This is a genomic window from Bacillus ectoiniformans, assembly GCF_016908875.1.
Classification (GTDB): domain Bacteria; phylum Bacillota; class Bacilli; order Bacillales; family Domibacillaceae; genus Bacillus_BX; species Bacillus_BX ectoiniformans.
In genome coordinates this window covers 1-57671 of record NZ_JAFBES010000016.1, presented here as the reverse complement: position 1 = coordinate 57671, position 57671 = coordinate 1, and the positions used below count along the sequence as shown (strand labels likewise).

The following is a 57671-nucleotide window of genomic DNA, read 5'->3' as shown; positions in this document are numbered from 1 at the left end:
TAAAAAAACCCATGCTATACAAGTGAAATCTTCTATAAATCCATTCGGTGAAGCTGATTTAAAAAGATGGATTAAAAGCCTGAAAGAGGATTTTAAATCAGATTATTACGAATTACAGTTAGTAGGCACTTTAAAAGCAAACGCTAATAAATACATTAACAATTTGAATAAAGATAGTAATATTAAAATAGTTATTACGCCGTTTAATGTAGGCGATGTTGAAAAACAAATAGTAAATCTAGCCAAGAACTTTCTAGATGAAAAGAATATAGGCAGTAATGAAAAAGCTCTAAAGAATAATATAAAGATTCTCAGTTATGAGGTTCTTAAAAGCAGTATAAGCAATGAAAAATTCAATTTAGAAAAAATATTTGATATTATTACAAGCTCTAATAATGATGATATGAAAAGTTTTTGTAAACTAATTAGAGAAAGATTAGAAGAAAGAATAAACTTATTTATGAAATTTTTTGAGGGAAGTTTTGCTTTATATGGATTCGGATCTAATGAATCAAAACAAGCATTAAAAGATTTAGGCGTAAAGTTAAAAAATATTGAATCTAATTTTAAAATGGACATTTCAAGAATAATAAAAAAAATAGAAAATGAGGAGAAATACTATTCTTATTTATGCGAAGAATATCTCGATTATGAAAAAGTAGCTATTGAAAATGTTTTAGAAAATTTGAATATTCCTCAAAACACTTATTTTAAAAAAAATAACATTACTTATCATTTACATTTAAGGAGATATATTAATGATTTAAAAGAAATGTATAATTCGATAAGTGAAAAAGTTGAATCTAAATACTTTCTTGAAAAAAGGTACATGGATTTATTTGAAACACAGGAAGACATCATTATAAAATATAAAAATTTAAAGGACTTAGAAAAAGAATTTAAAAAGTTAACATTTAAAGAACAGCAATATCCAAGAGTATTGGGTTATTGTGATGATGAAGAAAAATATTGGTTTTTAAAAGAAAATATAAATGCGGATAATAACGTTAATCATATTTTATCGGAAGAGGCTATGTATAATCATCTAGTTCGTGAAATAGAAGCTTTTACAAGTGGAGGAAGTTTTGGACCGCAACTGCACATAAAATATGCTATATTTTTCCAAGAAGTCTCTGAGGAGATTAAATTAAAATTAAAGGATCATAAGAATAGATCAACTATAAAATATATTTTTATAGAACGAGAATAAAAATATTAAACAAATATAAATACTCATAACAAATTAATTGGGGGGAAATTCAGTCGGAAGTTCCGCTTCTTCCGACTGAATTTGCAGCCATGAAGCACATTAAACAAAGAAACTTCTCTCCAATAAATAATTACCAGATATATTTCTTTTAGGACTGTTGGAATATTAGTGGACTTTTGCTTGAGAAATATCAGTTGGAACACATTTTTTTATTTTTTCAGCAAATGTGTATTGCAATACTATGTATTTTTTCATTTCAAAATACAGCTAATCTACGATAATAGGGCAATAGAATTTTACAATGTGTGAACTAATTTATGGATTTGAAAGTAAAAATTGTCTGAATCTAGTGTCTGTATAACAGTAGACCTTAATTTGTTGAATGATTGTGTTAAGATGCTCAATTGAGACATTTGGATGGCTGAATGATGAAACATACAGCCAGCTTCCTAAAAGTAGGTTTCGTATATTGATTCTATTCAAAAGGGTGTAATCTAAGAAACTTTATTTTTCTTATTGTAGTTAAGTTGTTTTGGATATAACTCATTTTCCCAATAACCTAAAAATAACGCATACTGTTTTCCAAGGAGTATGCGCGATTTTATGCAACAACACCAGCAACGCTGCATCCCAAAAAACACGCTCAAACCGTTGCCAGTAATGGTTTTTATATAGAGTGCATAAATTAACGTATAAACAATGTTCATAAGAAAAGGCACAAAACGTTGGTATAATAGCGTTTTGTGCCTTTCTATGTATTCCTAAACCTTTATTTGCGAACATTATTAAAATTTATTATACGTTAGCAGCATGCATTTAAATCTTCTTTTGAAATGTTATCTTTATTTAGATAGAAAATATCGTGTATTCGCAAAAAATATAGTGCCTAATAAAAACAGCATAATGATAGCCCAACTAGCAATTGCTGAATAATCACCTTTAAAAATAAATTCGCTTGTTAAATTAACAGCTACCATTATTACCATAACTATATACAAACTTATTAAATGCTTTATATTTTCCGCTCCTTCACAAATATATGTAAAACTTTACCTTTAAGTATAACAAAAACGTCCCCAAAGCGATGTTTGGTAACATTTCTTAAAAGATTGTTGTTCAACAATATGGCCCGATTGTTGAGAAACACTTTTAAACTGTTCCGTTCATTTAAATAGTAGGGACATAATAGAACTTCTCTATATAGACCCCACCGGGTGCCTAGCCGATTGATGAAGACTCTCACAGAATAGGTTGCCTCTGTAAGACCTGCGAGAAAAAATTTCAAATATATCAAGACGTACAGCTCTTTACAAACGTATGCTCCAATATATGAAAACTAATACCATTCACTGAATCTCTGTTTAGTTCCATACCAACCAATCAATCAATCAATCAATCAAACATACTTACTTTCATATACCATAATAGTTATTTAGCGTATTCAACCAATTCAGATCATAGCTAGATACCATCATTAACTATATTGCCCTCACTTATAAAAATATTTTATTTTGTACGCTTAAACGTGAGGGCATAGTTGCCGCTCCTAGGTAAATTTTTACCAAGGGGCAACTTTCTTTTAGATGATCGCAACTTATCTTCTACATATAACGACGACTAGGGTGTAACACATCTACGAACTATTAGGAGGAAATAAACAATGAGAATGGTAAATGGAGTACTACCCAAAATACATGGAGTAAAGAGAAAGAGGAATAAAATTATAAATATACCAGAAACCTCTAAAATTTCAGTAGAACGGTCTAAAGATATTTTAGATTATTTCGCTATCAGCTCGACAGATAAAGATCTTATACAGTATATAGAGCAAGAAGTATTATGGAGAGCTTTACCGATTAAAGACGATATCGAATATACAGATTATCCTTACTCATTTGACGTGGTTAGTTTGCTTTTTATGTTGCTGAATAAAGGCATTGATTTTAGAGAAATAATGGAGATTTTATGATTTTAGCTTAATCACTTCATAGTTAATCCACTCTAGGTCAATTAGATTCCTAGGGTGGGCTTCTTAAATTAAGAATTTATTTAACCTCAATCTGAAAATGAAAGGACGAACGTACATGACCAAACAACTTAATAATAAACCTTATACATACTCCGCTAACATCCCAATGGTGATTTTAGGATGTCCTTTTCTGAATACTTCAGAAAAGGTATTAATGAGTTTATTGATTAATCAATCCAATACCTTTCAAAAACAACGGGATTTTTCCATTAAGAAAGAAAGACTACTATTCTATATGGGCATTAAAAAAAGGGCTCTAATTGATATAGTTAGGAAAAAACTCATACCCAAAGGCCTTATTATTAATTTTAAGGAGAACTCTAGTAACTTTGATGTTATACTGGGGGATTTTACAAATAGCCCGGAATTAAAGCGAAACGCTCTACAAAAGTTTATTAGCGAGGATATATCGAAACAGGATTATGATGATTTTGTAAGTATGCTTCAAGATAAACTCCAACAACTAGAGATAGAACAATCAGAGATAAAAAAAGCGATGGCAGAAAGTCACACAACAAGTAAAATATCTGCCATCGTTGAACAATTAAAAGAGTTTTTGAAATTTGATACCTTAACTTCAGAGATATTACTACGTTTCGTTGATAAAATTGAAGTAACCGAAAACAAAGATGTTAAGATTTACTACAAGTTTACACAGGTTGAAGGGTTTTAATCCCCTCAACTATTTTTTAAAACTATCTGTGAAACACACTCCACATGCCCCGTCATCGGAAACATATCCACCGGCTGCACTTCTGCAGTCTCATACCCGCCATCTTCCAATATCCTTAAATCCCGCGCTAATGTCCCCGGGTTACAAGATACATAAACGACCTTCTTCGGCTTCATGTCAATAATCGTTTGCAGCAGTGCTTCGTCACAGCCTTTTCTTGGCGGGTCGACAACAAGAACATCGGCTTTGATGCCTTGCTTGTACCAGTTTGGGATTACCGTTTCTGCTTCTCCTACTTCGAATTCAACATTGGTGATACCATTTAATTCGGCATTTTGCTTTGCGTCCTCAATTGCTTGCGGCACGATTTCGACGCCATACACTTTTTTCGCTTGCTGGGCAAGGAACAGAGAGATGGTGCCGATCCCGCAATAGGCGTCGATCACGGTTTCATCACCGCTCAAGCCTGCGTATTCTAGTGCTTTTTCATATAGCACCTTCGTTTGATCCGGGTTCACTTGGTAAAAAGAACGCGCGGAAATCGCGAATTTAATGTCCCCGATGTAATCATGGATCACAGGCTCTCCCCAAAGCACACGGTTTTCTTCTCCCATGATGACATTGGTTCGCTTAGAATTAATGTTATGAACAATCGACTTCACTTTTGGCAAGCGATTAACGATTTTTTCAACTAGCTGTTCTTGTTGAGGAAGCTTACTCGATCTCGTTACGATGACCACCATCAACTCACCAGTCGCTTTCCCGTAACGGGCAACGATATGGCGAAGCGTTCCTTTATGAGCGGTTTCATCATAGGCCTGAATGTGTAATTCATTGCAGATTTCTTTTACAGCTTGAACCGCTTCATTGATTTCAGCAATCTGAATCAAGCTTTCGTTCGTATCGATAATTTCATGACTCCGCGGTTTGAAGAAGCCTGAAATCAGCTGGCCGTTCTTCTCCCCAACCGGCACTTGCGCTTTGTTTCGGTAGTGCCAAGGGTTTTCCATGCCCAAGACCGGATGAACCGGTACGTCACCTAGTTTACCGATCCGCGTCATGACATCACGAACTTGCTTTTCTTTAAACTTTAACTGGCCTTCATAGCTAATATGAGACAGCTGTGTGCCACCGTATTTATGCATTTCACTTTTAGGCACATCCACACGGTAAGGACTCCGCTTCGTTGTTTCCATTAAGCGGCCGAAGCCATAGCCTTTATTGACTTTCGTTACTTGAATGCGGCCCGTTTCTTCCGGAAGCGCGCCTTGCACAAACAGCGGATACCCTTCTACCTTCGCAACGGCATGGCCTTCATGAGTTAAATCCTCGAACTCTACATCGAGAATTTCATTTTTATGAACAGGGGCTTGAATTTTTGCCACGATTACAACACCCTTTACGTTTTATTGTTTAGAATCGACCCATATTGTAGCATAATTCAGCGGGAAAAAGAAATGCAGGTAAGATAGACCATAACGCAGAAAAGTTCTCTATATTTTAATTTTCTTAAATTTTTTCAAATAATTAAAGCCAAATGGCTATTTGCGTTGTCTAATAGATGTACTAATTAATTTTAAGGGAGTGAAAGACATCGATCGGCTAGTGAAGAAAGCTCAAAAAGGCAACGACAAAGCTTTTATCAAACTTTTTCAACGCTATGAAGAAGATATTTATCGAATGGCTTATATGTATGTGAAAAATGAGAGCGATGCATTAGATGTCGTGCAAGAGGTCGCCTATCACGCCTTCAAAAAGATAGACACCTTAAAAGAACCAGCGTACCTGAAAACCTGGTTAATCAAAATAACCATAACGACTTCTTTAAATGTAATTAAGAAAAATAAAAAAGTAATTCAGCTCAAACCGGAGTATGAGGAATTTATCGGTTTAGAAGATCAGGATCCCCTCCTTTCCATCACTCTTCAAGAGTTAATTGAGAAATTAAATGAAGATGAAAAGAGTCTGGTTATCCTCAGATTCTATGAAGGATATTCCTTTAAAGAAATGGCAGAGATCCTTCATCTCCCTTTGGGAACGGTCAAAACAACGTTATACCGCGCGCTAGGTAAACTTCGAAAACATTTTGAGGAGGCTGATCTTTGTGAATAATATTAAAGAGGAAATCAATAAAATCGTCATCCCTTCTAACTTACACGAACGTACGTTAATAGGTGTAAAAAAAGCACAAGCTGAAAAGAGAGGGAGAATAAAAAAGTGGACGAAGAAACACGTAGTTTCCGCTATGCTTGCCGCGTCTTTACTTGTTCCTACTGGAGCATTCGCCTATCAAACCCTTCTTGCTGATGAACTCTATGGCTCATTTGAAAATGTAAAGGCACATATTTCAGGAGTTACAATGGAAGGCTACTTTCTTTTGAATGCCAAGTTAAATCAGGCCAAGGGGGATATGAACAAACAAGAATTCGCGGAGTTTAAAGAACTGCTAAGTGTGATTACTCATGCAAAAGTGGAATATGGAAATGAAAATGGCAACATCGATTATTCTCAGATCCCCAATGAAAAACTAGAAGAAATTAAGGAAGTATTATTTCAAATCCAACCCTATTTCGATCAACTAAATGGACAAAAATCAAGTAAAGACGTATTAACAGCTAGCGAGTATGAAGAATATATTCAAGCAATTATGACTTATGAACAAATTGTAGCTCAGACTGGCATGATTAAGGAATCTGCTGACATGGATAAAATACCGACAGAACTTAAAGGTGAGTTTTTGAAGGCAAGAAATATACTGAGTCAAGTTAACGAGAAACAATTGACCCACTAATTTCTTATTCTATAATTGTGGTGGTTTGAAAAAGTGTACAGCTAATGGAAGAACTCTGCTTTAATAAGTAATGAAAGGAGTGATCCCACATGTCAAAAAAAGTGGCTTTCATTACAGGAGCAAGCAGCGGATTCGGCTTTTTAACAGCCATTGAACTGGCAAAAGCGGGTATTTTCGTTATTGCCACGATTAGAAATGTACATGCCAAAGACCTTCTTCTTACCGAAGCTCGGAAGCACAACGTCGAAGAAAATATCGAAGTTCTGCAGCTGGATGTGACAAATCACCAACAGCTAGAACATGTAAAGGATCATGTTCTTTCCATCTATACATCCATTGATTATTTAATCAACAACGCCGGCTATTCTGTCGGAGGTCTGGCAGAAGACTTGTCAGTGGAAGATTATAAGCAGCAATTCGAGACGAATTTGTTTGGAGTGATTGCGGTCACGAAAGCGTTTCTTCCCTTGATGCGAAAGCAGCGCCGCGGCAAGATTATTAATATCGGCAGCATTAGCGGCTCTTTCGGCTTTCCCGGTTTAACACCCTATGTGTCGTCCAAGTTTGCATTGAAAGGCTACAGTGAAGCGCTTAGGCTTGAGCTATTGCCCTTTCATGTATATGTCAGCTTGATTGAAGCTGGTTCTTACAAGACAAATATTTGGAATAAAGGGCTTAAAGGGATCAACTTGAATGTGGATGATGACTATAAGCCGATCATGGAGATGGCCTACAACGGCTCCATTTATGCGAGAGACAACAGCGAGGACCCGATGGAAGTGGTGCAATTAATTAAGAAGATTATCTTCACGCCAAAGCCCGCTCTCTATTACCCAGTCGGAAAAGGCGTTAAGAAGATGCAGTTTCTAAAGAAAATTCTCCCATGGTCCATCATTGAAAAAATCGTCCGGAAGAAAATAAAAAAAGCCTGACATGTAGATTGACTAAAATATTGAAGGGTCAGGCAGGTTAGTGTCCGTTTCGAAAAATAGACGGAAATTTTCCGCTTAGCGTATGTGCCAGATTAGTAACTCCTGGTGACCATGCTTGGCCTTACTGACATTTCGCAAGAAAGCATGCTATTTTTGTTAGAATGATTCATATAATCAACAGACATGAAAAAGCCTCTCTCCCGCTATTGTGCAGAAGAAAGGCTGCTCGAACTGCTCTGATTTAATTGATAGTAGTACCCTTTTTTCTCTAAGAGATCTTCATGGCTGCCGCGTTCGATGATCTCTCCTTGCTCTAAAACAAGAATCTGATCCGCCCGCTGAATCGTGTTTAAACGGTGAGCAATAACCACACTCGTTCGCCCTTTCATCAGACGATCCAGCGCTTCTTGAATATGCATTTCCGTAATCGTGTCGATGCTGCTCGTCGCTTCGTCCAGTAATAGAATCGAAGGGTCGGCCAGTATCGCTCGGGCAATGGCAAGCAGCTGCTTTTGTCCTTGGCTGATACCTGACCCTTCATGCTGAAGCACGGTGTCATATCCATCTGGCAGACGGCTGATGAAGGTGTGGGCATTGGCTGACTTCGCCGCTTCTACAACTTCTTCGTCCGTCGCATCTAACCGCCCGTAGCGAATATTTTCTCTCACCGTTCCCTCAAATAAAAACGTATCCTGAAGGACAAACGCCATGTGCCGGCGCAGATCAAATCGAGATAACTTCGTACTGTCGTGACCGTCAATTGTAATAACGCCGCTGTCAGGATCGTAAAATCGGGACAGCAGATTCACAATCGTTGTTTTCCCTGATCCAGTCGGTCCGACTAGCGCGATCATGTCTCCTGCTTGAGCAGAAAAATGGATACGTTTTAGAATCGGCTTACCGGTTTCATAAGAAAACGACACGTCACGAAATTCAATATCGCCGCGAATCTGTTTGATTCTTTGATAGCGATCCAGCTTCTCTTCTTCCACCTCAGTGTCCATAATCTCAAATACCCGTTCAGCCCCAGCAATCGCCGAAAGCAGTGTATTAAACTGATTGGCTAAGTCATTTAAAGGACGGGTGAACTGACGCGCATATTCAGCAAAAATCACGATTACACCGATCGTCACCATTCCATTGAGTGCGAGAAGTCCGCCAGCCAATGCAATGGCCGCAAAGCTCAAATTGTTCAAAACGTTCATCAGCTTTGGAATGAAGCCTGAATACGTCTGCGCCCAAAAGCCCGCTTTCTTTAACCTCTCATTTCGTTCCATAAACTCATTATTTATTCTCTCTTCTTGAGAAAACATTTTCACAATGTGCTGGCTTGAAATCGCTTCTTCTATAAATCCATTCAGTTCCCCCAAATGCCGTTGCTGTTCCTTAAACTGTACGCGCGTCCGGCTCGTTATCCATTTCATGCCGATATACATCAGCGGCACAATCAGTAAAGTAATGCCTGTTAATATTGGGCTCAGCCAGATCATGACCACAACAGCACCCGTCAATGTCAGGACACTCGACACAATTTGAATGACGGAGCTATTCAGCGTGCTGCTGACGTTTTCAATGTCATTGGTCACCCGGCTCATGAGTTCTCCGTGACGTCTGCGGTCGAAGAAAGACAAGGGAAGCTTATGCATATGTTCAAACAGCTCTGTGCGAAGCTGATACACCGTCTCTTGCGCAATTCCAGCCATCCAATAGTTTTGTAAAAACATCGCCACTGAATAAAAGATGTAGGTTGCACCGAGAAATACCAGCAGCGAGACTAACCCTGCCTCATCTTTTTTGACGATATACTCATCAATCGCCATGCCGACTAAATAGGGTCCAAGCAAGGCCAAAGCAGAACTCGCCGCTACCATGATGATCACTAATAGGAGCAGGCCTTTTCGCTGTAATAAATAACCCGACAGCCGTTTTAAGACAGGAATCATTTCTTTAAAGTTTGGTTTTGGGAAAGAGATATTAGCGCCCGGTCTCGGCATACCGAATCCCCTCCTCTCCGAATTGAGAACGAATCATTTTCAGGTACAGCTGACTTGATTCCATTAATTCCGTATGACTGCCGGATGCTTCGATCCGACCGTCTGCCAAAATAAAGATCCGGTCTGCTTGCATCGCCGTGCTGATTTTTTGAGTAATCATAAAAATCGTGGATCCTTCCTCTTTTAAAGCAGAGAGCAAGTGAGCTTCTGTCTTTGCATCTAAAGCACTCGTACTGTCATCGAGCAATAAGATGGAAGGCTTCCGTATCAGCGCCCGAGCAATCGATATCCGCTGCTTTTGTCCGCCAGAAAGGTTCACTCCTTTTTGGCCAATCAACGTATCATACTGATCAGGAAGCTGCATAATCGTCTCGTGAATCTGTGCTTTCATTGCCGCTTCCACCATTTCAGCTTCTGTAGCCTCTTCTTTCCCCCAGGCAATGTTCTCTTTAATTGTTCCAGTAAACAAATGGGCTTCTTGGGGAACGAAGCCCATATTTCTCCTCAGCGACATCGGCTGAACCTCTCTTAGATCATGGCCGTCAATCAACACGGTTCCCGTATCAGGCTCAAATAGGCGCGGAATCAAATAAAACAATGTCGATTTACCAGAACCAGTCGCCCCTAAAATCGCAGCGGTCTCACCAGCTTGAACAGTCAAAGAGACATCAGCAAGCACTGGCTGCTTACTTTCTGGATAAGAAAAAGACACGTGTTTTAATTCTATTTTCCCTTTAGGAGATGATAATTGGAGACCTTCATGTCGATCATCCGGCTTCTCTTCCACATAACTCATCACTTCTGCTATCCGCTCAGCAGAAGCTTTTCCTCTAGCGAAAAAAGTAATGATAAACGTAAAAATCGTGAGAGCCGAAATAATTCTTGTCGCGTAATTGATCACTGCAACAATCTCACCGGGAGTAGCAGTGCCTGCTTGAAATTCAGCCAAACCAAACCATAGAATAGCAATTAAGCTTGTATTCATCACTAGCAAAAGCACAGGTGTCGTTGTCTCCAGCATGCGCAGAACACGGATTGTTCCTTCCATCAATTGTTCATTCGCCTGTTTGAAGCGGTCGCTCTCATGTTTTGAACGCAAAAAAGCTTTGATCAGCCGGATGCCTGACAGATTTTCCTGCATCACATTATTGACCCGATCCAGTCTTTTTTGAATAACCCGAAACAAGGACGAGCTTTTTCTCATCATCCATTTTAAAAAGAAAAGCATTAAAGGCGTCGTAACAAGCAAGACAGCCGCCAATTTCATATGAACAACAAATGCCATCACGATGCCAAAGATAACGAGCAGCGGTGCCCGGAGCATGATTCGAAGGCTCATAAAAATTGCATTCTGCAGCTGAGTCACATCATTCGTCATCCTTGTAATTAATGAAGACGGAGCGAACCAGCTGCTGCTCGCAAAAGATAAGGATTGGACTTTTTCAATCAGCTTCGCCCGAATATCAAATCCATAGTTTTGCCCGACGTGCGCTGCAAAAAAAGAGTTTGTCACTCCGGCCGCAAATGCCAGAATCGATGAACCAAGCATGATTCCACCCCATATATAGATGGCACCTAAATCCCTTTGCACAATGCCTTCATCGATGATTTTGGCCATAAACAATGGATGGGCAAGCTCCACCACTAATTCCACAAGCATTAACAGCCAAGCGATGGCCATGTAATACTTATAAGGATGTAAATATGATAAAACCTGTTTCATAGGCGACCCCCCATCTAGCCAATTTCATTTTGATAATAGTTCTCAATTACATACCGTTAAGTATACGGATATTCTTGCCAGTTATCAAATATTCACACTCTTTTCTATTATAGAAAAGACTGCTGCGCCCTATATCATACAAAAGGCTTCGTCACTTAATTTCCATGTTTAGGCTGATCGAGCGACTGAAACAATTCATGCGAAATTATGATGTCCCCCTCATAGTTACGTAGATAAATTATGCCATACTTAAAAAAACCTTGGATGCGGACGTCTATAAGGATTAAAATTGAATTAGAAAAGAGAAAGCGCTCTCAGAAAGGGAGATAGACATGGATAAATGTCCGATATGCAATGGGGATAATTACTGTGCAATGGAACAAGGCTCCGCTGAACCTTGCTGGTGCACGAAAGTAACAGTTTCTAAACAACTGCTAAAACAAGTTTCCGATCAAGAGTATAAGTGTATATGCCAAAACTGCATTGAACAATTTAACATTAAGAAATAAGACAGGAGAAGAAATGGGTGAAATTGACGCTAATTTCACTTTTTTCTTACTTTAGAAACTCGTTATGTTCCAGTCAGTCGATAAAAAGATGCTTTTACAGAAGTTAAGCACCCAGTCTGTTAAATAAACGGAGAAACTTCCCTTAAATAGCAACCGTCAAGAAACATTGTTTAAATAGCCGGAGAGATTCCGCCTATTGAATTAAAGACATGCCACGTGAGCCATTTAATGTGACATAACCGGATAATTTCCCCCTGTTCACCCCTAAACAAGCTTCCATTTTGAATGTAACTGACTAATTTCCGCTTATTTTTTCGAAATCCTACAGTCATTTTTTTACCCTTAAAAATACGCTCCTTCTTTCTGGAGCTTGGTAGGTCATGTACTTTTATCTGACCAGAAATGCCCCCTTTTTTTCATAAAAAAGCCGGTGACATTTCACTGAACGTGAAACGTTACCGGCTTTTAGATTTTAGAGGGGTTGTCCCAGCCTCTTCTTGCTACTCCCTACTAACAATCTGCCTTTTAATAAATTCGATCCTGCGGGCGCAATTGATCCACTGGTACAAACACTTCTAAATGACGGTACAGATTTTCAAAATCTGCAGGCAGCGAGCCGCCGAATTCTCCATCGAGATTTAATTGAACTTTTTGAGGCGCATGAATTTTAATCCGGTTTGCTTTTGTATAAATGACATGAGAGTCTTGAAGATGCTCACCACGCGAAGCTAGGCTTGCGATTCGGATAAACTCTGCCAAATTCGTCTTTTTCAGAATCAGCAATGAAAACAACCCGTCATTCACACTTGAATCCGGTGCCAGCTTCTCAAAGCCGCCTACGGAATTCGTTAACCCGATCAAAAAAAGCATGACTTCCCCTTCAAATAATTTCCCATCATATTCAATCGTGACTTCTGATGCTTTTATGGACGGCAGCATTTCAATTCCTTTTAAATAGTAGGCGAGCTGTCCAAGCATCGTCTTCAGTTTGCTAGGCACCTCATAGGTCAGTTCAGTCAGACGACCTCCGCCGGCAATATTAATAAAGTAACGGTCATTCATACGGCCTATATCCACTGGGATCGTCGCCTGATTCACTATGACGTCCAGCGCTCCGTGAATGTCACGGGGAATCTTTAGCGCACGCGCGAAATCATTCGTGGTTCCCATAGGAATGACCCCTAGCTTCGGCCGATATTCCTGTTCTGCCAATCCATTGACTACTTCATTTAAAGTCCCGTCTCCACCGGCTGCAATAACTAAATCAAAGCGGCGTTCTACCGCAATTCTCGCTGCTCTTGTCGCATCGCCCTCACCAGTTGTTGCATGAGCTGATGTTTCAAACCCGGCTTCCTCTAGTCTTTTAAGCACTTCCGGTAAATTCTTCTTAAACAATTCACGTCCCGATGTTGGGTTATAAATAATTCTTGCTCTTTTCATTGTGTATCCATCCTAGTCCTCATGTTAAAAACAATGTGCAAATTTTCCAGTATATTCTTTTTCTCCATTCATATTACTACTTTTCCGTCAAAAAATCTATTTCATTCATCACGTAATTTTTTGAACAAAGAGATTCCTCTTTGATCTAAAAAGTCGAGTGACTCTTTCATAGAAATCTCGTCTACATGAAAAGCTTGAGCAACCGCCTGCATCCATTGTTCTTTATTTCGATAGCGGTACTCACGAATGTCCCGGTAATTCATCACTTTTAACACATCATCACGCAGGAAATAACACTCATTCCCATAAAAACGAACGGCTGATATTCTGCGCATCGTGACATTGTCTTCCTCATCCTTATAGGAAGCTGACACATCTTCTTCTAACTCTTCTTCCGTCAATGGCAGCCATGTAATTTGTTTAGTGACAAATGTTTTGCCGTTTGAACGCCGCTCTAATAAGTAATGATGCTCATTTATTCTTGTGAAAATAATCTCTTCTCCAAAGCCGTGAAGCACGTGGCGTTGCTTGCTGGCTAGCTCAATCGGCCGAATGATCGGTGAACCGTACCCGACATCTACATAATAATTACGATCCCCAACCGTTACCATGATCGCCGCATGGCCCGGGGTTACTCGAACCATTTGGCATGCATACCCCAGTTTTTCAAGCAATCTAGCAAAATTTATATTTAATGAATAACAAGTGCCGCCCCATCCTCTTTGTTCGAGGTTAGCTATAAATTCAGAGAAATCAGGCACATCTTTCTTATCTTCTATATAATAATGAAACTTGCTGAACGTTTCATAAGGGATCAGCGACAAATGGTGTTGTATCAGCCGCTGCAAATAATTTAACGTTGGTTCTTCTTGTTTAATTTTTAACCGGTGTAAATAACGAGATACTTCATCCATTGTCTCACCCTCTTTCATTTCTTCATCGTATCACGAACAAAGCTAAAGAATCGTCTATCAGCCATCGATATATGAAAAACAGGCCTGGAGTACCTCTCCTACAGCCTGTCTTTTTTCTTAAAGAAGTCTTTCTGCAATCGTTGTCTTCATGCTTCGGTACACTTCTTGCCATAATCCTTTTTCATTCACAAATGCTTCTGTCAACTGCTCAATCATTTCGTTCTGCTTCACTTGGAAGTCTTCATGGTCAAGCGGAGGCAGACTAGAGCGCTTGCTGTTGACCAGTTCCTGCACAGCTTGAGCCCGAGGTCCCCAAACCGCTTTCTCCTCTCCCTCCTCATTAATAAAAATAAAGATCGGAATGGAGCGGGAAGTTCCGTTAGTTAAATACTGGTCCATTAATTCTATATTCTCATCTCGATATAAAAATCGAACATCGATGTCTGCTTTTTCTGCCATTTTTAATAAGATCGGCACATTCAGCATCGCATCTCCGCACCAGTCTTCGGTCAACACAATTACTTTCAGCTTCTCTTCCTTTACCCGTTCTAAAAAGGATGTTTCCTCTTTCAACAGCTGGAAAGAGGAGTGTATGTTAATTAAGTCCGTCTGATGCTTCGTCATGCCTCGTATGTATTGATCTTTTTGAATGCCCTTATTAAACCACTCTAATAAATTCATGGTGCGATCCCCCATATCTAAATCAAAAAATTGATTGACTTCATGTTAATTCGATACATCATCGTGTAAATCCTTTATCTTTATTTGGTTCTAAACCGATTATTGAATCGTAGCTTCTTGTCTATTATGCCTAAAGTTTAGCTGTTTTTCAAAAATGGTTGATTTAATCAGCTGTCAATCTTATAATAATAGAATATTTATTAATAATAATGAATAAAAATAAATATTATATTTTTAGGAGGAACCTATGAAAGCTGCAGTTATCGGCGCAACCGGTTACGGAGGAATTGAACTTATACGTCTTTTATCCAATCATCCAGAATTCAACCTTCATTCCATCTATTCTTCAAGCAAAGACCAGGTGCCAGCTTCCAGCGAGTACCCGCACTTAATCGATATTTGTCCCTTGCCATTAACCAAAATTAACGAAGAGCAAATCATAGAGGAAGCGGATGTCGTCTTTCTTGCCGTCCCGTCTGGCGCTTCCGTCGGTTTATCACCTAACCTTTTATCCAATCAAACAAAAGTCGTTGACCTTTCCGGAGACTTGCGTTTGAAGAATCCAGAAGATTATAAAAACTGGTATAAAAAAGATCCGGCTACACAAAATGTGCTCGATCAAGCGGTATATGGCCTAACGGAATGGAGCCGGGACGCCGTGAAGGAAGCCACACTTTTATCCAATCCTGGCTGCTACCCTACAGCGACACTCCTTGGGTTAGCACCTGCTATTCAAGCGGAAGCCATTGACGCAAGTCAAATCATTATTGACGCAAAATCCGGCGTATCTGGTGCCGGGCGCGGCCTATCGCAAATGATTCACTTTGCAGAAATGAATGATAACTTTTCTATTTACAAAGTCAATCAGCATCAGCATATTCCTGAGATTGAGCAGCAGCTTAGTCAGTGGAGCAGCATGACGGGGCCGATTACTTTCTCGACCCATTTGCTCCCGGTTACAAGAGGAATTATGTCTACTATGTATGCCCCATTAAAAAAGAAGATGACGACCAAAGAGCTTCATGAACTTTATCAAGAAACGTATCAAGATGATTATTTCGTCCGCGTCCGTCCTCTCGGTGAGTTCCCTTCTATCAAAGAAGTAGCAGGTTCTAACTTCTGTGATATTGGCGTAAGCGTAGATGAACGTACGAACCGAGTCACGATTGTGGCTGTCATTGATAACCTGATGAAAGGCGCTGCCGGGCAGGCGATTCAAAATGCCAATTTAATGTTTGGATTTGAAGAAACCGCAGGATTAAAAGGATTTCCGTTTTATCCATAATCTTATTACATAAGGAGGATTTCATGAAAACAGTGGTTGTGAAATGCGGCGGAAGTGTATTAAAGGAATTGTCTGAGGATTTTTTCAGCAGCATGAAGGAGCTGCAAGCGAACGGCTACTCCATCATTTTAGTTCACGGCGGCGGGCCTGAAATCAATGCCATGCTAGATGCACTAAAAATCGAGAGCGAGTTTAAAGATGGTTTGCGTGTCACATCAAAAGAAGTGCTAGAAACAGCGGAACTCGCCCTTGCTGGCAGTATGAACCGCAAGCTGGTGCGTCTTCTTGAACAGCATGGAATTGCTTCAATTGGCTTAAATTCAAGTGACAATGGACTAATGCAAGCTGAATTTATCGATAAGGAACAGCTTGGGTACGTAGGCGATGTCACGAACGTGAATAGCGACCTGATTGAAATTCTATGCCATCAAAATGTAGTGCCGGTACTGACTCCAATCGCTGCTGGACCTGACGGCACGGTATTAAATGTCAATGCAGACCATGCAGCTTGTGCGGTTGCTAACGCTGTATCCGCCGATCATTTCCTGATGGTGACCGATGTGGACGGAGTTCTTCATAACGGCGAGCTCGTTTCTCAGCTGACTGAACAGCAAACGAACGAATTAATTGAAGCAGGCGTAATCAGCGGCGGAATGATCCCGAAAGTAAAATCGGCCCTTAAAGCATTTTCCGATCATGTGCACCACGTCCATATCGTGTCTGGAAAGAAGCCATTTTATGAGCAAGGCGCATGGCATGGCACAGAATTTACGAAAGAAAAGGTGACTGTATGAGTTATTTATTTCCGACTTATGCCCGCTGGAATGTCACGCCGGTTGAAGCAAAGGGCGCTTGGCTGACCGATAAAAGCGGCAAAAAGTACTTGGACTTTACTTCTGGCATCAGCGTATGCAATTTGGGTCATGTGCCTGATCAGATCAAAGAGGCTGTTGAAAAACAGCTAGGTCTATTCTGGCATACATCCAATCTATTTCAAATTGAGCTTCAGGAAGAAGTAGCGAAACAGCTGACGGATGCTTCCGGGCTTGATTTAGTCTTTTTCAGCAACAGTGGTGCCGAGGCGAATGAAGCAGCTATTAAGTTAGCTCGAAAATCAACCGGCCGCCAGAAAATCATTACATTCATTGATTCGTTCCACGGCCGCACATTTGCTACGATGGCGGCAACTGGACAGGATAAAATCAAAACAGGCTTCGGCCCTATGCTCGAAACCTTTGAATATGTGGCATTAAATGATTGGGAAGCTTTGCAAAAGGCTGTGGATGAGCAAACAGCAGCCATTATGTTTGAAGTGATTCAAGGCGAAGGCGGCATTAATTCTGGTGAGGCGGAGTTCCTTCAAAAAGCGCAGAAGCTAGCTCAAGACAACGGTTCTCTGATTATCATTGACGAAGTACAAACCGGCATCGGCCGGACGGGAAAACCGTTTGCGTTTCAGCATCTCGGCTTAGATCCTGACATCATTTCCGTCGCAAAAGGAATTGCCAGCGGCCTTCCACTTGGCGCTATCGTTGGCAAAAAAGAACTTGCTGAAGCCTTTTCCCCTGGTTCCCACGGTTCTACATTCGGCGGCAATCCCGTATCCCTTTCAGCAGCTAAAGCTACGCTAGAAATGATATTTGATGATAGCTTTCTAAAGCAAGTGAAAGAAAATGGTGAGAAACTTGCGTCCATGCTTGAAGCGGAGCTATCTTCCGTTTCAACCGTGAAGAAAATCAAAGGAAAAGGAATGATGATCGGCATCGAACTCACCGAAGAAGCCGGTCCTTACGTAAATGCCGCACGCGAAAAACAGCTGTTAATCTTAACAGCCGGCACTCATGTCTTACGCCTTCTTCCTCCTTTGAACGTAACCGAAGAGGAAATGAAACAGGCTGTAGCTATTTTGACTGAAGTGATAAAACACCCCGTTCGCTCAAAATAGAGATATCTAATTGGAAAGAGGATCAATCGTCCATCTGTCGGCATTGATCCTCTTATTAGTTGCAAAAGTTGAAAGTGTGCAGACGTTTGGAGAAATGCCTGAAAACCTTCATTACCCCCCATTCCTGCTGAAGTAAAAAACCGTATTTTACATGCCCACTTAAAAGCGATGACACTGACCTCATGATTTCAGATATATTCCCAGGTCAGCCATACCAGCTTGGATCACAAGTAAGTGTATCCATCAGAATAGACTGTGCAGAAAAGTCTAAAGAAGTGTTTGAGAAATTAGCAGAAGGCGGCAAAGTATCTATGTCGCTTAAAGAAACTTTCCGGAGCCGATTATATGGACAAATAACGGATCAATTCGGCGTGGAACGGCAGGTTTCAACGCTCCATTGATTTACTTTTATTATTAATAGAAACAAAAAAAGGGCGCTACCTATTAAACAAACAAAATATGTAGTGCCCTTTCTATGTACGGAGGGATTATATTACCATTCCCTCCACTCTTCCGTTATATCTTCATCAGAGTGCACACCAGCAAGCTGTGCAGCTTCATCGATAAACTCGCATAATTCTTCTCTTTCTTCGGTTTCGATAAAATAATCATACTTCTCATTTAATTCATTCAGACTTATGACCACTTCCTCTACACATTCCATGACCTCTTCCTGCGAGGGGTTAGTTAACGCTTTTAAACGAGTCATGTAATGATTTAAAACTTGATCTGCAGCACGAATGTTTTCCTCTGTGAAAATATCGTCCTCTTCATCCATTCTCTCTTTCCATTCCAGTGTCGGCTTATTGTTCAGCAGTTCATCAAAAGAAGTCATGATTTCCTCCTGTGTCTGTGTAAGTAGTTTGATATAATAATTCGATACACGGAAGGTTAATTCCTTCTTCCTCATTCATGTAGAATGATATACTAAGATAAATTCAGCCGAATAGGGGCCGACTATGATTTATGTAAAATTTTTTATTTATCAATGTTCTCTATTTACCACGCTATTCGCCATCAACATTGTCTTTGATCAATACATTAGTAAACCATTTACTCGAATTGATTTCATTGCCATCTGTATTAGCCTTCCGATCACTATACTTACTTTCACTATCGCTAGTAAGTCGTATATTCGATTTAACGGTATTCGACTGCGAACTAAAGTTTTATTTTTAATACCGACATTTATTTCATCCGTGCTTTTGTTAGGTTTATTAGAGCAACTTTTCTTCAATTAAAAAGCAAAGGACCTGATCCTTTGCTTTTTAACATGATTAAGCATAAGCGCGCATCGACGCATGTCTCCAAATAAAACGAGTGGCAGCTTCTGCAATTTGGTCTTTATCATGATCCATAGATGCTACATGATACGAATTCGGCAGCGTGATCATCTTTTTCTCTGCTGATGAGATAGACTGGTAAATGAAAGTCGTATTCTCCGGCGGGACGACGTGATCCACATAGGATTTCAAACACAGGGCAGGAACTGTTACTTTTGACAAGTTCCGAGGCACTTCTTCCATTAGCTTCTGCAATTCTCTAATCGCATGCACCGGCGCTTTATTATACGTAATCTCAAACACATTCTTTGCTTTTATATCCGGGGCTCCTTCCTCAATAAATCGCGGGGCAGGGGAATTTTTTAAATATTCTAAGCTCGGGATCGATAAGGCCGCATTGATTGTAATCAATCCTTCGATATCATCCACTTCTGAAGCTAATTTGAGCGCCAGCGTTCCACCCATAGATTGGCCCATCAAGAACACTTTTTTTCCACGGCTTTTCAAAAAACGATAACCAAGCTTAAAACTCCGGTACCAATCTTCATGCGTGCACTTTTCCATATCTAAATAATGTGTGCCATGTCCTTTTAGGCGCGGTGCCAGCACCGTAAACCCTTGCTCTGCCAGCTTTTCACCTAGCTCACGTACACTTTGCGGAGTTCCGATAAACCCATGAGACAACAAAATTCCAATTTCATTTCCCTCAAAATAAAACGACTCTGCACCAGGTATGACTGAATATTGCTCTCTCATGCTTAATCTCCTCCTAAAATATTAATTCCGATTATTTTTATAGGTTATATATAATTTAATACATTATATCCGATTAGTCAAGTTGGTTATTGCTGCAAATTGGTTTTAGATCATACGCTCTGCACTTGCTAGGCCCTGAACTTGGTAAATTTAAAATATATAGTAAATGAGAAGCGATGCGACATCCTGAAACCTGTAAAAAATCTCGTAATTGCTTGTTAGTAATAGTAGAGCGAATTAAAAAATAGTACTCTTTTAAAGCGAGGATATGAGCATCTTTAGAGCGATGTTGACAGGAAGGACATTCCCACTTCCGCTTTATTCTATCCATAGAAAATTGGTGACACTTCGGGCATTGTATACCTTTTCGGATTTCATTTTCGGAAATTTGATACCAGGCAAGGATATCAGACTCAATAAAAGTATGATGCTTATTTAGTAGAAACGATATTTTTTGAATATCTTTTTTCTTAAATATTTCAGTTGGTTGATTCTGTGCGAGATTAGTTAAGTAATGAGGAAGCTGTTCTATTTGAATAATATTCTGCGCAATGCGGTGATTGTTTGCGGAGGTTTTGATTATCGCTTTGGGGTTGGAAAAAACGGCCACTGTATATATTGGTGCTTCTAGATATCCGTACAGTCTAAGCCATTCTTTTAATAATAATTTTTGGCGATCTGTTTGTAAGATTGGGTTGATAAATCGTTCTTCCTTTTCATCAACAATTCTAATCATTTGTTGAAATACGTCATCAAAGTAAATTGTTCCTGCGATATTCTTCATTTCGATTATTAATAAATAGTATGGGGTTAAGAGCAGGGTATCAATTTGAAAGAACTGTTGGCGGATGGGGAGTCTTAAATCATGGAGGAATGTATAATCTAGGTTCGGAAGAAAGTCTAAGTAATAGTCAATTGATTGTTCACCCCGGAACCCAGCTTTGGCAATAGCCAAGTCTTCTTCAATACGTAAACGCTTAGAATGATTTGCCGGTAACCTTTTTAATAAAGATTCTAATTTTAATATCCTTATAGGTATGCCTCGCTCTTTAGCGATCATGTCATCTCTCCTTAACAAGTATTAATCACTATTTCTGCGCAAAAGTTACTAAATCCTTTCTAGATTTTGAGATTTATCTAAAAATATCCTTTTATTTTTTCTAGTAGGATTTAAAATACACTCAATCAGCTACTCTACTTTCACTCACTTCACCTTTCTTTTCATTCACGCCCGTTTGTTTTCATTCACTCCCATGTTCTTTTCACTCGCATGAATTTCTTTTCATTCAGCTACTCTATTTTCACTCACTCCACCTTTCTTTTCATTCACGCCCGTTTGTTTTCATTCACTCCCATGTTCTTTTCACTCGCACGACTTTTCTTTCACTCGTACTACAAAAACCCCTCAAGCTTCGCTTGAGAGGGCCTCCATACTATACTTCTATTAACGTTTTTTAATCTCTTCCAGCAATAATTTATTCAATACAGGTGGGTTGGCTTGGCCTTTTGAAGCTTTCATAATTTGTCCAACCAAGAAGCCGATCGCTTTGTCTTTACCATTTTTAAAGTCTTCGATCGATTGTGGATTAGCATCCAGAGCAGCCGATACAAATTTCAGAAGTTCGCCTTCGTCAGAAATTTGCACAAGTCCTTTTTCTTTCACGATCTTCTCGGCATCTCCGCCATTTTCGATTAGCTCTTTGAACACTTTCTTCGCGATCTTAGAAGAAATTGTACCTTTCTCTATTAAACCGATCATGCCCGCAAGACCTTCCGGCGTTAATGCCACATCAGACAATTCTTTGCCTTCCGCATTTAAATAGGCAGATACTTCACCCATCATCCAGTTAGATGCCATTTTCGCATCAGCGCCCGATTTCACAGTCGCTTCAAAGAAGTCGGAAATTTCTTTCGTCAACGTTAACACTTTCGCATCATGCTCCGGCAAACCTAACTCACTGATGTAACGCTTTTTGCGCTGATCCGGAAGCTCAGGAATGCTCGCGCGAACACGCTCTTTCCATTCTTCATCAATAAAGACTTCCAATAGATCTGGCTCTGGGAAGTAACGATAGTCGTCCGAGCCCTCTTTCACACGCATTAATAGCGTTTTGCCAGTCGATTCATCGAAACGGCGTGTTTCTTGCTCGATGATGCCGCCAGCGTTTAACACATCAGCTTGGCGCTTCTCTTCATACTCCAGTCCTTTACGAACGAAGTTAAACGAGTTTAAGTTTTTCAGCTCAGCCTTCGTACCGAACTTTTCTTGACCGTATGGACGAAGAGAAATGTTCGCATCACAGCGAAGAGATCCTTCTTCCATCTTACAGTCAGACACTTCTGTGTACTGAATGATTGCTTTTAACTTTTCCAAGTAAGCATACGCTTCTTCTGGCGTGCGAATATCTGGCTCAGAAACGATCTCAACGAGCGGAGTTCCTTGGCGGTTATAATCTACCAATGAATAGCCGTCGCCTGAGTGCGTCAATTTCCCTGCATCTTCTTCTAAATGAAGACGGGTAATACCGATTCTCTTCGTTTCGCCGCCGACTTCGATCTCGATCCAGCCGTTTTCTCCAACTGGCTTATCAAATTGAGAGATTTGGTAAGCTTTCGGATTATCCGGATAAAAATAGTTTTTACGGTCCCACTTCGTTTCTGTGTTAATTTCACAGTTTAACGCCATCGCTGCTTTCATCGCGAATTCTACCGCTCGCTTGTTCATGACCGGCAAAACGCCTGGATAGCCAAGGTCAACTACGGTCGTATTTGTATTCGGCTCGGCGCCAAAATGAGCAGGTGCCGTCGAAAAGATTTTTGATTCTGTTTTTAATTCTACGTGGACTTCTAATCCAATAATCGTTTCAAAGTTCATTGTTTTCACCCCTTACAGCGTTGGTTTTTGTTTATTGAAATCAGTCGCTTGCTCGTACGCATGCGCCACACGATATACTGTTTTCTCATCAAAGTGCTTACCGATAATTTGTAAACCAAGTGGCATATCATTAGAGAATCCACAAGGAACAGAGATGCCCGGTACGCCTGCCAAGTTAACAGGAATCGTTAGAATATCGTTTGCATACATCGTTAATGGATCATCAATGATCTCACCAATTTTGAACGCTGGTGTTGGAGTCGTTGGACCGATAATGACATCATAATTTTCAAAGACATCTTCAAAGTCCTTCTTAATTAATGTACGGACTTGCTGCGCTTTTTTGTAATACGCATCATAGTAGCCAGAACTTAACGCAAACGTTCCAAGCATGATCCGGCGCTTCACTTCATCACCGAAGCCTTCTGCACGAGTCTTCTTATATAAATCAATCAAGTTATCCGAGTTTTCTGCACGGTAACCGTAACGGATGCCGTCAAAACGAGCTAAGTTTGAAGAAGCTTCAGAGGAAGCCAATAGATAATAAGTAGCTACACCGTATTTAGAATGCGGAAGAGAGACTTCATCCCAAGTTGCGCCAAGTCCTTCTAGCACTTTCAAGGCATTCATTACAGACTCACGCACTTCTTGAGAAACACCTTCACCTAAATATTCTTTAGGCACAGCAATACGCAAGCCTTTCACATCGCCAGTCATTCCTTCAGTAAAAGAATCGACTGGTACGTTTGCAGATGTGCTGTCATGAGGATCTACACCTGAAATCGCTTGTAAAAGGTAAGCATTATCCTCGACATTACGAGTGATCGGCCCGATTTGATCCAAAGAGGAAGCAAAGGCAATTAAACCAAAACGAGACACGCGTCCGTATGTTGGTTTTAATCCGACAACACCGCAGAAAGCAGCTGGCTGACGAATTGATCCGCCAGTATCTGAACCTAGTGAAAAGGGAACTTCACCTGCTGCAACAGAAGCTGCTGATCCACCTGAAGATCCGCCTGGCACATGCTCGACATTCCAAGGGTTGCGTGTTTTTTGGTAGCTTGAGTTCTCTGTGGAAGATCCCATCGCGAACTCGTCCATATTTAACTTCCCAATTGTGATCGTTTCAGCTGCATGAAGCTTATTCATAACAGTCGCATCATAAATAGGATCAAAGTTGCTTAAGATTTGACTTCCACTCGTCGTGCGAAGTCCTTTGGTTACGATGTTATCTTTAATACCGATAGGCATACCAAACAACAGGCCTTTAGATTCGTCTGTTCCGATTTTAGCCTGCAATTCCTCCGCCTTTTGGCGAGCTGCCTCTTCATTTAATGTGATAAATGCTTGTACTTTATCTTCGACTTCATTAATTCTTTTATAAGACTCATCGACTAAGTCATTAATTGACACTTCTTTCTTATGTAAAAGATCATGAAGCTCAGTCAGTTTATGATCGAAAAGTGACATGGGTTTCCCCTCCTTATTCAATAATGGACGGCACTCGGATTTGTCCATTTGCTTGATCCGGTGCATTTTTTAATACCTCTTCTTGTGATAAACCTGGCTCAGACTTATCTTCACGAAGCACATTTTTCATATCGAGTACATGTGAAGTCGGCTTCACACCTGTTGTATCTAATTCATTTAATTGTTCTGCAAACGTAATAATCGCATCTAGCTGAGTTGTGAATTTCTGTGCTTCTTCCTCAGTGATCGCCAAACGGGCTAAGTGAGCGACATGCTTAACTTGTTCTTCGGAAATACGTGACATTTTCCTTCACCTCCAAATAAAATAAAACGATGAAAATACTCTTAATTTTATCAAATTTCACTTCGTCAAAGCAATAAAGCAACAGGAACTGCCTTGATGACAGTGCATTGCACATAAAGATTATTTTACCACGAACCCTAATCTGATAATAGCTACATCCATAAAAATCACCAATAAACAACAGGAATTTGTAATATAAGTAAAAATTATCGGTTGTTATAATTCAGAATATTTTTACTTTAACTCCTTTTTGTAACCGTTTTCATCCCTATAACCTTCATGGTTACAGCGTTTTTAAACGTGTCAAGACAGCTAGCAACTTCCTTGAACCAAAATAAAATCTTTGCTAGGTTTAATAACGTTAAGCTTTGTGAACACTAATGTCACAATTAAAATCTATAAAGGAGAGATTTGGTGAGTATTGAAATATTTATATCATTGGCCATCTATTTTATCGCTATGATCGGTATTGGCCTCTATTCATACAGACAAACGTCTGATCTGTCTGATTACATGCTTGGCGGACGAGGATTAGGTCCCAGTGTAACAGCTTTATCAGCGGGTGCATCTGATATGAGTGGCTGGATGTTGATGGGACTACCTGGTGCAATGTATACCACGGGGCTATCAAGTGCTTGGTTAGCAATTGGTCTAGCAGTCGGTGCATATCTAAACTATCTGCTATTAGCTCCTCGTTTGCGTACGTATACAGAGATTGCAGATGATTCGATTACTATCCCAGACTTTTTTGAAAAACGCTTCATGGACAAAACTAGGATCTTACGACTAGTATCTGCTATTGTCATTATTACTTTCTTTACCCTTTACACTTCTGCCGGACTTGTATCTGGAGGCCGCTTGTTTGAATCAGCGTTTAACATGGATTATCGGGTAGGTTTATTCGTTACAGCAGGAGTAGTTATGGCATATACACTTTTCGGCGGATTCTTGGCTGTGAGTTTGACAGACTTTGTTCAAGGCGTGATCATGTTTATCGCGTTAGTCTTAGTACCTGTCGTTGCATTTACGGAGCTCGGCGGTATTTCAGCTGCTATGACAGAGGCTCGTGCCATCGATCCAAACTTAACGGATATGTTTAAAGGTACATCCTTTCTAGGCATCGTCTCGTTCCTAGCCTGGGGACTTGGTTATTTTGGACAGCCGCATATTGTCGTTCGCTTTATGGCGATTACAAATGTGAAGGATTTAAAAGTAGCCAGACGAATTGGAATGGGCTGGATGATTGTGTCCATTATTGGTGCACTAGCAACCGGTCTTGTCGGAATTGCTTATGTGTCAACTAAAGGAATGGAGCTTGGCGATCCAGAAACAGTGTTTATCGTTTTCTCTGAAGTATTGTTCCACCCGCTAATTACAGGATTCTTATTGGCAGCGATTTTAGCGGCGATTATGAGTACGATTTCTTCTCAGTTGCTTGTTACTTCTAGTGCGTTAACTGAAGACTTTTACAAAGCGTTTTTCCGCAGACAAGCCACAGACAAGGAATTAGTTTTGATTGGAAGATTAGCTGTTTTACTAGTAGCAGTAGTCGGCATCATGCTTTCGTACACGCCGAATGACACAATCCTATCTTTAGTTGGGAATGCTTGGGCTGGGTTTGGTTCAGCCTTTGGTCCAGCGCTTCTATTGAGTTTATATTGGAAGCGAATGACGAAGTGGGGTGCCCTGGCTGGTATGATTACAGGTGCAGTCACTGTTATCATTTGGATCAGCGTACCTGCGTTGAAAGAGCTTATGTATGAAATGATTCCAGGCTTCTTCTTAAGTACACTAGCCGTTATCATTGTCAGTATGATCACAAGCAGACCAGGTAAAAAAGTCAGAGAAACATTTGATGATATGGAAGAAACATTAGAAGATGAATTGAAAAATTAACAAAGACGAATCCTCTTGCCCTATGCAGGAGGATTCTTTTCTTTTATGTATAAATATTTTTATAGGAAGGTCTTTATTTTCTAATTTGTATTATAGGTTGTTGAGCTTTAAGATAAGTGGAGTAAATCACAATCTTAGGAGGAATTTAACATGTCAAAGCATATATTAATGGTTGTCACAACAGCTGATAAAATGAACGAGAATCACGAAACAGGACTATGGCTATCTGAATTTGGAGAAGCTTATATTGAATTCAAAAAACAGGGTTATAATATTACCGTTGCTAGCCCTCTTGGCGGCAAGACACCGGTAGACGAAAGAAGCTTACAAGGAGAGACACCGCAAGAGATTCTCGATACAGCCAAGTATTTAGAGAACACAACCAAGCTAGAAGAACTTAATGGATCACTTTCCTATGATGCGATCTTCTTACCAGGCGGACACGGAACGATGTTTGATCTGCCAGATAACAAAAAGCTCCAGTCTCTTATCCGAGATATGTATGAATCTAACCGAATTGTGGCTGCAGTGTGTCATGGTCCTGCTGGTTTAGTCGGCGTTAAACTATCCGATGGCACTCCTTTAGTTAAAGGAAAAACAGTGACTGCTTTTACCGATGCCGAAGAAAGAGAGACCACATTAGATCGATTCATGCCATTCTTGCTGGAGACACGGTTGCGAGAACTCGGTGCAAATTTTGTAGCAGTATCAAATTGGAACGACCACCTTCAAACTGAAGGACATCTGATCACCGGACAAAATCCTCAATCGACGATTAGTGTTGCAAAAGAAGTTATTAAACAATTATCTTAAGCAGCTGAATGTCATTGAATTGGCAACCATGGTGCTTTCACCTAAATATTTTTCTTGTTTACGCTTGTCGTGGAAAAGGTAACTTACATGTAGCACTGACAAATATAAAGGAGTGTACAAATTGAAAGCTTTATTGCTTAACGGAAAGAATGAGTGGAAAACTATGAAAGTGGAAGAAATCGATAGCCCTACTCCTAAAAAAGGCGAGGTTCTGGTAAAAATTCATGCTGCAGGATTAAACCCTGTCGATTATAAAACCGCAACGAATGGGAATCCCCATTGGCATTATCCTCACATACTAGGTCTAGACGCTGCAGGAACGATTCATGCAGTGGGCGAAGGTGTAACCGGCTGGAAAACAGGAGATCGAGTAGTGTATCACGGAGATTTCAACAAACCTGGTGCCTATGCTGAGTATGGAGTGACGACTGCTCATACTATTTCACGAATTCCCGATACTGTATCATTTGAAGAAGCAGCTGCCCTGCCAACTGCCGGATATACAGCCTACCAGGCATTATTCAGAAAACTGCCGATGTCTTCTATTGAAACCATTCTTATTCATGGCGGAGCCGGCGGAGTTGGAGGCTTTGGCATTCAATTAGCAAAAGCGACTGGCAAGACGGTGATATCAACTGCTTCCGCACATAATCATGAGTATGTGCGGTCTCTAGGGGCAGATTACGTGATTGACTATTCAAAAGAAGATGTGAAGGCTCGGGTGATGGAAGTAACCAACGGACGTGGGGTGGATGCTGTTCTGGATACTGTCAGCAGAGACAGTGCAACCAGTTCTCTAGACATGATCGCCTATAATGGCCACATCGCCCATATTGCCGGAGCACCGGACTATACACATATTAAGCCATTCTCAAAAGTTATTTCTTATCATGAAGTCGCTCTTAATGCGATCCACCATAACCAAGACGAAAAAGCTGAGCGGGATTTAGCTAAAATCGGTGACGAATTACTTTCATTAGTAGCCGAGAAGAAAATTTCTCCATTGGTAGAACGAGTGATTAAAATGGAAGAAGTCCCTCAAACACTTCTAGAGCTGTCAGAACGGCACGTGAAGGGAAAAATTGTGGCTAAAATTCAATAGTGATAGTCTGCCGTACTTGAAAGCCAGAAAGGAATGTGCCGTGGCAATAACAATCACAGCAATCTTAAAAGCAAAAACCGGAAAAGAAGAACTGCTTCGTGAACAATTAATCAAAGTCATTTCTCCTTCTCGTCAAGAAGCTGGATGTATTGAATACATCTTACATGCTTCCATTGAGAATAAAAATGAATTTGTATTCTATGAAACGTGGCAGGATGAAGAATCACTTTTAAAACATATTGAATCCAAACATTATCAAGCCTACCGCCAAGGTACTGAGGATTTGATTGAATCAAGAAATGTTTACCGGCTTGAGAAAATCGTTCAATAAACTTTGCATCGTTCAGTGATGGACGATGCTTTTTTATCTGCAATTCCTCTTTGCTATAATGTAAATTACGAACTTACGCTTATCGAAAGGAAGAAGAATATTTAATATGATTGACTTTGAATGGTACAGAAGTTTTATCAGCATCTATCAGCACCGTTCTGTCTCAGCAGCTGCCAAAGCAAGAATTCTGACTCAGCCTGCCATGAGCCAGCATTTAGCTGCGTTGGAATCAGAAATAGGAGAGCTGTTATTCATACGTGCTCCGCGTAAAATGATTCCAACTGATAAAGGAAAAGAACTTTATACAAAAATTGTACCCTTGATTGAAAATTTAGAGCGTATAACATTAGAAACAAGATACGCTTCTTATACCAAATCGGTACCCCTAATTAAGATCGGCTCCCCTGCTGAGTACTTTACTAAATCCGCATTATTTAAATTAAGCGACCTCAATACGAGGTTTTCAGTTCAATTCAACTTGGCGCACAATTTATTAAAGGCACTCGAAAAAGATGAAGTAGACATGATTATCACTACACAGAAAACACAGGTTGACGGAATAGAATATACTAAAATTGAAGATGAATCTTTTGTCGTTACTGCGCCTGCTGGCTATTCAGGAAATCACATAAATACGAATGATCGGGAAGATTGGCTGAATCAACAAACATGGCTGAGCTTTGGACTGGAACTTCCAATCATTCGAAGATATTGGCGAGTTCACTTTAAAAAACGCCCTGAATTAAAGCCTAACTACATTTTTCCTGATTTAAGAACTATTCTTGAAGGCATTGAGCAAAACATGGGGATCAGCATTTTGCCAACCTATTTAATAGAGGATTCAATTAAACAGGAAAAGTCTGTAATTCTTTTCCCTGAGCTTTCGGTTGAAAATACAATATATGCTGCTTTTAAAGTAGAAAATAAAGATGATCTTCTGATTAAGAATGTCATTCAAGAATTAAAGAAATCCTAGCTATAAAGTTTAAAAGAACCTCCAAGCCGCAGCCTGGAGGTTCTTTCTACTATTATTAAGATTTGCTTGTTTGGAATTGCTCTTCTTCTGTAGAGCCTTTAAGGGCAGTTGTAGAAGATTGGCCGCCAGAAACAACCATGGATACTTGGTCAAAGTAGCCAGTTCCAACTTCACGTTGGTGACGAGTAGCTGTGTAGCCATCTTTCTCAGCATTGAACTCCGCTTGTTGAAGTTCAGAGTAAGCTCCCATTCCACGATCTTTGTAGCCAAGAGCCAATTGGAACATGCTGTGGTTAAGAGCATGGAAACCAGCAAGTGTAACGAATTGGAATTTGTAACCCATTTTACCAAGTTCCACTTGGAATTTTTCAATTGTTTCATCATCCAATTTAGCTTTCCAGTTGAATGAAGGTGAGCAGTTGTAAGCAAGCATTTTGCCTGGGAATTTCTCGTGAATGGCTTCAGCGAAACGACGAGCTTCTTCAAGGTTTGGTTCAGACGTTTCACACCAGATTAAGTCAGCATACGGAGCGTAAGCAAGTCCGCGAGCAATTGCTTGATCTAGGCCAGCTTTCGCACGGTAGAAACCATCCGGCGTACGCTCTCCAGTAATAAATGGAGCATCGTATGGATCGAAGTCGCTTGTAATTAAATCAGCTGCATTCGCATCTGTACGAGCAACAAGGATCGTTGGTGTACCCATTACGTCAGCTGCAAGACGAGCTGAGATTAAGTTTTTAACAGCTGTTTGAGTTGGAAGAAGAACTTTTCCGCCTAAGTGTCCGCATTTCTTCTCTGAAGAAAGCTGATCTTCAAAGTGAACGCCAGCCGCACCAGACTCAATCATGCCTTTCATTAGTTCGAACACGTTCAATTGGCCGCCGAAGCCTGCTTCTGCATCCGCTACGATTGGCGCGAAGTAATCAATTGAATCGTCGCCTTCCATGTGAGAAATTTGGTCTGCTCTTTGAAGCGCTTGGTTAATTCTCTTAACTACGTTAGGCACGCTGTTCGCTGGATATAAACTTTGGTCAGGATACATTTGTCCTGCCATGTTAGCATCCGCCGCTACTTGCCAGCCACTCAAGTAAATAGCTTTCAAACCAGCTTTTACTTGCTGAACAGCTTGATTACCAGTTAATGCACCTAGAGCATTAATGAAATCTTCTGTATGTAGAGACTTCCAAAGTTTTTCAGATCCTCTGCGAGCTAATGTATGTTCAATATCAATAGAACCGCGAAGTTTAATTACTTCCTCTGCCGTATAAGGACGTGTAATTCCTTGCCATCTCGCATCATTTTCCCAAGATTCTTTTAATTGTTGTACGCGTTCGTTAGTCATTTCAAATTCCTCCCCATTATTTTTATATTTATTAAAGAATTTTGTAACCTGGTAAAGTTAAAAACTCTTCAAATTCATCTTCAACAATCAGCTTATTAAACAAATCAGCAGCTTCTTCAAAACGGTTAGACTTAAATACTTCTCCGCCTACTTCCTGCTTTAACTTCTGAAGCTCTTCTGTTTTCAATTCTTGGTACAGCTCCATTGTCAGGTTGCGTCCGTCTTCGAGCACACCTTTTGGATGACGGATCCACTGCCATAATTGCGCACGTGAAATTTCCGCTGTTGCTGCATCTTCCATTAAGTTATGAAGAGGCGCAGCTCCTCGTCCGCTTAACCAAGAAGCGATATATTGAATCCCCACATTAATATTGAGGCGAACACCCTGCTCTGTAATCTCCCCGCCAGGAACATCAATGAGATCCTGTTCAGAAACTTGAACATCTTCACGTTTCTTCGATTCGATTTGATTTGGCTCTTTCATTTCGGCATTAAACGCTTCCATAGCCACTGGCACTAATGCTGGATGTGCCACCCAAGTACCGTCATGGCCGTCTTTAGCTTCTCTTTCTTTATCAGCCTTTACCTTCGCATATGCTTCTTGATTTTTTTCCTCATCATTTTTGACTGGAATTTGAGCTGCCATTCCGCCAATTGCCGGCGCTTTGCGGCGATGACAAGTTTTGATGGTTAATAGTGAATAAGATCTCATGAAAGGCACAGTCATTGTTACTTGTGCGCGATCTGGTAAAATGACATTCTCTTGATTTCTGAACTTCTTAATATAGCTGAATATGTAATCCCAGCGTCCGCAGTTTAATCCAGCGGAATGTTCGCGAAGTTCATATAGAATTTCATCCATTTCGAATGCAGCAACAATGGTTTCAATTAATACCGTTGCTTTGATCGTTCCTCTTGGAATACCGATATATTTTTGAGCGAAAAGGAATACGTCATTCCAGAGTCTCGCTTCGAGATGGCTTTCTAATTTAGGCAAGTAAAAGTATGGGCCACTTTCGTTTTGAACTTGGCGAACCGCATTATGGAAGAAGAATAAACCGAAGTCTAGCAAGCTTCCTGAAATAGGCTTTCCATCTACTTCTACATGTTTTTCTTCCAAATGCCAGCCGCGAGGACGAACGATTGGTACAGCTGTTTCTTCCTTCAGCTCATATGTTTTGCCATTTGGATTTTGGAAGCTGATTGTGCGATTAATCGCATCCCTCATATTGATTTGGCCTTCGATGATGTTTTCCCACGTTGGAGAAGTTGCATCTTCAAAGCACGCCATATAACACTTAGCACCTGAGTTTAGTGCGTTAATCACCATTTTGCGGTCTACAGGGCCTGTAATTTCTACTCGGCGATCCTGCAAAGCCTTTGGCAGCGGGGAAATTTCCCACTCAGTGTTGCGAATATGTTCAGTTTCTTTAAGGAAACCTGGTACTTTGCCTTGGTCAAACTCTTTTTGTCTTTCTTTGCGTTTTTCAAGAAGCTTAATACGCTCATCTCCAAAACGTCTTTCTAGCTGTTCAATGAACTGTAGTGCATCCGGTGTAAGAATTTCTTCAAAACCCGGCCGCATTGGACCTGTTACTTTGATGCCAGCTGTTTGAGTGGCCATTGGCTAAATCACCTCTTTGTTATATTACAGTTATCTGCTGTTATTTGTATTATATAACAGAGTTTTTTAAAAGTGAACCTTTTTTTCAAACAATTTTAAATTTTCATTCGACAAAATTCGAAAAAAGTCTAAAACCCCTTGTCCAATAACGGTTTACAGAGTTTTATAGATGATGTTGGTACCGGTTACAAAACGATTTAAAAAAAGAAATGATGACTGAATAGTCGGTTGGAGGCCGCTTTCTTATTAAAACAGCTCAAGAAGATATGTTTGTGTGTAAACTCGAGGATGTATTTATTCTTCTAATCTATGTATTACTCAAACTTCCATTTATCTAAATTATGTATATGTTTCAATTATATAGAATTATCTGTAAAAAATACACTCGTTTTTTATTAAGGTTTTGTGAAAAGACATACGAAAAAGAACGGGAGAAGATCCCGTTCTAATCTTTTACTTAAAAATGTGTACATAAGGCTCTTCATCCGCTTTTTTGACAATAAGCGCTTCAGGACCGCTTGATGAGGTAATACTTACTTCAATAGGTACATAGGCAGGAAAATGATCCATAACTAACCCTGTCACAAACTGAGTGAAGCCAATAGCTTCTGCTTTTCCATAGAATTGAATAGGAATTTCTACTTTCAAATCTACCAGCTGCTCTCCGTTGTATAGGGCAGTTCCAACTACACCATTGTAGTTTTGAAAATACTTTTCTACGTCTTGTTTAAAGTTTAAGAAATACGTCGTGTCATCTCTATGATCCTTTTCTGCTTTCGGGGAAGGAAACATATAGTATTGCTCCTCTACCTTTTCCCAGCTGCCGATGGATCCTTTTCCCGCATCTAAGTGGGTATAAGCAATAAAATTGCCTGGAACAACTGAATTTTTTGCTTCTTGCTTAAACAAGGCAATAGTGACAGGAACATCCTTTAAGTCTTTATGATTTCGGACTCTTTTGGCGACTTCTTCAGCAATTTTTTTTCCTTCTCGCTCCATCTCTTCAGGGGGGATTTTATAATCATAAACCGCACCGTATTGTTCTTTTTGGTAATAGTGCACCGAATTAAGCGCAAGGCCGATGACTGCCCCTCCAAGCTTCAAAGAATTATCTTCCGTTTTCACTAAATAATCATGTTCCATAATATGTGAGAGATAGACAGGGCTTCGTTCATTGCGCTGTTCAATAGAACCCTTGCCGGGATCGATTGGATTTAATCCTGCATTCTCATCAGGTTTAAGCTTCTTTTCTTTAGCCTGTTCGTCAGTAAATTTGCGATTAAGCCAGCGCTCTACTGTCTCTTTCTCTAGGTATTGTCCCTCTTGAAAGAGGTATTTGTTTGGATTAAATTGATTTTGAGCAATTCTCATCAGCCCAGTTTCAAATTCGATAATATCATAGCGAGTATTTAAATTAGATACAACCATGCCTCTTGCTTTTCCAGGCTTAAATGGAATAATGCTGCGATAGTAATCATCAGAAATTTGATGGTTGGGAATAATTGCTTTTTCTTTGTTGCCGTCTTTTTGAATCACTTGTTCTTTTTTTTCGATATTTGGTGAGCAGCCGCCTAATAAAATTAGGGCAGCTGCTGCAGCCGTCATCCACTTTTTCTTCAAAAAAGCCACCTCTTACTTATTAAGTTCATCCAATAGCCTTTGCTCGTCCCATACCTCAACATTTAATTCATTTGCTTTATCTAATTTCGAACCGGCATCTTCACCAGCTACCACAAGGTCGGTTTTCTTGCTTACACTGCCTGACACTTTACCTCCAAGTGCTTCAATACGATCTTTTGCTTCGTTTCTAGTTAATTGATGCAGTTTTCCCGTTAGTACAATTGTTTTCCCAGCAAAAAATGAGTCCGATTCTGCGACAGATACTAGCTTCGGTCCTTTATATGTCATGTTCACACCCGCAGACCGAAGCTCTTCCATAAGTTCCTGCGCTTCAGGCTGGGCAAAATAAGCCACAACTGCTTCCGCCATTTTGTCACCGATCTCATGAATAGCCGTCAACTGTACTATATCAGCCTTCGCTAACGCATCCATCGTCTCAAAATGCTGGGCAAAAGTTTTAGCGGCTTTGGCTCCTACATGGCGAATACCAAGACCAAATAACAGCTTCTCAAGAGAATTACTCTTGGATGCTTCGATCGCTGCAAGTAATTTATCTGCTGATTTCTCTCCCATGCGCTCAAGGCCAATTAACTGCTCTTTTGTCAGCGTATATAGATCTGCCACATCATGAATTAACTGTTCGCGATAAAGCTGAGCAATGACTTTCTCCCCTAACCCATCAATATTCATGGCATTTCGGGACACAAAGTGGATCATCCCTTCTCGAATTTGAGCAGGGCATTTAGGATTGATGCAGCGAAGAGCGACTTCGCCTTCAAGGCGAACCAGCTCACTCTCGCACTCTGGACAATGCGTAGGCATCAAAAACTCTTGCTCATCACCTGTTCTGCGGTCTGTTATGACGTTAACCACTTCAGGAATAATATCTCCGGCTTTCTTTACGACCACATAATCCCCAATTCGAATGTCTTTTTCTCGAATCAGATCCTCATTATGAAGAGTCGCTCTTTGAACAGTGGTACCAGCCACACGCACAGGCTGAAGAATGGCCGTAGGTGTCACCACACCTGTTCGGCCCACATTCAATGTCACATCAATCAGCTGCGTGACCACCTCTTCAGCTGGGAATTTGTAGGCAATCGCCCAGCGAGGACTTTTCGCAGTCGTACCTAGTTCTCTCTGCTGTTCCAATGAATCCACTTTCACCACAATACCGTCAATCTCATATGGCAAGTCCGGACGTTTATCCGCCCAGCCTTCTATAAACTGGATCACATCCTCAATCGTCGAACAGACTTTTCTTTCTTTGTTCGTTTTAAAACCGAGCTCGTCCAAAAGATCTAGCCCTGCACTATGTGAAGTAACACCTGTTTCTCCAGGGTTCGCTACTCCATACAGAAAGATATCCAGCTGACGTGACGCAGCGATTCGCGGATCAAGCTGCCGGAGAGAACCTGCCGCTGCATTCCGGGGATTGGCAAACGGCTCTTCTCCTTTTTCATCACGGATGGCATTTAATGAGACGAATGATTGCTTCGGCATAAAGGCTTCCCCGCGAACTTCTATCGAAAATGGTTGATTCATCTTTAATGGGATCGAACGAATCGTTTTTAAGTTGGCGGTGATATCTTCTCCCACACTGCCATCACCTCGAGTAGCTCCTTGAATAAACAACCCATTCTCATATTTTAAAGAAACAGCTAGTCCATCAATCTTCAATTCACAGACATACACATAGCTGTCTTCATCAAGCGTTTGTTTCACGCGGCGGTCAAAATCTCTTAAATCTCCTTCGTTAAAGGCATTGCCAAGGCTAAGCATCGGCTGGTCATGCGTCACTTTCTTAAAGGAATCCAGTACTTCACCGCCAACGCGCTGAGTAGGAGAATCTGGTGATTGAAGTGATGGAAATTGTTCTTCAAGTTTGTTTAGCTCCTGCAAAAGCTGATCGTATTCTGCATCGGGAACAGATGGCTGATCCAGCACATAATACTCATAATTATATTGGTTCAGTAAGTTATGCAGCTCCAGTACTCTTTGTTCTGCTGCTTGAGAGTCCATGTTGACCGCCCTTTCTCCTAAGCTTTTTCAATCGGGGCAAATTTAGCAAGAAGGCGTTTAATGCCTGTCGGACTCGGAAAGGCGATATCAAGTTCTACGCTGTCTCCCTGCCCTTTGACACTTACAACCGTGCCTGTTCCCCACTTTTTATGGCTTGCTTTGTCGCCCACTTTCCAATCTGCCTGTGTACTTGCGGTATTCACAGACGGCCTAGTGACAGGACGCTGCGGCGCTGCCGGACGTGACTTCAATCCAAATGGTGTATTCACTTTCTGTCCTGCCGCTTTTTCATCAATTAATTCTTCAGGAATCTCACTGATAAAACGAGAAACAGGGTTCATATTCGTTCGTCCATATAGTGTGCGCATTTGCGCATTTGTTAAATATAATTCCGATTCCGCTCGAGTGACACCCACGTACATGAGACGTCTCTCTTCTTCCATTTCCTCTTCTTCCATAAGCGAACGGCTGTGTGGAAATACACCTTCTTCAAGTCCCATTAAGAATACGACCGGAAACTCAAGACCTTTTGCAGAGTGGAGTGTCATTAAGACAATCGCATCCTGTACTTCCTCTTCTTTTCCGAGCTGGTCAATGTCAGCGACTAGCGCTAGATCAGTTAAGAAGGCAATCAGGCTTTTATCTTCACTGTTTTCTTCAAAGCTTTTCGTAACAGATAAAAACTCTTCTATATTCTCTAAGCGGCTTTGCGATTCAATCGTTTTCTCCGCTTTCAGCATGTCTCGGTAGCCGGAACGATCCAACACTTCCTCTACCAGTTCAGATACGGATAAATACTCTTGCTGCTGTGTATACCCCTGAATTAACTGACGGAAATCAACGGCCGTTTTCGCTGCCTTGCCGCTCAGTCCCATGAAATCTGCTTCCGCAATCGCCTGATACATAGACAAGTCGTTATCAGCTGCATAGCGGGCAATTTTATCAAGCGAAGTAGAGCCCAACCCTCGTTTTGGTACGTTAATCACGCGCTGTAAACTGATGTCATCATCTGGATTCGCTATTAAACGAAGGTAGGCCAGCAAGTCCTTAATCTCTTTCCTGTCATAGAACTTGATGCCGCCGACAATTTTATAATCTAAATTAGACTTGAGCAGAACTTCCTCAATTACCCGGGATTGGGCGTTGGTTCTATACAAAATGGCCATTTCAGACAGCTTTCTTTTACCGCTGTCGGCCATTTCTTTAATTTTCCCTGCGACAAACTGGGCTTCTGTCTGCTGGTTGTCTGCGCGGTAATACGTAATATTCTTCCCATCCGCGTTATCCGTCCAAAGTTTTTTCGGCTTACGGTTTGAATTATTTTTAATGACTTCATTCGCTGCCTGCAAAATCCGCTTCGTGGAACGATAATTCTGCTCAAGGAAAATGGATTGAGCCTGCGGATAATCCTTCTCGAACGAAAGAATGTTGGCAATATCCGCTCCACGCCAGCGATAAATCGACTGATCAGAATCCCCGACGACACATAAATTCTGAAAACGGCTTGCCAGCAGTTTAACTAGCATATACTGTGCTTTGTTAGTGTCCTGATACTCATCGACGTGTATATACTGAAATTTCCGCTGATAAAATTCAAGCACTTCCGGTACACGCTGAAACAGCTGAATCGTAATCATGATCAAGTCATCAAAATCCAGCGCTTGGTTCTTACGCAATCGTTTTTGATAATCTGTGTACACTTCACTGACCACTTGATCCATGTAGCCGCCTTGCCGCTTCGAAAATGTTTCCGGATCAATCAATTCGTTCTTCGCTGAGCTAATGGCGCCTAGAATGGTTCTGGGATCAAACTTTTTTGGGTCCAGATTTTTTTCTTTCAAGATGCTTTTCACAACTGATTGCTGATCGGTTGTATCTAAAATAGTGAAGTTTCGGTTAAATCCAATACGGTCAATATCTCTGCGCAAAATTCTCACACACATGGAGTGAAACGTGGAAATCCATACATCCTCGGATGCCCCGCCAATCACTTTGCTGATCCGTTCTTTCATTTCGCGCGCCGCTTTATTCGTAAACGTGATGGCCAAGATGTTATAAGGGTTAATCCCCTTCTCGACCATTAAGTAAGCAATTCGGTGAGTTAACACTCTCGTCTTTCCTGAACCCGCTCCCGCCATAATGAGCAAGGGTCCTTCTGTCGTTTTGACTGCTTCCTGCTGTTCTGGATTCAGTCCATTTAATAGCTTTTCAGTTAGGAATTGCACTTTCTATCCACCACCTATCAGAACATTTGTTCTTATTATACTATACTTTTACCGCTTGGACGGTTTTAATTGCTTCTTCTACATTGTCATAAATAAAGTTCCCAACGACGATCACATCAGCATATTGAGCCGCTTCTTTCGCCTGTTCAGCTGATTCAATACCGCCACCATAAATCAAGGTCGCTTGTTCAAGCGACTGCTTCGCTGCTTTAAGTGCTTCCATGTCTCCAAATACCCCGCTGTACTCTAAATAAAAAATCGGCAAGCGGAACATTTTTTCTGCCATCATCGCGTAAGCCGAAATATCCTCATGGCTTAAATCTGCTTTGGCTTCTGTCACCTGAGCTGCCTTGCAGTCCGGGTTAGCAATGCAGTAGCCTTCTACTAGTATTTCATCCCAATCCATTAACTCTCCATATTCTTTCACTGCCTGGTGATGCAGTCCTGTCACCCAGTCCGTATTTTGGCTATTTAACACCATCGGAATAAAATATAAATCGAACCCCGGTGTGATCGATTCAATTGTTGATATTTCAAGTACACAAGGAACCGTGTAACGGCGTACGCGAGCCATTAAATCCAATACATTTTCAAGCGTTACCCCGTCACTTCCGCCAATAATAACAGCATCCGTTCCTGACTCACATATTATCTCAAGCTTCCTGTCATCTATCTCTTTATTAGGATCTAACTTAAACACATGACGCCACTCGCGCACATCATACATTCAATTTCCTCCAATCTTTTTTCCATCAAATCATAATTATATCATTACTTAAACGCTGCTAAAACATTTTGAAAAAGAACAAATATACAAGCGCAATATTAGAAACATATTTTTATCGATTTTTACTTTCCTAAACAAAACAAAAGGCCTGATCCCCGGTATGTTTGCCGTTTAGGACCAGACCCTTATTTTATTTTTCCTCTTCTTTTACTCGGTCAAGCACTTCTTTATAAGCATCATTTCCATAGTTTAAGCATCGCTTCACCCGGGAAATTGTTGCCGTTGAGGCACCTGTCTCTGTTTCTATCTTATGATAGGTTTTGCCTTCTTGAAGCATTCTGGCAACCTCTAGTCTCTGAGCGAGAGATTGAATTTCATTAACGGTGCAAAGATCGTCAAAAAACCGGTAGCATTCATCTAAATCCCGGAGTGACAAAACAGCTTTAAACAGCTGATCCAGCTCTTTTCCGCGCAATTTTTCAATTTGCATGGCTTCCCACCCCTTTATTAATTATTTTCTAGATTCACCATTTTCGTCAGCCCTTTAGAAGCTGGAATAATATTGATCCATGTTTTTCCTGGTATAAACCCTAAGGAATTCTCCTCTTTAAACGGAAGGATTCGGCCTCTGACATTCGACCATTCCACTGATTGAACCCATCCATCCTGCAAAAAATACGCGTCTCCCCCAGAAGTTAAATCAATGTCGAGTCTGCCTTCTGCATCAATGACTCGATGATCAGCTTCGATGATTAAAATATTTTTTGCCTGAATGGCTTCTCCAGTTTCCCGGTCCATAGCTTTCTGACCGCCTGCATAGCGTTCATAGCTTCCGCTTTTACTGTTAAATTGATATTCCACTTGAAAAGCGGCCTGTTCAGAATAATTCACTTGAACACGATCTGCTGCCTGACCTGTTAATTCTTTCACTTCCGATTTGGTTAAGAAGCTAAGCGAGTCAGGCGGCACATTCAGCTCAAAGCCGCTTTCATCCGCTTTCTCGTAGATGCCTTCTAACTCTGCATAGGAATTATGAGGCGCCACACGAGACGGATCTCTTTTAAATATCGTTCCATCATTCTGTATCCCATTGACTTGATCAATATCTCCGTTAAATAACATGTCTCTGGCTTCGGGACTGTATCCGTGTGCAATGAACAAGCTCTCGTAGCCTTTTGCCAATTCAATAAAATAGTCTCTTGCACTGCGGACAGGTCCTGCTATTTCAGGCTGTTCACTTTGATAAAAAGCTAGAAACCTGGTTACATTTCCTTCGGCTAATACTTCATACACGAGATCCGCATCGGCTAATCCCGTTTGCGGACGAGCTTTTGGGTGGTTGTTAATCACAATCGCTGCGGCACGATGCTGTGGCGCTGAATCTGATGTTTCTCCCGTTAAAGGGTAGATATACTCAGATTTCTTCTCTTTAGCCGTTACCGTCAGCTCCTCTTCTTTTTGCTGCTCGATCTGTTTTTCTCCCCAGCAGCCGCTAAGCACTGCTGTACTCGTCAACAGCAGCAACATCCCCAATTTTTTCATAACCACTAAACTCCCATTCACAATTTAAACCACTTTACCATTTTAACGCATTATCGTTGGAAAAAGTACCGTTTTCTTCATTACATCATACATTCCATATGATGTAATTCTTATGTATGGTAAATGAGTAGATGATAAAAACAGCAATGTGTAGATAGGATCTTCAAAGTCATACCCTCGTTCTGTCAGCAAGCTTTTTAACTTTATCTCTTCGTCTATGAGATTTTCTACCGGTTTATCTGACATCATTCCAGATAAACACAAAGGTATTTCATGAATGATTTCCTCGTTTTCGGATAAAACCATGCCTCCGCCTATTTCTTTCATGCGGTTGAAGGCTCTTTCCATCTCCCGTTTGCATTTCCCGATTAAAATGATATCTCCTGTGCTTGAAAAGGAGGAAGCAAACCCCTGCACATCCGTCGCGAATCCTTTAATCGTTGTATTGACTCGCCATTTCCCTTGCCGGTCAAGCATGACCAAGAAGTTTTCATCTCCTGAAGTATATAGCTCCTCACCAGATACATCCTTCTCTAATGAATAAGGCTTGGTAATCACGTTATTCACCATTTCTATTCCAAATGGCATCGAAAATTGCAGGTCGTCCTCTGTCAGCTCCCAATCCATTACGAGCGGACCGAACCCGTATTCTTTCCAATCGATAGAAGGGAAGGAGTCACCCGTCGAGCCATCTTCTCTCTTCAGCCATTTTCCTTCTGACAGTACAGCTACAGGAGTTGGATGCCATTCATCTTCTAAAACGTTTAGATTGGCTACTCGCCCGGGAGCAATCATTCCATGCAAGTGTTCCATGCGATAATATTTCGCCACATTGTAGCTTGCCATATGATACGCATCCATCGGAGGAATACCGTACTCAATGGCTTTGGCAATCATCCAGTCTAAAATGCCATTTTCATAAAAAGAAGGACAAGCTCCATCTGTTGTAAACATCATCATGTCATATTGATCAATGTTCATATCCTTCATTTCCTTCAGCAGCAATTCCAAATCTGGGCGAATGGAGGAATGACGCAGCGATACCATATATCCCTGCATTAAACGTTTATAAATATCTTTTCCACTCATTGCTTCATGGTCACTATCTGCACCTAAAAGCGCCATTTTAATAAGAGTATTTTCAGAGGCTCCAGGGAAATGCCCTTCAATTCTCTTCCGAAGACGCTTCGTTTCCTGAATCCAGTGCAGCATCATATCGTCACCTGCCAAAAGCTTAGGCCAGCCAGTAAGCTCTCCGCCTTGAATGACTGATTCATGTTCCATCCAGGATTTTACCGCTGCATGAGAAAATACCTCTTCTTCGTTCGCCATCTCCGTTTGCGGATCGAAGCGGCACCACCAATACATGCTGACCGGAAGTTCACGCAAGGTTTCCAATAAAGAAAACGCTTTCTTTTCTTCCAACAATAAAAACAGCATTAAGTTATCGTTAATAAACGTGGTTGTACCCGTTTTCCCCGCATACTCAGCAAAAGTCTGGGGATTATAAAGCTGAAACGGATGTACATGAGGCTCAATATAACCCGGGACAATTGTTTTCCCCTGGCAATTGTATATTTCATATGAACCTGAGCGCTGAGGAAGTTCATCCCCTATGTAAATAATGCGGTCTTCATGAATCCAGATATTGGCTGTCAGCCATTGTTTTAAAACGGAATGTAAAACCCGTGCATTAGTCAATACTAATGTAGGAGACGCCTCTCCGTTGACAACGGCGACATGTTTTCTTAACTGTCTGTTTTTCCATCTATATCGCTGCTCTAACATTTTATATGCTCCTCCTAAAAGGGAGTTTTCGTATTTTTCTAAATTACTCACTATATTAACATATTTTACAATTTACCGCACTAAAGAGAAGAATTAAATATGAACAATATGTGAAAAGGCTTACAAGATCTGTTTTAAAAAAGCTGTTTCGCCCTCCTACTGGACTCATACAGAACCAGTTGCAAGGACGAAACAGCATGTGAAAGGAGTGATACGTATGTTTATGGAATACGTAACAGATATGTCATTCGTGCTGATTGCTTTAATCGGAAGTATCGTTGCTTTATTATTTGTCTACGTCAAGCGTTCGAAGAGAAGGCGCGCGCAATAGCTCGGCTGCCGATATCTTTTCGATAAAAGAAGTGCTCAGTATCAACCGCCTTCATTTGATCGTAAGCTGCTGCTTGCGCTTCTTGAATGGAATCTCCCTTGCCGTTTATCAATAAGACCCTTCCGCCATTTGCACACAGAATTTGTTCTTCATTCAGATAAGTGCCTGCATGCAACACGGATGTTTGCTCAGCTTGATCCAACCCGTTTATAGCATGACCCTTCTCATACGTTTCAGGGTAGCCTTTGGCTGCCAGCACCACACCCAGAATGGATTCATCTTTCCATTCAAGCTGCGGGTCTTCACCTTTTAATACATCCAACAGGACTTGTGCTAAGTCTGTCTTTAAACGAGGCAAGACCACTTGTGTTTCAGGGTCACCAAAACGAGCATTAAATTCAATCGTTTTTGGCCCTGCTTTTGTCAGCATTAAGCCCGCAAAGATGATACCGGTAAATGGGCGGCCTTCTTCACACATGCCTTTAGCGATGGGCTGCAAAATCTCCCGAACCGACTGATCAATTACCTCTTGAGATATATGGGGGATCGGGGAGTACGCCCCCATTCCGCCTGTATTCGGTCCTTCATCGCCGTCAAACGCCCGCTTGTGATCCTGAGCAGCTTCCATTGGATAGACATTCTCCCCATTCACAAACGCCATAAGTGAATATTCTTCACCCTCTAAAAACTCTTCGACCACTACTTTAGAAGATGCTTCGCCAAATTTTTTGTCAAGCATCATATCCTCTAATGAAGAGAGCGCTTCTTCCATCGTCATCGCAACAGTAACGCCCTTTCCTGCGGCTAGTCCATCTGCTTTCAACACGATCGGTGCGCCCTGCTCTTCAATATAAGCTTTCGCGTCTTCATAGGATTCAAATGCCTGATAGCGAGCCGTTGGAATCTGATATTTCTCCATCATCATTTTCGAAAATGATTTGCTGCCTTCAAGAATTGCCGCAGCTTTATTTGGGCCATATACTTTTAAACCCTGTTCTTGAAAATGATCGACAATCCCCTCAGACAAAGGATTTTCTGGACCAACCACTGTTAAATCGATTCCTTGTTTTAAAGCAAAGCTTGTTAGCCCATCAAAGTCCATTTCATCGATGGCCACAAGTTCAGCATCTTGAGAGATGCCGGCATTCCCTGGCGCACAATACAAACCTTTTACTAATGGACTTTCCGCTAATTTCTTGCAAATGGCATGCTCTCTTCCGCCCCGTCCAACTACAAGCACCTTCATTACGTCACCTCATTTTAGTGTTTGAAATGTCTAACGCCCGTTACCACCATAGCGATTCCGTATTCGTCTGCTTTCTTAATGGAGTCTTCGTCACGAATGGACCCACCAGGTTGAATGATCGCTGTAATTCCTGCTTTTGCCGCCGCTTCCACTGTGTCATCCATTGGGAAGAAGGCATCGGATGCAAGAGCAGCTCCCTGTGCTTTTTCACCTGCTTGTTCTAAGGCGATTTTCGCCGCTCCAACACGGTTCATTTGTCCGGCGCCAACACCCACAGTCATGTCATTGTTTGTAATCACAATCGCATTCGACTTCACATGTTTGACGACTTTCCAGCCCAATTTCATCGATGCCCATTCTTCTTCTGTCGGCTCGCGTTTCGTCACTGTGCGAACATCCGCGTTTTCTAAAGAATAGCTGTCGAGGTCTTGAAGAAGCAAACCGCCTTCCACCGACGTCAAGACTTTTTCTTTTGATTTCGCCCCTTCAAAGTCCACTGTCAGCAATCGAAGGTTTTTCTTAGACGTTAAGACCTCTAGCGCTGCTTCTGTAAATTCTGGTGCGATGACAATCTCTAGAAAAATCTCGTGAAGCTTTTCTGCAAGATCTTTATCTACGGGACGGTTCAACGCAACAATACCGCCAAAAATAGAGGTTGAATCTGCTAAATACGCGCGCTCATAGGCTTCTAAAATGGTTTCTCCCGTTCCAACTCCGCAAGGGTTCATATGTTTAATAGCCACAGCTGCCGGCTCACTGAATTCCTTTACGATTTGCAAAGCCGCATCCGCATCGCGAATATTATTGTATGATAATTCTTTCCCGTGTAATTGCTTCGAACGTGCAATGGAGAAATCAGACCCAAGCGGCTCATCATAAAAAGCAGCTTTCTGATGAGGGTTCTCTCCATAGCGAAGAGATTGTTTTAATTCATATGTAAATGTAACTTTCTCAGGCTGTTCTTCACCTGTTAGTTCTGTCATATATTTAGCGATCATCGAGTCGTATGCAGCTGTGTGACGGAATACTTTAGCAGCCAGCTTTCTTCTTGTTTCTTTCGTCGTCTGTCCATCTCGCTTTAACTCTGCTACCACCGTTTCGTAATCTGCTTGATCGACAATGACAGTGACAAACTCATGGTTTTTCGCTGAAGCACGAAGCATTGTCGGTCCGCCGATATCAATATTTTCAATCGCGTCTTCCACAGTCACATTCGGCTTTGCGATCGTTTCTTGGAATGGATACAAGTTGACACAAACGAAATCAATCGGAACGATGTTTTGTTCTTCCATTTGCTTAAGGTGATCTTCTTGATCTCTTCTCGCAAGCAATCCGCCGTGAATCAATGGATTCAATGTTTTTACGCGTCCGTCTAAGATCTCAGGAAAACCTGTAACTTCACTTACACTCATGACAGGCACGCCGGCTTCTTCAAGCAACTTCTTCGTGCCGCCTGTAGAAATAATTTCAACGTCTAAGCCAGCTAATTCTTTGGCAAATTCAACAATGCCCTCTTTATTCGATACACTAATTAACGCGCGCTTTTTCATCAATTTCTTCCTCCTTGACTGTCTTAGCTACCAGTTGCTTCACTACTTTAGGATACAGCTCATGCTCTACCCTTTGTATCTTTGCCTGCAGCGTCTCACGGCTTTCATCATTTGATACCCTTACGCTTTCCTGTTCAATAATCGGACCCGTATCCATGCCTGCATCTACATAATGAACAGTTACACCTGTGATCTTCACCTTGTAATTAATCGCCTGTCCAATCGCATCTTTTCCTGGAAAAGCAGGCAGCAGTGATGGATGGATGTTCACAATTTTTTCAGGATAGGCTTCTAGAAGAGTTTCTCCTATTAAACGCATATACCCTGCAAGAAAAATGAATTCCACTTCGGCATCCTTCAGTTTCTTTACAATCACTTGTTCAAACTCCTGCTTCGATGAATATTCCTTCGAACGAAAAGCAAAGACGGGAATGTGATGCTTTTCCGCTCTCTTCACAGCATAAGCATCAGGCTTGTCACAAACGAGCAAGGCAATTTCAGCATCGATCTTTCCCTGAGTGATCTGTTCAGCTATCGCTTCAAAATTACTCCCGCTCCCAGAAGCAAACACAGCAATTTTCGTTAACTGGCCTTTTCTCATGATTGAATCTGAACTCCCTCGCCTGAAATCACACGGCCAATCGTATAAGCCTCTTCCCCAGCATCGTGGACTAATTGCTTTACTCTTTGCTCTTGATCGGCTGAAACAATCATCACCAAACCAATTCCCATATTAAAAATATTATACATTTCTTTGTATTCAAGTTCTCCATACTTCTTCAGCACATGAAAAATAGCAGGAATATCCCAGGTTCCTTCTTTTATCTCAACACCTAGTCCATCCGGAAGTGCTCTTGGAATATTTTCAATGAAACCGCCGCCTGTAATGTGAGCCATTCCATGAATATCAACTTCTTTTAACACGTCGAGAACAGGTTTCACGTAAATCTTCGTTGGGGTCAAGAGAACATCTCCTAAAGAACCGGTTAACCCATCAACTTGATCTGCAGGGCTTAGTTTATGATCTTCGAAAAATATTTTTCTGACAAGGGAAAATCCATTGCTGTGTAATCCGCTTGAAGGCAAACCAATGACTACATCGCCTTCTTTAACGTTTTCAATCTTTATCAGCTTTTGTTTTTCAGCCACACCAACAGTAAATCCGGCAATATCGTACTCGTCCGCACTGTACATCCCAGGCATTTCAGCTGTTTCCCCGCCAACTAATGCGCAACCCGCTTGTTCACAGCCGTCTGCGACTCCTTTAACGATCTGCTCGATTTTCTCCGGCACTGCTTGGCCGCAAGCAATGTAATCAAGGAAAAATAGCGGTTCCGCTCCTTGGACGATGACATCGTTGACACACATAGCCACACAATCAATCCCAATCGTATCATGACGATCCATCATAAAAGCAAGCTTTAGCTTTGTCCCGACTCCATCTGTTCCTGACACAAGAACCGGCTCCTGTACTTTTAAAGCAGACAGATCAAACATGCCGCCGAAGCTGCCAAGCGCCCCCATCACTCCTAAGCGATTCGTACGCTCCACGTGCTTTTTCATCCGTTCTACCGCTTCATAGCCGGCCTCAATATTGACTCCTGCTGCTTCGTACGCCTTTGCCATATGTTTGCTCCCCCTTAGAAATACTTATCATTCGCTGTCAAAATAAATCTAGCAGTTTACTTCTTTATCATACGGATGTTTTGTATCAGGATAGATATCGGTCGGATAGTTTCCTGTAAAGCACGCCAGACATTGACTGCACTTCCCATTCGTCGATTCTCGTCCGATTCCTTCGACCATCCCATCCACACTTAAAAAGGTAAGAGAATCCGCTCCAATTGCTTCCCGCAGTTCTTCAATCGAATGTGTCGCTGCAATTAATTCTCCTTGAGTAGACGTATCGATTCCGTAAAAACAAGGGTTTTTAATCGGGGGTGAACTGATGCACACATGGACTTCTTTCGCCCCTGCCTCTTTTAGCATTTTCACTATACGCCGGCTCGTTGTACCGCGAACAATCGAATCATCGACCATGACGACCCGTTTCCCCTCAACCACGCCCCGAACAGGTGACAATTTCATTTTCACGCCTTGTTCCCGCAATTCCTGCGAAGGCTGAATAAACGTCCGGCCGACATAACGGTTTTTAATTAAGCCCATTTCATAAGGAATTCCTGACTCTTCCGCATACCCAATCGCCGCTGAAATACTGGAATCCGGCACACCTGTTACGACGTCCGCTTCGATTTTCGCTTCTTGAGCCAAGCGAATGCCCAGACGCTTTCTCGCACTGTGAACATTAATCCCTTGGATGTCACTGTCAGGACGAGAAAAATAGACATATTCCATCGTACAAATGGATGGATTCGTTGAAATAGAAAACTCTTCAGAACGCAATCCATTATGATCAATGACAATCAATTCACCTGGCTTCACATCACGGACGAACTCTGCTCCCACAATATCAAATGCACACGTTTCAGATGCCACACAATACGCATCGCCAAGCTGTCCGATTGATAAAGGCCGCAGTCCATTAGGGTCTAACGCAATCATTAATTCCGTTTCAGTCATAACAAGAAATGCGTAGGCTCCTTTTAACATAGGCAGAGCGTTTTTAAATCGGTCTTTTACCGTACCATAGCCGCCTCGGCGAATTAAATGCGCCAGTACTTCAGTATCAGAAGTCGTTTGAAAAATACTTCCCTGTGCTTCTAGCTGATTTTTTAACGCCGTCGCATTAACCAAGTTTCCGTTATGAGCAAGAGCTAAGCTGCCCGTTTGAGAATGAAACAATAGAGGCTGGACATTTTCATATCCGCCGCCTCCCGCTGTCGTATAACGCACATGACCAATGGCTCCCGCACCTTTTAAATCATGGATAATGTCTTCATTAAAAAGTTCCGTAACGAGACCTTCACCTTTAAACCCTTGCAATTTCTCGCCATCACTTACGACGATCCCTGCACCTTCTTGACCGCGGTGCTGCAAGCTTTGAAGACCGTAATATGTTATTTGTGAAGCATCCGGGTGGCCCCAGACACCAAACACTCCGCACTCTTCATTTAAGCCTCTGACTTCAGCAAGCATGGAATAGCTCCTCTCCAAGCATCTTCAAGTTCTTGAACTTGTGCCTGAATTAATATCTTGTCATCTTTCTTAATAACTAGATTGGCTCCTCCTGTCACTTCACCGATTTGCACCGCCTCAGGAATCAAGCCTTCAAATTTACTCTGAGCTTCTTTAGACACAGTCACGATAAAACGAGATTGCGTTTCACTGAATAGTTCAGACACCTCATCACCCTTAATCACGACTTCTGCACCCAGCCCTGTACGGAAAGCTTTCTCTGCAAGCGCGACGGCAAATCCGCCTTCTGAGATATCATGTGCTGATTGAACGGTTCCGGCTTGAATGGCTTTAAGTAAACCGGTTTGTCTTTTCTCTTCCACTGACAAATCAAGCTTTGGCGCTTTCCCGAAAATGTTGCCTTCATTTTGCAATTTTTGAAGCTCGCTGCCTCCAAACTCTGCTTCCGCTTCACCAATTAGATAAATGGCGTCTCCCGCTTGTTTAAAGCTTTGCGTTGTGACATGTGCAAGATCGTGTACCAATCCAACCATGCCAACAACTGGCGTTGGGTAAACAGCCGTTCCGTTAGTTTCATTATAAAGGGATACGTTCCCGCCAATAACCGGCGTATTAAGTGTGCGACAAGCATCACTCATGCCATCCGTCGCTTTTTGCAGTTGCCAGAAAATTTCCGGCTTTTCAGGATTTCCGAAGTTTAAGCAATCCGTGATCGCAAGAGGTTCTGCTCCTGAACAAACAATATTGCGGGCCGCTTCAGCGACAGCAATTTTACCGCCTGTTTCCGGATCAAGATAAATGTATCTAGAATTGCAGTCCGTTGTCATCGCTAGTGCTTTGTTTGTCCCGCGAACACGAACAACCGCAGCATCCGAACCAGGCATCACGACTGTACTAGTCCGTACTTGATAATCATATTGCTCATATACCCATTCCTTGCTGGCAATGGTTGGCTGTGACAGCAGCTGAATCCATGTTTCTTTCAAATCACTAACTACCGGTACGCTTTGATCCATCGATTGAAACTCTCGATAATAAGCCGGTTCAGCAGATGGCTTGTGATAGACTGGCGCATCTTCCGCTAAAGCATCAACGGGCACTTCTGCCACCACTTCACCTTTATGCATTAAACGAAGCATATGGTCGTCCGTTACACGGCCAATGGATGCTGCTTCAAGTCCATATTTTTCAAAAAGAACTTCAATTTCTTTTTCACGGCCCTTTTCAACTACGATTAACATCCGCTCCTGTGATTCAGACAGCATCATTTCATATGGCGTCATACCCGTTTCACGCTGAGGCACTAAATCCAAGTTCATCTCAATGCCTGAACCTGCTTTACTAGCCATTTCCGCAGATGAACTAGTTAGTCCCGCTGCTCCCATATCCTGAATGCCGACAAGCGCATCATTATGAATAAGTTCTAGGCAAGCTTCCAGCAATAGCTTTTCCATGAATGGATCGCCTACTTGGACGGCAGGACGCTTCTCTTCTGACTGCTCACTTAACTCTTCGGAAGCAAAGGTCGCACCATGAATACCGTCGCGTCCAGTTTTCGCACCGACGTACATCACTGTATTGCCGACACCTTTTGCTTGGCCTTTTTTAATATCTTTATGATCAATTAATCCGACACACATCGCGTTCACGAGCGGATTTCCTTCATAAGATGCATCAAATTGAATCTCTCCGCCAACAGTTGGAATCCCGATACAGTTTCCGTATCCAGCAATCCCTGCTACCACTTCTTCAAATAAATACTTCACGCGGCTCGTTTGAAGTTCGCCAAAACGAAGAGAGTTTAATAGAGCAATCGGACGCGCCCCCATCGAGAATACATCACGAATAATTCCGCCAACGCCAGTAGCCGCTCCTTGATAAGGTTCAATGGCAGATGGATGGTTGTGGCTTTCTATTTTAAATACAACCGCTTGATTGTCACCGATATCAACAATTCCAGCTCCTTCCCCTGGACCCTGCAAAACCTTTTCTCCAGAAGTCGGAAACTTGCTGAGAACTGGCTTTGAATTTTTATAGCTGCAATGCTCAGACCACATAACTGAAAACAATCCGGTTTCTGTATAGTTCAGTTCACGGCCTACGATTGATTCCGCTTTGGCAAATTCCTCGTCAGATAAACCCATTTCACGGTAGATTTTTTCCTCTTTAATTTGTGCTGCATTCGGCTCAAGCATTAACGACATGAGATTCCCTCCAATGTTTCACAATAGATTGAAATAATTTTAGACCGTCGGCGCTGCCTAATAGTTCGTCCACCGCGCGTTCAGGATGAGGCATCATGCCAAGTACATTGCCTTCTTTATTCGTAATCCCAGCGATATCTGACAGACTTCCATTTAAGTTATCTGAATATGTAAATACAATTTGATTGTTTTCTTTTAATTGTTTAAGTGTCTCTTCGTCACAATAATAATTTCCTTCCCCATGTGCCACAGGTACCGTCACTTTTTCTCCCTGTTCATATAAAGAAGTAAACATCGTTTCATTGTTTTCAACTTGAAGTACGGATGGCTTACAGATGAACTTCAAGTTTTTATTTCTCAGCATCGCACCGGGAAGCAGTCCTGATTCGAGCAGAATTTGGAATCCGTTGCATACACCTAGAATAGGCTTTCCTGCTTCAGCCGCTTTTTTCACTTCATTCATAACGGTTGAATTATGAGCGATCGCTCCTGAACGGAGGTAGTCGCCATAAGAAAATCCGCCCGGCAGTAAAATACCGTCATATTCACTCAGATCATCAGCATCATGCCAAACATAGTCTACATTTTCACCTAGTTCATCCTTTACCGCGTGGAACATATCTACATCACAGTTGGAGCCTGGGAACACGATCACCGCAAATTTCACTGGCTAACACACTCCTCGATTTCATAACGATAATCTTCAATCACTGGATTGGACAGAAGCTTCTCACATACTTCCTTCACTGTGCCTTCAACATCGGAACATGAATCGTCAATCGTTAATTCCATGTATTTACCGATACGAACTTCTTCTACACCCTGGTAACCAAGACTCGTCAATGATTGTTGAACAGCCTTGCCTTGTGGATCTAATACACTTTCTCTTAACGTGACATACACCTTTACTTTGTACATGTTGAATTTCCTCCTAGTCTCTCGAAAATTTCTGTATATGCATCTACTAAGTTACCTAAATCGCGTCTAAACACATCTTTATCTAATTTACGGTTCGTTCCCTTCTCCCAAAAGCGGCACGTATCTGGAGATATTTCATCGGCGAGCATAATATTTCCCTCGCTGTCTTTTCCGAATTCCACTTTAAAGTCAATCAGCTTAATATTCATGTCATCGAACTTAGAAAGAAGCACTTCATTGATTTTTAAAGCCTGCTCTTTCATCATTTTCACTTCTTCTGTAGAAGCAATAGATAACAGCTGAATATGATCCTCGGTTAAAAGCGGATCGCCGAGCTCATCATTTTTCAAATAAAATTCAACGATCGGCTGTGAAAACTCCATTCCTTCTTCTAATCCAAGCCGCTTAGCCAGACTTCCTGCCGCTGTATTGCGGACAACCACTTCAATCGGAATGATTTGTACATGTTTGACGAGCTGCTCATGATCTGACAGCTGTTCAATAAAATGAGAAGGAATGCCGAGCTCTTTTAGCTTTAAAAAGATGAGGCTGCTAATTTGGTTGTTTAATCTGCCTTTGCCTGTAATCTCCGCTTTCTTTTCCCCGTTAAAGGCGGTAGCTGAATCTTTATATTCAATCCAGACGATCTCTTTTTGGCCAGTCGCATAAATACGTTTAGCTTTCCCTTCATAAAGCATGGAGCCCTTCTTCATTTGTAATTCCTCCTCATAAATAGTAAAAATATTCAGTCTCTATTTAGTAAAGAAGGTGCCGCATGTTCCGGCCACCTTCTCTTTTTATTTAGTTATCAAGTCCAAGACGGGTGAAAATTGTATCCACATGCTTCAAGTGGTAGTTGTAATCGAAGCAATCAGCGATTTCTTCTTTTGTCAGCTTCGCGGTGATCTTCTCCTCCGCTTCCACAAGTTCGCGGAAATGGATGCCTTTCTCCCAAGCTTCCATCGCTTTCGGCTGAACTGTGTCATACGCTTCTTCACGAGCCATGCCTTTATCAATCAAAGCTAGAAGGACACGCTGTGAATAAATTAATCCTAATGTAGCGTCCATATTGCGCTTCATATTCTCTGGGAACACGGTTAAATTCTTCACGATGTTACCGAAGCGGTTCAACATATAGTTTAACGCGATCGTCGCATCTGGAAGGATGATACGTTCTGCTGATGAATGTGAGATATCACGCTCATGCCAAAGCGGCACATTTTCAAAAGCCGTCAGCATATGTCCGCGAATCACGCGTGCAAGACCCGTCATGTTCTCTGATCCAATCGGATTGCGCTTATGAGGCATTGCTGAAGATCCTTTTTGTCCTTTTGCGAAAAACTCTTCTACTTCACGCGTCTCACTTTTTTGAAGTCCACGAATTTCAACAGCGAATTTTTCAATGGATGTAGCAATTAAAGCGATTGTGCTCATATAGTGGGCGTGGCGGTCACGCTGTAATGTTTGCGTAGAAATCGGTGCTGGTTTTGTACCAAGCTTTTCACACACATACGCTTCAACAAACGGATTGATATTCGCATACGTTCCGACAGCTCCGGACATCTTTCCATATTCCACGCCTTCAGCTGCATCCTTGAAGCGATCCAGGTTACGCTTCATTTCTTCATACCAAAGGGCAAGTTTCAAACCGAACGTTGTTGGTTCTGCATGCACACCATGAGTACGTCCCATCATGACAGTGTGTTTATGTTCCTTCGCTTTATTTCCTAGGATCTCAATAAAGTTCTCCAAGTCCTTAAGCAAGATTTCATTGGCTTGTTTTAATAAGTAAGAAGCGGCTGTATCAACAACGTCTGTAGAAGTTAAGCCATAATGTACCCATTTACGCTCTTCACCAAGTGTTTCCGATACTGCACGAGTGAATGCTACTACATCGTGACGTGTTTCTTCTTCAATTTCCTTAATGCGGTTGACATCAAAGCTTGCGTTTTCACGGATTTTTTGTACATCTTCTTTCGGAATGTCTCCAAGCTCTGCCCAAGCCTCACAAGCTAAGATTTCTACCTCAAGCCAAGCCTTGAATCGGTTTTCCTCTGTCCAAATCGCTCCCATTTCCGGGCGTGTGTAACGTTCGATCATTTATCGTTTCCTCCATTTCATTCTCCTGCTCAGCCCCAGATTCCCGTTTGTTCTATCTCCTCGAGAACAGCATCCGTATCATCTGCCAATATCGTTATATGACCCATCTTTCGTTTCTCCTTAGGATCAGCTTTGCCATACAAGTGAACCGACCATTCAGGATGTTCAGAAAGGCTGTTTATCACACCTTCTTGATGCTCACCCAGTATGTTGACCATTACTGCTGGTTTCAGTAAATCCACTCGTTTTAACGGCCAATTGCAAATCGCTCGAATGTGCTGGCCAAATTGCGAAATACTGCATGCTTCAATCGTATAGTGACCCGAGTTGTGCGGTCTTGGCGCCAATTCGTTAATGTAAATTTCTCCATCGACACCTATAAACATTTCAACTGCCAGTGTTCCAACTAAAGACAGAGCCTCTGCAATTTTTCCCGCAGCCTCTCCTGCTCCTATCTTCACCTTATTTGAAATTCTTGCAGGTACGATCGTTTCATGGAGAATATTATCTCTATGTATATTTTCTCCGACTGGAAAGAAACTAATTTCTCCATTCATATTTCTTGTAATAATGACTGAGATTTCTTTATCAAAATCAATCCATTTTTCAAGAACACATTCACCGCGTTCTAAAAGAGAACTAGCTTCTTCCACTTCAGATACATCTTTAATAACAAATTGGCCTTTTCCGTCATAACCGCCGCGAGCTGTCTTTAAAACGGCTGGATAGCCGAGCCTTTCTATATTATCATAAATGTCTTTCACTTCGTTGATCACCGCATATGGAGCGACAGGCACACCGGCTTGAACAATTGTTTCTTTTTCAAGCACTCGGTTTTGAGTGATTCGGATCAGTTCAGCTCCTTGTGGAAGAAACGCCCTCTCACTAAGCTGTTTCAAGCCTTCATAATCAATATTTTCAAACTCATACGTAATGACATCGCTAACTTCGGCTAATTGATTTAAGGCTGCTTGATCGTCATAAGATGCTTTAATTTCGATATCTGCCACCTGCCCGCATGGCGAATCATCTCCCGGTTCAAGAACAGCAATTTTAAATCCCGCTTCCTTCGCTGCAAGTGCCATCATCCGTCCTAACTGTCCACCGCCTATGATTCCTATCGTTTGTCCCGGTTTAATGAATGAATTAGACAAGTTGATCACTACTTTCTAAAACAGCTGCTTCTAAATTTTCTCTGCGTTGCTGAAGTCTCTGAGTAATCTCTTGATCTTGAATGGAAAGAATCTGAGCTGCCAAAAGCCCTGCATTTGTAGCACCAGCTTTTCCAATTGCTACGGTTGCTACTGGCACTCCTCCAGGCATTTGCACAATTGAAAGCAAAGAATCAAGTCCATTTAACGCTTTTGACTGAACAGGAACGCCAATGACAGGTAAAGTAGTCTTAGCCGCTACCATACCTGGTAAATGCGCAGCGCCTCCTGCTCCTGCAATAATCACCTTAATTCCTCGTTCTCTAGCCTCTTCTGCGTATTCGAACATTAAGTCTGGCGTCCGGTGAGCAGAAACTACTTTCTTTTCGTAGGGAATTTCAAGTTCATCCAAGATATCGCATCCATGTTTCATTGTTTCCCAATCAGAAGCACTTCCCATAATAATGCCAACTTCAAGTGTCATTTCATAACCTCCTGAATCGTTCTCCCAATAAAAAATGCCCGAATGGCGCTCTCATTTAGAGAAAGCAGCTCATCCGGGCAGTAAATAGCCTTTTAAATAAACGATGACAAAGTCATCCAGATAATTTATGCTTTCCCCATAGTCCAATCCTTTACGGTGATCGGGTAGAAACTCGCAGGCCATATCCCCGCTATTATATGAGGTATCGTATTTGTCCTCTTCATATTAACAAGCAAAAAAGCAGATTGTCAATGAAATTCGAACAATAAACATAAATTAAATAATAACGTTCGTCTTTTAACCAACAGGTTTTCCTTCAAATATAATTTCTCTTCCACAGGGAACAAGCTTTTTTTCCCCAGCGATCACTTCTTCTTTAAAGACAGGCTGCTCCATTCTTCTCACTGGAGTATATCCCTCATTCGCCATTCTTTTAAGACATTGATCGATCGTTTCGTTTTCTTCCAATCGGAATTTCTTCTTTTTACTCATTGTGACAGCTTCCCTTTTTTCACAGATTTCACCCAGAACCCTCCGTGAATCGTTTTAGGTTCGTAAGCGATAATAAATGCTTTTGGATCAAGTTCTTTAATTTTATTATATAACTTTAACTCATATTTCCGCGGAGTCAAGATTTGCAGCGCCATTCGGTCTCCTTCCAATCCATTTGCAGCCCAATTGGTAACTCCGTAGCCTTCTGCTCTTAATTGTTTCGGAAGATCTTTATCGTACTCTTTTGTAATCACATTCACTGTGATGTACCCTAGCGCCAGTTTCTCCTCTAATTTCATCCCTGCAATGACCCCAAGACCGTAACCAAGCGCATAAGCAATTAAATTCTGTATTTCATTTAAATTATCAAGTACGAGCCCTAGACCTACTACATAAATCACAATTTCAACCGTACTGACGAAAGCAGCAATATAACGATACCCCTTCAACGTTAAAATCATCCGAATCGTAAAAAACGATACATAAATTATATTAATAACCAAAATAATTAACGTAACCATAATTCCATTATCCAGCAAAACCCAACAACCTCCTTAAATATGTATCTTTTTATATTTATTCTCTATTTGAAGGGACCACAAACATTTTGGAGGGTCAAACATTTTTGGGGTCAGACCCCCAGCACGGTAAAGCGTTAAAGTGAAAAGATCCATATATCAATGTAGGCTGGAATAATGACTATATTTCAACACTGATTTAATGCTAATTCGAATACACGGAACAATGGGCTCTAAAACTCTGTTGAATTCAATCAACAGCCCTCATCAAAAATGTGCAGGGTAGTTGAAAATCCCAAGTACGAGTTCTCTTAAAAAACGAAAAAAAGAGCAGTTTCTTAACTGTTCTTTTTTGTTTTTAAAAAAGTATGGAAAATTTCAATACTTACATCTGTTTTTTACTGATAGTAGCAATTGACTTTTTAAGTGCAACGATATTCAAAAACTGATCATTAAACAGCCCTTTTATTGTAAAACTTATAACAGCACACAAAAAAAAGAACAGTTTCTCAACTGTTCTTCGTTGTTGCTTGGCGGCGTCCTACTCTCACAGGGGGAAACCCCCAACTACCATCGGCGCTGAAGAGCTTAACTGCCGTGTTCGGGATGGGAACGGGTGTGACCTCTTCGCTATCGCCACCAAACTATATAAGGAAAGAAGTTATTCTTTCAAAACTAGATAATATCTTAAGTAACCTTGCAGCCAAGTAATCGTTTGTTGCGTTCGGGCAGTCCGAAGACTGCCTTCGTTTGGTTAAG

Annotated in this window: 51 protein-coding genes, 1 rRNA gene, 1 pseudogene and 1 riboswitch (1 of these 54 running past the window's edge); of the genes and pseudogenes, 17 read left to right on the top strand and 36 right to left on the bottom strand. The window is 41.3% G+C overall.

Annotated features, from left to right (window positions below; translation table 11 throughout):
- The 3 genes from JOC78_RS15590 to JOC78_RS17535 form a co-directional block, all read left to right on the top strand.
- On the top strand, positions 1–1210 hold the 3' portion of the coding sequence (locus JOC78_RS15590) for a hypothetical protein (protein ID WP_204557701.1). 152 nt of this gene lie to the left of the window's left edge; the window shows 1210 of its 1362 coding nt (coding positions 153–1362); the start codon falls outside the window, past its left edge; it ends in the stop codon at positions 1208–1210.
- A gap of 1660 nt (positions 1211–2870) precedes the next feature.
- A complete protein-coding gene (locus tag JOC78_RS15585; protein WP_204557699.1) occupies positions 2871–3179 on the top strand; it encodes a hypothetical protein in 309 nt (102 codons plus the stop codon).
- Positions 3180–3294: 115 nt separating this feature from the next.
- The gene (locus tag JOC78_RS17535) at positions 3295–3912 is read left to right on the top strand and encodes a DUF4368 domain-containing protein (RefSeq protein ID WP_239587218.1); all 618 of its coding nucleotides are present in this window, start codon (positions 3295–3297) and stop codon (positions 3910–3912) included.
- A gap of 5 nt (positions 3913–3917) precedes the next feature.
- On the opposite strand, the gene rlmD is transcribed toward JOC78_RS17535, so the two are convergent.
- Entirely contained in the window at positions 3918–5297 is a 1380-nt protein-coding gene (gene rlmD / locus JOC78_RS15575; RefSeq protein ID WP_204557698.1) for a 23S rRNA (uracil(1939)-C(5))-methyltransferase RlmD, read from the bottom strand.
- A 220-nt stretch (positions 5298–5517) separates the two neighbouring features.
- On the opposite strand from rlmD, the gene JOC78_RS15570 reads away from it, so the two are divergent.
- The 3 genes from JOC78_RS15570 to JOC78_RS15560 all read left to right on the top strand — a co-directional run bounded on the left by JOC78_RS15570 (position 5518) and on the right by JOC78_RS15560 (position 7635).
- Complete coding sequence (locus tag JOC78_RS15570; RefSeq protein ID WP_338023221.1) at positions 5518–6024, top strand: RNA polymerase sigma factor; 507 nt, start codon at positions 5518–5520, stop codon at positions 6022–6024.
- Positions 6017–6703: a DUF3600 domain-containing protein gene (locus JOC78_RS15565; protein WP_204557696.1), complete on the top strand. Its 687-nt coding sequence runs from the start codon at positions 6017–6019 to the stop codon at positions 6701–6703. The genes JOC78_RS15570 and JOC78_RS15565 overlap by 8 nt, the downstream gene beginning before the upstream one ends.
- A gap of 89 nt (positions 6704–6792) precedes the next feature.
- Positions 6793–7635, top strand: coding sequence for an SDR family oxidoreductase (locus tag JOC78_RS15560; protein ID WP_204557693.1), 843 nt, complete (start codon positions 6793–6795; stop codon positions 7633–7635).
- Positions 7636–7838: 203 nt separating this feature from the next.
- Here JOC78_RS15560 and JOC78_RS15555 read toward each other — a convergent pair whose 3' ends face one another.
- Together JOC78_RS15555 and JOC78_RS15550 are read right to left on the bottom strand one after the other, a co-directional pair.
- Positions 7839–9629 (bottom strand): ABC transporter ATP-binding protein, encoded by a 1791-nt coding sequence (locus JOC78_RS15555; protein WP_204557690.1) that lies wholly within the window; start codon positions 9627–9629, stop codon positions 7839–7841.
- Positions 9610–11352, bottom strand: a complete 1743-nt coding sequence (locus JOC78_RS15550; RefSeq protein ID WP_204557689.1) for an ABC transporter ATP-binding protein — start codon at positions 11350–11352, stop codon at positions 9610–9612. Before JOC78_RS15550 ends, JOC78_RS15555 begins: the two co-directional genes overlap by 20 nt.
- Positions 11353–11684: 332 nt before the next feature.
- On the opposite strand from JOC78_RS15550, the gene JOC78_RS15545 reads away from it, so the two are divergent.
- Positions 11685–11861, top strand: coding sequence for a cysteine-rich CWC family protein (locus JOC78_RS15545; RefSeq protein ID WP_204557688.1), 177 nt, complete (start codon positions 11685–11687; stop codon positions 11859–11861).
- A 525-nt stretch (positions 11862–12386) separates the two neighbouring features.
- On the opposite strand, the gene JOC78_RS15540 is transcribed toward JOC78_RS15545, so the two are convergent.
- From JOC78_RS15540 to JOC78_RS15530, 3 genes are all read right to left on the bottom strand, one after another.
- Positions 12387–13301 carry a diacylglycerol kinase gene (locus JOC78_RS15540; RefSeq protein WP_204557687.1) on the bottom strand — a complete coding sequence of 305 codons (915 nt, stop codon included), beginning with the start codon at positions 13299–13301 and terminating at the stop codon, positions 12387–12389.
- A 101-nt stretch (positions 13302–13402) separates the two neighbouring features.
- Positions 13403–14215, bottom strand: coding sequence for an arylamine N-acetyltransferase (locus JOC78_RS15535; protein ID WP_204557684.1), 813 nt, complete (start codon positions 14213–14215; stop codon positions 13403–13405).
- 117 nt (positions 14216–14332) lie between these two features.
- The gene (locus JOC78_RS15530; protein ID WP_204557676.1) at positions 14333–14896 is read right to left on the bottom strand and encodes a thioredoxin family protein; all 564 of its coding nucleotides are present in this window, start codon (positions 14894–14896) and stop codon (positions 14333–14335) included.
- Positions 14897–15143: 247 nt separating this feature from the next.
- On the opposite strand from JOC78_RS15530, the gene argC reads away from it, so the two are divergent.
- The 4 genes and pseudogenes from argC to JOC78_RS17530 form a co-directional block, all read left to right on the top strand.
- Positions 15144–16181 (top strand): N-acetyl-gamma-glutamyl-phosphate reductase, encoded by a 1038-nt coding sequence (gene argC / locus JOC78_RS15525; RefSeq protein WP_204557675.1) that lies wholly within the window; start codon positions 15144–15146, stop codon positions 16179–16181.
- 23 nt (positions 16182–16204) lie between these two features.
- Positions 16205–16975, top strand: coding sequence for an acetylglutamate kinase (gene argB, locus JOC78_RS15520; protein WP_204557674.1), 771 nt, complete (start codon positions 16205–16207; stop codon positions 16973–16975).
- The gene (locus JOC78_RS15515; RefSeq protein WP_204557673.1) at positions 16972–18126 is read left to right on the top strand and encodes an acetylornithine transaminase; all 1155 of its coding nucleotides are present in this window, start codon (positions 16972–16974) and stop codon (positions 18124–18126) included. Before argB ends, JOC78_RS15515 begins: the two co-directional genes overlap by 4 nt.
- 55 nt (positions 18127–18181) lie before the next feature.
- Positions 18182–18527 (top strand): annotated as a pseudogene (locus JOC78_RS17530) (VOC family protein); the annotation flags it as partial.
- A 92-nt stretch (positions 18528–18619) separates the two neighbouring features.
- Here JOC78_RS17530 and JOC78_RS15505 read toward each other — a convergent pair.
- From JOC78_RS15505 to gatC, 6 genes are all read right to left on the bottom strand, one after another.
- A complete protein-coding gene (locus JOC78_RS15505; RefSeq protein WP_204557670.1) occupies positions 18620–18961 on the bottom strand; it encodes a hypothetical protein in 342 nt (113 codons plus the stop codon).
- A 442-nt stretch (positions 18962–19403) separates the two neighbouring features.
- Positions 19404–20165, bottom strand: a complete 762-nt coding sequence (locus tag JOC78_RS15500; protein WP_204557669.1) for an alpha/beta hydrolase — start codon at positions 20163–20165, stop codon at positions 19404–19406.
- 73 nt (positions 20166–20238) lie between these two features.
- A complete protein-coding gene (locus JOC78_RS15495) occupies positions 20239–21225 on the bottom strand; it encodes a nuclease-related domain-containing protein (protein ID WP_204557667.1) in 987 nt (328 codons plus the stop codon).
- A gap of 384 nt (positions 21226–21609) precedes the next feature.
- Complete coding sequence (gene gatB / locus JOC78_RS15490) at positions 21610–23040, bottom strand: Asp-tRNA(Asn)/Glu-tRNA(Gln) amidotransferase subunit GatB (RefSeq protein WP_204557665.1); 1431 nt, start codon at positions 23038–23040, stop codon at positions 21610–21612.
- A 12-nt stretch (positions 23041–23052) separates the two neighbouring features.
- The gene (gene gatA, locus JOC78_RS15485; protein WP_204557662.1) at positions 23053–24510 is read right to left on the bottom strand and encodes an Asp-tRNA(Asn)/Glu-tRNA(Gln) amidotransferase subunit GatA; all 1458 of its coding nucleotides are present in this window, start codon (positions 24508–24510) and stop codon (positions 23053–23055) included.
- A 13-nt stretch (positions 24511–24523) separates the two neighbouring features.
- Complete coding sequence (gatC, locus tag JOC78_RS15480) at positions 24524–24814, bottom strand: Asp-tRNA(Asn)/Glu-tRNA(Gln) amidotransferase subunit GatC (protein ID WP_204557659.1); 291 nt, start codon at positions 24812–24814, stop codon at positions 24524–24526.
- Between the two features lie 414 nt (positions 24815–25228).
- On the opposite strand from gatC, the gene putP reads away from it, so the two are divergent.
- The 5 genes from putP (at position 25229) to JOC78_RS15455 (ending at position 29932) form a co-directional block, all read left to right on the top strand.
- Positions 25229–26710, top strand: a complete 1482-nt coding sequence (gene putP, locus JOC78_RS15475) for a sodium/proline symporter PutP (RefSeq protein ID WP_204557657.1) — start codon at positions 25229–25231, stop codon at positions 26708–26710.
- Between the two features lie 150 nt (positions 26711–26860).
- Positions 26861–27523 (top strand): type 1 glutamine amidotransferase domain-containing protein, encoded by a 663-nt coding sequence (locus JOC78_RS15470; RefSeq protein ID WP_204557654.1) that lies wholly within the window; start codon positions 26861–26863, stop codon positions 27521–27523.
- 121 nt (positions 27524–27644) lie between these two features.
- Positions 27645–28625 (top strand): zinc-binding dehydrogenase, encoded by a 981-nt coding sequence (locus tag JOC78_RS15465; RefSeq protein ID WP_204557652.1) that lies wholly within the window; start codon positions 27645–27647, stop codon positions 28623–28625.
- Between the two features lie 40 nt (positions 28626–28665).
- A complete protein-coding gene (locus JOC78_RS15460; RefSeq protein WP_204557648.1) occupies positions 28666–28956 on the top strand; it encodes an antibiotic biosynthesis monooxygenase in 291 nt (96 codons plus the stop codon).
- Positions 28957–29062: 106 nt separating this feature from the next.
- On the top strand, positions 29063–29932 hold the full coding sequence (locus tag JOC78_RS15455) for a LysR family transcriptional regulator (protein ID WP_204557645.1): 870 nt from the start codon (positions 29063–29065) through the stop codon (positions 29930–29932).
- A 55-nt stretch (positions 29933–29987) separates the two neighbouring features.
- Here the strand turns inward: JOC78_RS15455 and aceA are convergent, their stop codons facing one another.
- The 9 genes from aceA to JOC78_RS15410 form a co-directional block, all read right to left on the bottom strand.
- A complete protein-coding gene (aceA, locus tag JOC78_RS15450) occupies positions 29988–31274 on the bottom strand; it encodes an isocitrate lyase (RefSeq protein ID WP_204557640.1) in 1287 nt (428 codons plus the stop codon).
- Between the two features lie 31 nt (positions 31275–31305).
- Complete coding sequence (gene aceB / locus JOC78_RS15445; protein ID WP_204557629.1) at positions 31306–32898, bottom strand: malate synthase A; 1593 nt, start codon at positions 32896–32898, stop codon at positions 31306–31308.
- A 453-nt stretch (positions 32899–33351) separates the two neighbouring features.
- Positions 33352–34503, bottom strand: coding sequence for a CamS family sex pheromone protein (locus tag JOC78_RS15440; protein ID WP_204557708.1), 1152 nt, complete (start codon positions 34501–34503; stop codon positions 33352–33354).
- Between the two features lie 27 nt (positions 34504–34530).
- Positions 34531–36540 (bottom strand): NAD-dependent DNA ligase LigA, encoded by a 2010-nt coding sequence (gene ligA, locus JOC78_RS15435; protein WP_204557621.1) that lies wholly within the window; start codon positions 36538–36540, stop codon positions 34531–34533.
- Between the two features lie 17 nt (positions 36541–36557).
- Positions 36558–38765, bottom strand: coding sequence for a DNA helicase PcrA (pcrA, locus tag JOC78_RS15430; protein ID WP_204557619.1), 2208 nt, complete (start codon positions 38763–38765; stop codon positions 36558–36560).
- 40 nt (positions 38766–38805) lie between these two features.
- Positions 38806–39492: a heptaprenylglyceryl phosphate synthase gene (pcrB, locus tag JOC78_RS15425; RefSeq protein ID WP_204557609.1), complete on the bottom strand. Its 687-nt coding sequence runs from the start codon at positions 39490–39492 to the stop codon at positions 38806–38808.
- A 190-nt stretch (positions 39493–39682) separates the two neighbouring features.
- Positions 39683–39982 carry a YerC/YecD family TrpR-related protein gene (locus JOC78_RS15420; RefSeq protein WP_204557607.1) on the bottom strand — a complete coding sequence of 100 codons (300 nt, stop codon included), beginning with the start codon at positions 39980–39982 and terminating at the stop codon, positions 39683–39685.
- A gap of 17 nt (positions 39983–39999) precedes the next feature.
- Positions 40000–41034: a DUF3048 domain-containing protein gene (locus tag JOC78_RS15415; RefSeq protein ID WP_204557604.1), complete on the bottom strand. Its 1035-nt coding sequence runs from the start codon at positions 41032–41034 to the stop codon at positions 40000–40002.
- A gap of 42 nt (positions 41035–41076) precedes the next feature.
- Entirely contained in the window at positions 41077–42822 is a 1746-nt protein-coding gene (locus JOC78_RS15410; protein WP_204557602.1) for an adenine deaminase C-terminal domain-containing protein, read from the bottom strand.
- A 217-nt stretch (positions 42823–43039) separates the two neighbouring features.
- Here JOC78_RS15410 and JOC78_RS17765 point away from each other — a divergent pair, with 217 nt between their 5' ends.
- Positions 43040–43153: an EYxxD motif small membrane protein gene (locus JOC78_RS17765; RefSeq protein ID WP_338023220.1), complete on the top strand. Its 114-nt coding sequence runs from the start codon at positions 43040–43042 to the stop codon at positions 43151–43153.
- Here JOC78_RS17765 and purD read toward each other — a convergent pair.
- From purD to rrf, 15 genes are all read right to left on the bottom strand, one after another.
- Positions 43122–44399 carry a phosphoribosylamine--glycine ligase gene (purD, locus tag JOC78_RS15405; protein WP_204557600.1) on the bottom strand — a complete coding sequence of 426 codons (1278 nt, stop codon included), beginning with the start codon at positions 44397–44399 and terminating at the stop codon, positions 43122–43124. The genes JOC78_RS17765 and purD overlap by 32 nt on opposite strands.
- Positions 44400–44413: 14 nt before the next feature.
- The gene (gene purH / locus JOC78_RS15400; RefSeq protein WP_204557706.1) at positions 44414–45949 is read right to left on the bottom strand and encodes a bifunctional phosphoribosylaminoimidazolecarboxamide formyltransferase/IMP cyclohydrolase; all 1536 of its coding nucleotides are present in this window, start codon (positions 45947–45949) and stop codon (positions 44414–44416) included.
- The gene (gene purN, locus JOC78_RS15395; RefSeq protein WP_204557598.1) at positions 45927–46550 is read right to left on the bottom strand and encodes a phosphoribosylglycinamide formyltransferase; all 624 of its coding nucleotides are present in this window, start codon (positions 46548–46550) and stop codon (positions 45927–45929) included. Before purN ends, purH begins: the two co-directional genes overlap by 23 nt.
- Entirely contained in the window at positions 46547–47575 is a 1029-nt protein-coding gene (purM, locus tag JOC78_RS15390) for a phosphoribosylformylglycinamidine cyclo-ligase (protein ID WP_204557596.1), read from the bottom strand. Before purM ends, purN begins: the two co-directional genes overlap by 4 nt.
- 48 nt (positions 47576–47623) lie before the next feature.
- Positions 47624–49045 carry an amidophosphoribosyltransferase gene (purF, locus tag JOC78_RS15385; RefSeq protein ID WP_204557592.1) on the bottom strand — a complete coding sequence of 474 codons (1422 nt, stop codon included), beginning with the start codon at positions 49043–49045 and terminating at the stop codon, positions 47624–47626.
- Positions 49021–51249 carry a phosphoribosylformylglycinamidine synthase subunit PurL gene (gene purL, locus JOC78_RS15380; protein WP_204557582.1) on the bottom strand — a complete coding sequence of 743 codons (2229 nt, stop codon included), beginning with the start codon at positions 51247–51249 and terminating at the stop codon, positions 49021–49023. The genes purF and purL overlap by 25 nt, the downstream gene beginning before the upstream one ends.
- Complete coding sequence (gene purQ / locus JOC78_RS15375) at positions 51233–51916, bottom strand: phosphoribosylformylglycinamidine synthase subunit PurQ (protein ID WP_204557568.1); 684 nt, start codon at positions 51914–51916, stop codon at positions 51233–51235. Before purQ ends, purL begins: the two co-directional genes overlap by 17 nt.
- Positions 51913–52167: a phosphoribosylformylglycinamidine synthase subunit PurS gene (gene purS, locus JOC78_RS15370; protein ID WP_204557565.1), complete on the bottom strand. Its 255-nt coding sequence runs from the start codon at positions 52165–52167 to the stop codon at positions 51913–51915. The genes purQ and purS overlap by 4 nt, the downstream gene beginning before the upstream one ends.
- On the bottom strand, positions 52155–52880 hold the full coding sequence (gene purC, locus JOC78_RS15365; RefSeq protein WP_204557549.1) for a phosphoribosylaminoimidazolesuccinocarboxamide synthase: 726 nt from the start codon (positions 52878–52880) through the stop codon (positions 52155–52157). The genes purS and purC overlap by 13 nt, the downstream gene beginning before the upstream one ends.
- Before the next feature lie 88 nt (positions 52881–52968).
- Positions 52969–54267, bottom strand: a complete 1299-nt coding sequence (purB, locus tag JOC78_RS15360; RefSeq protein ID WP_204557547.1) for an adenylosuccinate lyase — start codon at positions 54265–54267, stop codon at positions 52969–52971.
- A gap of 29 nt (positions 54268–54296) precedes the next feature.
- Positions 54297–55421, bottom strand: coding sequence for a 5-(carboxyamino)imidazole ribonucleotide synthase (purK, locus tag JOC78_RS15355; protein ID WP_204557545.1), 1125 nt, complete (start codon positions 55419–55421; stop codon positions 54297–54299).
- On the bottom strand, positions 55414–55902 hold the full coding sequence (purE, locus tag JOC78_RS15350; RefSeq protein ID WP_204557544.1) for a 5-(carboxyamino)imidazole ribonucleotide mutase: 489 nt from the start codon (positions 55900–55902) through the stop codon (positions 55414–55416). Before purE ends, purK begins: the two co-directional genes overlap by 8 nt.
- A gap of 119 nt (positions 55903–56021) precedes the next feature.
- A riboswitch (purine riboswitch) is annotated at positions 56022–56123 on the bottom strand.
- Between the two features lie 76 nt (positions 56124–56199).
- Entirely contained in the window at positions 56200–56394 is a 195-nt protein-coding gene (locus JOC78_RS15345; RefSeq protein ID WP_204557541.1) for an NETI motif-containing protein, read from the bottom strand.
- Complete coding sequence (locus JOC78_RS15340; protein WP_204557703.1) at positions 56391–56915, bottom strand: DUF2179 domain-containing protein; 525 nt, start codon at positions 56913–56915, stop codon at positions 56391–56393. Before JOC78_RS15340 ends, JOC78_RS15345 begins: the two co-directional genes overlap by 4 nt.
- A 525-nt stretch (positions 56916–57440) precedes the next feature.
- Positions 57441–57556, bottom strand: a 5S ribosomal RNA gene (gene rrf / locus JOC78_RS15335).
- Between the last annotated feature and the right edge of the window lie 115 nt (positions 57557–57671).

What these genes read in the sequence shown, in the direction of transcription:
- JOC78_RS15585 (WP_204557699.1), top strand. Translation starts at nt 2,871, where the DNA reads ATGAGAATGGTAAATGGAGTACTACCCAAAATACATGGAGTAAAGAGA.
- JOC78_RS17535 (WP_239587218.1), top strand. Translation starts at nt 3,295, where the DNA reads ATGACCAAACAACTTAATAATAAACCTTATACATACTCCGCTAACATC.
- JOC78_RS15560 (WP_204557693.1), top strand. Translation starts at nt 6,793, where the DNA reads ATGTCAAAAAAAGTGGCTTTCATTACAGGAGCAAGCAGCGGATTCGGC.
- JOC78_RS15555 (WP_204557690.1), bottom strand. Translation starts at nt 9,629, where the DNA reads ATGCCGAGACCGGGCGCTAATATCTCTTTCCCAAAACCAAACTTTAAA.
- JOC78_RS15550 (WP_204557689.1), bottom strand. Translation starts at nt 11,352, where the DNA reads ATGAAACAGGTTTTATCATATTTACATCCTTATAAGTATTACATGGCC.
- JOC78_RS15545 (WP_204557688.1), top strand. Translation starts at nt 11,685, where the DNA reads ATGGATAAATGTCCGATATGCAATGGGGATAATTACTGTGCAATGGAA.
- JOC78_RS15540 (WP_204557687.1), bottom strand. Translation starts at nt 13,301, where the DNA reads ATGAAAAGAGCAAGAATTATTTATAACCCAACATCGGGACGTGAATTG.
- JOC78_RS15535 (WP_204557684.1), bottom strand. Translation starts at nt 14,215, where the DNA reads ATGGATGAAGTATCTCGTTATTTACACCGGTTAAAAATTAAACAAGAA.
- JOC78_RS15530 (WP_204557676.1), bottom strand. Translation starts at nt 14,896, where the DNA reads ATGAATTTATTAGAGTGGTTTAATAAGGGCATTCAAAAAGATCAATAC.
- argC (WP_204557675.1), top strand. Translation starts at nt 15,144, where the DNA reads ATGAAAGCTGCAGTTATCGGCGCAACCGGTTACGGAGGAATTGAACTT.
- argB (WP_204557674.1), top strand. Translation starts at nt 16,205, where the DNA reads ATGAAAACAGTGGTTGTGAAATGCGGCGGAAGTGTATTAAAGGAATTG.
- JOC78_RS15515 (WP_204557673.1), top strand. Translation starts at nt 16,972, where the DNA reads ATGAGTTATTTATTTCCGACTTATGCCCGCTGGAATGTCACGCCGGTT.
- JOC78_RS15505 (WP_204557670.1), bottom strand. Translation starts at nt 18,961, where the DNA reads ATGACTTCTTTTGATGAACTGCTGAACAATAAGCCGACACTGGAATGG.
- JOC78_RS15500 (WP_204557669.1), bottom strand. Translation starts at nt 20,165, where the DNA reads ATGAGAGAGCAATATTCAGTCATACCTGGTGCAGAGTCGTTTTATTTT.
- JOC78_RS15495 (WP_204557667.1), bottom strand. Translation starts at nt 21,225, where the DNA reads ATGATCGCTAAAGAGCGAGGCATACCTATAAGGATATTAAAATTAGAA.
- gatB (WP_204557665.1), bottom strand. Translation starts at nt 23,040, where the DNA reads ATGAACTTTGAAACGATTATTGGATTAGAAGTCCACGTAGAATTAAAA.
- gatA (WP_204557662.1), bottom strand. Translation starts at nt 24,510, where the DNA reads ATGTCACTTTTCGATCATAAACTGACTGAGCTTCATGATCTTTTACAT.
- gatC (WP_204557659.1), bottom strand. Translation starts at nt 24,814, where the DNA reads ATGTCACGTATTTCCGAAGAACAAGTTAAGCATGTCGCTCACTTAGCC.
- JOC78_RS15470 (WP_204557654.1), top strand. Translation starts at nt 26,861, where the DNA reads ATGTCAAAGCATATATTAATGGTTGTCACAACAGCTGATAAAATGAAC.
- JOC78_RS15455 (WP_204557645.1), top strand. Translation starts at nt 29,063, where the DNA reads ATGATTGACTTTGAATGGTACAGAAGTTTTATCAGCATCTATCAGCAC.
- aceA (WP_204557640.1), bottom strand. Translation starts at nt 31,274, where the DNA reads ATGACTAACGAACGCGTACAACAATTAAAAGAATCTTGGGAAAATGAT.
- aceB (WP_204557629.1), bottom strand. Translation starts at nt 32,898, where the DNA reads ATGGCCACTCAAACAGCTGGCATCAAAGTAACAGGTCCAATGCGGCCG.
- JOC78_RS15440 (WP_204557708.1), bottom strand. Translation starts at nt 34,503, where the DNA reads ATGACGGCTGCAGCAGCTGCCCTAATTTTATTAGGCGGCTGCTCACCA.
- ligA (WP_204557621.1), bottom strand. Translation starts at nt 36,540, where the DNA reads ATGGACTCTCAAGCAGCAGAACAAAGAGTACTGGAGCTGCATAACTTA.
- pcrB (WP_204557609.1), bottom strand. Translation starts at nt 39,492, where the DNA reads ATGTATGATGTGCGCGAGTGGCGTCATGTGTTTAAGTTAGATCCTAAT.
- JOC78_RS15420 (WP_204557607.1), bottom strand. Translation starts at nt 39,982, where the DNA reads ATGCAAATTGAAAAATTGCGCGGAAAAGAGCTGGATCAGCTGTTTAAA.
- JOC78_RS15415 (WP_204557604.1), bottom strand. Translation starts at nt 41,034, where the DNA reads ATGAAAAAATTGGGGATGTTGCTGCTGTTGACGAGTACAGCAGTGCTT.
- JOC78_RS15410 (WP_204557602.1), bottom strand. Translation starts at nt 42,822, where the DNA reads ATGTTAGAGCAGCGATATAGATGGAAAAACAGACAGTTAAGAAAACAT.
- JOC78_RS17765 (WP_338023220.1), top strand. Translation starts at nt 43,040, where the DNA reads ATGTTTATGGAATACGTAACAGATATGTCATTCGTGCTGATTGCTTTA.
- purD (WP_204557600.1), bottom strand. Translation starts at nt 44,399, where the DNA reads ATGAAGGTGCTTGTAGTTGGACGGGGCGGAAGAGAGCATGCCATTTGC.
- purH (WP_204557706.1), bottom strand. Translation starts at nt 45,949, where the DNA reads ATGAAAAAGCGCGCGTTAATTAGTGTATCGAATAAAGAGGGCATTGTT.
- purN (WP_204557598.1), bottom strand. Translation starts at nt 46,550, where the DNA reads ATGAGAAAAGGCCAGTTAACGAAAATTGCTGTGTTTGCTTCTGGGAGC.
- purM (WP_204557596.1), bottom strand. Translation starts at nt 47,575, where the DNA reads ATGGCAAAGGCGTACGAAGCAGCAGGAGTCAATATTGAGGCCGGCTAT.
- purF (WP_204557592.1), bottom strand. Translation starts at nt 49,045, where the DNA reads ATGCTTGCTGAAGTCAGAGGCTTAAATGAAGAGTGCGGAGTGTTTGGT.
- purL (WP_204557582.1), bottom strand. Translation starts at nt 51,249, where the DNA reads ATGTCGTTAATGCTTGAGCCGAATGCAGCACAAATTAAAGAGGAAAAA.
- purS (WP_204557565.1), bottom strand. Translation starts at nt 52,167, where the DNA reads ATGTACAAAGTAAAGGTGTATGTCACGTTAAGAGAAAGTGTATTAGAT.
- purC (WP_204557549.1), bottom strand. Translation starts at nt 52,880, where the DNA reads ATGAAGAAGGGCTCCATGCTTTATGAAGGGAAAGCTAAACGTATTTAT.
- purB (WP_204557547.1), bottom strand. Translation starts at nt 54,267, where the DNA reads ATGATCGAACGTTACACACGCCCGGAAATGGGAGCGATTTGGACAGAG.
- purE (WP_204557544.1), bottom strand. Translation starts at nt 55,902, where the DNA reads ATGACACTTGAAGTTGGCATTATTATGGGAAGTGCTTCTGATTGGGAA.
- JOC78_RS15345 (WP_204557541.1), bottom strand. Translation starts at nt 56,394, where the DNA reads ATGAGTAAAAAGAAGAAATTCCGATTGGAAGAAAACGAAACGATCGAT.
- JOC78_RS15340 (WP_204557703.1), bottom strand. Translation starts at nt 56,915, where the DNA reads ATGGTTACGTTAATTATTTTGGTTATTAATATAATTTATGTATCGTTT.